Annotated in this window: 41 protein-coding genes and 1 pseudogene (2 of these 42 cut by a window edge); 24 read left to right on the top strand and 18 right to left on the bottom strand. The window is 58.0% G+C overall.

Going from position 1 to position 57,671, the window contains the following annotated elements; translation table 11 throughout:
* A protein-coding gene (ybaK, locus tag ACIOU6_RS04655) for a Cys-tRNA(Pro) deacylase (protein WP_401134233.1) crosses the window boundary here: on the bottom strand, positions 1-420 show its 5' portion. Its footprint begins 51 nt before the window's first position; 420 of the gene's 471 nt are visible here — the first part of the coding sequence; the start codon lies at positions 418-420; its stop codon lies off the left edge, out of view.
* A gap of 361 nt (positions 421-781) precedes the next feature.
* Between ybaK and ACIOU6_RS04650 the strand changes: the two genes are divergently transcribed.
* From ACIOU6_RS04650 to glpD, 4 genes are all read left to right on the top strand, one after another.
* The gene (locus ACIOU6_RS04650; RefSeq protein WP_221732101.1) at positions 782-1,633 is read left to right on the top strand and encodes an MIP/aquaporin family protein; all 852 of its coding nucleotides are present in this window, start codon (positions 782-784) and stop codon (positions 1,631-1,633) included.
* A 77-nt stretch (positions 1,634-1,710) separates the two neighbouring features.
* Complete coding sequence (gene glpK, locus ACIOU6_RS04645; protein ID WP_221732102.1) at positions 1,711-3,213, top strand: glycerol kinase GlpK; 1,503 nt, start codon at positions 1,711-1,713, stop codon at positions 3,211-3,213.
* 95 nt (positions 3,214-3,308) lie between these two features.
* Entirely contained in the window at positions 3,309-4,064 is a 756-nt protein-coding gene (locus ACIOU6_RS04640; RefSeq protein WP_110603267.1) for a DeoR/GlpR family transcriptional regulator, read from the top strand.
* 295 nt (positions 4,065-4,359) lie between these two features.
* Complete coding sequence (gene glpD / locus ACIOU6_RS04635) at positions 4,360-5,895, top strand: glycerol-3-phosphate dehydrogenase (protein WP_221732103.1); 1,536 nt, start codon at positions 4,360-4,362, stop codon at positions 5,893-5,895.
* 75 nt (positions 5,896-5,970) lie between these two features.
* On the opposite strand, the gene ACIOU6_RS04630 is transcribed toward glpD, so the two are convergent.
* The gene (locus ACIOU6_RS04630) at positions 5,971-6,858 is read right to left on the bottom strand and encodes a LysR family transcriptional regulator (protein ID WP_401134296.1); all 888 of its coding nucleotides are present in this window, start codon (positions 6,856-6,858) and stop codon (positions 5,971-5,973) included.
* Positions 6,859-6,963: 105 nt separating this feature from the next.
* Here ACIOU6_RS04630 and ACIOU6_RS04625 point away from each other — a divergent pair, with 105 nt between their 5' ends.
* The 9 genes from ACIOU6_RS04625 to ACIOU6_RS04585 all read left to right on the top strand — a co-directional run bounded on the left by ACIOU6_RS04625 (position 6,964) and on the right by ACIOU6_RS04585 (position 15,983).
* The gene (locus tag ACIOU6_RS04625; protein ID WP_401134228.1) at positions 6,964-8,331 is read left to right on the top strand and encodes an MFS transporter; all 1,368 of its coding nucleotides are present in this window, start codon (positions 6,964-6,966) and stop codon (positions 8,329-8,331) included.
* Positions 8,312-8,734, top strand: a complete 423-nt coding sequence (locus tag ACIOU6_RS04620; protein WP_221732105.1) for a DUF4440 domain-containing protein — start codon at positions 8,312-8,314, stop codon at positions 8,732-8,734. The genes ACIOU6_RS04625 and ACIOU6_RS04620 overlap by 20 nt, the downstream gene beginning before the upstream one ends.
* Before the next feature lie 260 nt (positions 8,735-8,994).
* Positions 8,995-9,909 (top strand): glutamate/aspartate ABC transporter substrate-binding protein, encoded by a 915-nt coding sequence (locus tag ACIOU6_RS04615; RefSeq protein ID WP_221732106.1) that lies wholly within the window; start codon positions 8,995-8,997, stop codon positions 9,907-9,909.
* 194 nt (positions 9,910-10,103) lie between these two features.
* A complete protein-coding gene (locus tag ACIOU6_RS04610) occupies positions 10,104-10,850 on the top strand; it encodes an amino acid ABC transporter permease (protein ID WP_221732107.1) in 747 nt (248 codons plus the stop codon).
* The gene (locus tag ACIOU6_RS04605; protein WP_221732108.1) at positions 10,850-11,521 is read left to right on the top strand and encodes an amino acid ABC transporter permease; all 672 of its coding nucleotides are present in this window, start codon (positions 10,850-10,852) and stop codon (positions 11,519-11,521) included. Before ACIOU6_RS04610 ends, ACIOU6_RS04605 begins: the two co-directional genes overlap by 1 nt.
* Positions 11,518-12,252, top strand: a complete 735-nt coding sequence (locus ACIOU6_RS04600) for an amino acid ABC transporter ATP-binding protein (protein WP_007927141.1) — start codon at positions 11,518-11,520, stop codon at positions 12,250-12,252. The genes ACIOU6_RS04605 and ACIOU6_RS04600 overlap by 4 nt, the downstream gene beginning before the upstream one ends.
* Positions 12,253-12,418: 166 nt before the next feature.
* A complete protein-coding gene (locus ACIOU6_RS04595; protein ID WP_401134223.1) occupies positions 12,419-14,320 on the top strand; it encodes an ATP-binding protein in 1,902 nt (633 codons plus the stop codon).
* Positions 14,317-15,645, top strand: coding sequence for a sigma-54 dependent transcriptional regulator (locus ACIOU6_RS04590; RefSeq protein ID WP_221732110.1), 1,329 nt, complete (start codon positions 14,317-14,319; stop codon positions 15,643-15,645). The genes ACIOU6_RS04595 and ACIOU6_RS04590 overlap by 4 nt, the downstream gene beginning before the upstream one ends.
* The gene (locus ACIOU6_RS04585) at positions 15,645-15,983 is read left to right on the top strand and encodes a GlpM family protein (RefSeq protein ID WP_221732111.1); all 339 of its coding nucleotides are present in this window, start codon (positions 15,645-15,647) and stop codon (positions 15,981-15,983) included. Before ACIOU6_RS04590 ends, ACIOU6_RS04585 begins: the two co-directional genes overlap by 1 nt.
* Positions 15,984-16,045: 62 nt before the next feature.
* Here the strand turns inward: ACIOU6_RS04585 and ACIOU6_RS04580 are convergent, their stop codons facing one another.
* Both ACIOU6_RS04580 and ACIOU6_RS04575 read right to left on the bottom strand, forming a co-directional pair.
* The gene (locus tag ACIOU6_RS04580; protein ID WP_401134219.1) at positions 16,046-16,711 is read right to left on the bottom strand and encodes a DsbA family oxidoreductase; all 666 of its coding nucleotides are present in this window, start codon (positions 16,709-16,711) and stop codon (positions 16,046-16,048) included.
* A 153-nt stretch (positions 16,712-16,864) separates the two neighbouring features.
* Positions 16,865-17,899, bottom strand: a complete 1,035-nt coding sequence (locus ACIOU6_RS04575) for an alpha/beta fold hydrolase (RefSeq protein WP_401134217.1) — start codon at positions 17,897-17,899, stop codon at positions 16,865-16,867.
* 206 nt (positions 17,900-18,105) lie between these two features.
* On the opposite strand from ACIOU6_RS04575, the gene ACIOU6_RS04570 reads away from it, so the two are divergent.
* Positions 18,106-23,676, top strand: coding sequence for a dermonecrotic toxin domain-containing protein (locus tag ACIOU6_RS04570; RefSeq protein WP_401134214.1), 5,571 nt, complete (start codon positions 18,106-18,108; stop codon positions 23,674-23,676).
* Positions 23,677-23,748: 72 nt separating this feature from the next.
* Here the strand turns inward: ACIOU6_RS04570 and metE are convergent, their stop codons facing one another.
* Positions 23,749-26,061: a 5-methyltetrahydropteroyltriglutamate--homocysteine S-methyltransferase gene (gene metE / locus ACIOU6_RS04565; RefSeq protein WP_221732115.1), complete on the bottom strand. Its 2,313-nt coding sequence runs from the start codon at positions 26,059-26,061 to the stop codon at positions 23,749-23,751.
* A 111-nt stretch (positions 26,062-26,172) separates the two neighbouring features.
* Here metE and metR point away from each other — a divergent pair, with 111 nt between their 5' ends.
* The gene (gene metR, locus ACIOU6_RS04560) at positions 26,173-27,090 is read left to right on the top strand and encodes a transcriptional regulator MetR (RefSeq protein WP_221732116.1); all 918 of its coding nucleotides are present in this window, start codon (positions 26,173-26,175) and stop codon (positions 27,088-27,090) included.
* Between the two features lie 490 nt (positions 27,091-27,580).
* On the top strand, positions 27,581-27,829 hold the full coding sequence (locus ACIOU6_RS04555; protein ID WP_401134209.1) for a DUF6124 family protein: 249 nt from the start codon (positions 27,581-27,583) through the stop codon (positions 27,827-27,829).
* Positions 27,830-27,949: 120 nt separating this feature from the next.
* Here the strand turns inward: ACIOU6_RS04555 and ACIOU6_RS04550 are convergent, their stop codons facing one another.
* The 4 genes from ACIOU6_RS04550 to ACIOU6_RS04535 all read right to left on the bottom strand — a co-directional run bounded on the left by ACIOU6_RS04550 (position 27,950) and on the right by ACIOU6_RS04535 (position 30,973).
* The gene (locus ACIOU6_RS04550) at positions 27,950-28,447 is read right to left on the bottom strand and encodes a GNAT family N-acetyltransferase (RefSeq protein WP_221732118.1); all 498 of its coding nucleotides are present in this window, start codon (positions 28,445-28,447) and stop codon (positions 27,950-27,952) included.
* Between the two features lies 1 nt (position 28,448).
* On the bottom strand, positions 28,449-29,087 hold the full coding sequence (locus tag ACIOU6_RS04545; protein WP_401134207.1) for a LysE family translocator: 639 nt from the start codon (positions 29,085-29,087) through the stop codon (positions 28,449-28,451).
* Between the two features lie 23 nt (positions 29,088-29,110).
* Entirely contained in the window at positions 29,111-29,545 is a 435-nt protein-coding gene (locus ACIOU6_RS04540; protein WP_401134205.1) for an NUDIX domain-containing protein, read from the bottom strand.
* Between the two features lie 69 nt (positions 29,546-29,614).
* A complete protein-coding gene (locus tag ACIOU6_RS04535) occupies positions 29,615-30,973 on the bottom strand; it encodes an HD domain-containing phosphohydrolase (RefSeq protein ID WP_401134203.1) in 1,359 nt (452 codons plus the stop codon).
* A 252-nt stretch (positions 30,974-31,225) separates the two neighbouring features.
* Here ACIOU6_RS04535 and ACIOU6_RS04530 point away from each other — a divergent pair, with 252 nt between their 5' ends.
* The 7 genes and pseudogenes from ACIOU6_RS04530 to ACIOU6_RS04500 all read left to right on the top strand — a co-directional run bounded on the left by ACIOU6_RS04530 (position 31,226) and on the right by ACIOU6_RS04500 (position 41,495).
* Positions 31,226-33,490, top strand: coding sequence for a putative bifunctional diguanylate cyclase/phosphodiesterase (locus ACIOU6_RS04530; RefSeq protein ID WP_401134200.1), 2,265 nt, complete (start codon positions 31,226-31,228; stop codon positions 33,488-33,490).
* Complete coding sequence (locus tag ACIOU6_RS04525; RefSeq protein WP_221732123.1) at positions 33,487-35,358, top strand: EAL domain-containing protein; 1,872 nt, start codon at positions 33,487-33,489, stop codon at positions 35,356-35,358. Before ACIOU6_RS04530 ends, ACIOU6_RS04525 begins: the two co-directional genes overlap by 4 nt.
* Positions 35,359-35,403: 45 nt before the next feature.
* Positions 35,404-36,357 (top strand): cytochrome-c peroxidase, encoded by a 954-nt coding sequence (locus tag ACIOU6_RS04520; RefSeq protein WP_401134197.1) that lies wholly within the window; start codon positions 35,404-35,406, stop codon positions 36,355-36,357.
* Positions 36,354-38,168: a DAHL domain-containing protein gene (locus ACIOU6_RS04515; RefSeq protein ID WP_221732125.1), complete on the top strand. Its 1,815-nt coding sequence runs from the start codon at positions 36,354-36,356 to the stop codon at positions 38,166-38,168. Before ACIOU6_RS04520 ends, ACIOU6_RS04515 begins: the two co-directional genes overlap by 4 nt.
* Positions 38,165-39,565 (top strand): ATP-binding protein, encoded by a 1,401-nt coding sequence (locus ACIOU6_RS04510; RefSeq protein WP_221732126.1) that lies wholly within the window; start codon positions 38,165-38,167, stop codon positions 39,563-39,565. Before ACIOU6_RS04515 ends, ACIOU6_RS04510 begins: the two co-directional genes overlap by 4 nt.
* A 62-nt stretch (positions 39,566-39,627) precedes the next feature.
* Positions 39,628-39,792: pseudogene (locus ACIOU6_RS04505) on the top strand (LuxR C-terminal-related transcriptional regulator); the annotation flags it as partial.
* Between the two features lie 83 nt (positions 39,793-39,875).
* The gene (locus ACIOU6_RS04500; protein WP_221732127.1) at positions 39,876-41,495 is read left to right on the top strand and encodes an FMN-binding glutamate synthase family protein; all 1,620 of its coding nucleotides are present in this window, start codon (positions 39,876-39,878) and stop codon (positions 41,493-41,495) included.
* A 50-nt stretch (positions 41,496-41,545) separates the two neighbouring features.
* Here ACIOU6_RS04500 and ACIOU6_RS04495 read toward each other — a convergent pair whose 3' ends face one another.
* From ACIOU6_RS04495 to ACIOU6_RS04455, 9 genes are all read right to left on the bottom strand, one after another.
* A complete protein-coding gene (locus ACIOU6_RS04495; protein WP_401134192.1) occupies positions 41,546-42,967 on the bottom strand; it encodes a glycosyltransferase family 39 protein in 1,422 nt (473 codons plus the stop codon).
* Positions 42,968-43,008: 41 nt separating this feature from the next.
* Entirely contained in the window at positions 43,009-43,956 is a 948-nt protein-coding gene (locus ACIOU6_RS04490) for a YbhN family protein (protein WP_401134189.1), read from the bottom strand.
* Positions 43,953-44,693: an SDR family oxidoreductase gene (locus ACIOU6_RS04485; protein WP_401134187.1), complete on the bottom strand. Its 741-nt coding sequence runs from the start codon at positions 44,691-44,693 to the stop codon at positions 43,953-43,955. The genes ACIOU6_RS04490 and ACIOU6_RS04485 overlap by 4 nt, the downstream gene beginning before the upstream one ends.
* Positions 44,690-46,006 (bottom strand): FAD-binding protein, encoded by a 1,317-nt coding sequence (locus tag ACIOU6_RS04480; RefSeq protein WP_401134185.1) that lies wholly within the window; start codon positions 46,004-46,006, stop codon positions 44,690-44,692. The genes ACIOU6_RS04485 and ACIOU6_RS04480 overlap by 4 nt, the downstream gene beginning before the upstream one ends.
* Positions 46,007-46,037: 31 nt before the next feature.
* Positions 46,038-47,546, bottom strand: coding sequence for a hypothetical protein (locus ACIOU6_RS04475; protein ID WP_401134183.1), 1,509 nt, complete (start codon positions 47,544-47,546; stop codon positions 46,038-46,040).
* An 87-nt stretch (positions 47,547-47,633) separates the two neighbouring features.
* Positions 47,634-49,103 carry a UbiA family prenyltransferase gene (locus tag ACIOU6_RS04470; protein ID WP_221732134.1) on the bottom strand — a complete coding sequence of 490 codons (1,470 nt, stop codon included), beginning with the start codon at positions 49,101-49,103 and terminating at the stop codon, positions 47,634-47,636.
* Entirely contained in the window at positions 49,100-49,462 is a 363-nt protein-coding gene (locus ACIOU6_RS04465; RefSeq protein WP_401134179.1) for a GtrA family protein, read from the bottom strand. Before ACIOU6_RS04465 ends, ACIOU6_RS04470 begins: the two co-directional genes overlap by 4 nt.
* Positions 49,463-49,660: 198 nt before the next feature.
* Positions 49,661-51,082, bottom strand: a complete 1,422-nt coding sequence (locus tag ACIOU6_RS04460; RefSeq protein ID WP_221732136.1) for an amino acid permease — start codon at positions 51,080-51,082, stop codon at positions 49,661-49,663.
* A 348-nt stretch (positions 51,083-51,430) separates the two neighbouring features.
* Positions 51,431-54,688 carry a hypothetical protein gene (locus ACIOU6_RS04455; RefSeq protein WP_401134176.1) on the bottom strand — a complete coding sequence of 1,086 codons (3,258 nt, stop codon included), beginning with the start codon at positions 54,686-54,688 and terminating at the stop codon, positions 51,431-51,433.
* Positions 54,689-55,011: 323 nt separating this feature from the next.
* On the opposite strand from ACIOU6_RS04455, the gene ACIOU6_RS04450 reads away from it, so the two are divergent.
* Positions 55,012-57,671: the 5' portion of a transglycosylase domain-containing protein gene (locus tag ACIOU6_RS04450; RefSeq protein WP_401134174.1), read on the top strand. The gene runs 487 nt beyond the window's last position; only the first 2,660 of its 3,147 coding nucleotides appear in the window; it begins with the start codon at positions 55,012-55,014; its stop codon lies off the right edge, out of view.

Here is a 57,671-nt window from a genome sequence, read left to right as displayed (position 1 = left end):
GGCAGGCGCCAACTCGACCTCAAGCCCGCGTCGACCGGCACTGACGTAAATGGTCGCAAAACCCTGAGCCGAGTGATCAATAAAGGTGCGCAAGCGTTTCTTCTGCCCCAGAGGGCTGATGCCACCCAACAGATAACCCGTAGAACGCTGTGCCGCCGCCGGATCAGCCATTTCGACTTTTTTGACACCGGCGGCTTGTGCCAGACCTTTTAGATCGAGACTTCCGACGACCGGCACCACGGCTACCAGCAATTCACCCTTTTCACTGGCAGCCAGCAGCGTCTTGAACACCTGTGCAGGCTCAAGCCCCAGTTTTTCCGCGGCCTCCAGCCCGTAAGAGGCGGCCTTCGGATCATGTTCGTAACTGTGCACGCGATGTTCGGCACGAACTTTTTTCAACAAGTCCAACGCAGGGGTCATGACAGCTCCAGGCTCGGCAGTGACAGAAAAATCCTGCGCAGAATTCTAGGCCATCGCCGGCTAAAAGGCTCTAGCACGAGCCACGTTTCCCGTGGCCTGCAGGCGAACAACCGAAAAAACTTCCATCCTCCAAAAAGGATCATTCACCGCACTGATAGTTTTATTGTGACCAATAGTTCACTTTCGACCTTTGACAGGTTTGTTTCTTGTCTATATTTTTTCGAATCTGAATAATGTAAGAATCATGATCACGGCAGCACCCAGCAGTAAACCGAGAACGGGATGGGGATCCCGCCTCGGTGAAAATCGCGCCTTGCCCTGTCGGCAGTGCGCCAGACAACAACAAAAATCGAGGTTTTCAATGACAACTGCTTTACAGCAACCATCGCTTTCAGGCCAATGCATGGCCGAGTTCCTGGGCACTGCACTCCTGATCTTTTTCGGTACCGGTTGTGTCGCCGCGCTCAAAGTCGCGGGCGCCAGCTTCGGTCTGTGGGAAATCAGCATCATCTGGGGCGTAGGCGTGAGCATGGCGATCTACCTCACCGCAGGCGTTTCCGGCGCGCACCTGAATCCGGCGGTGAGCATCGCGCTGACAATCTTCGCTGACTTCGAAAAGCGCAAACTGCCGTTCTACATTCTTTCGCAGATTGCCGGCGCCTTCTGCGGCGCGCTGTTGGTTTACACGCTGTACAGCAATCTATTCTTCGATTTCGAACAAACTCATCAAATGGTGCGTGGCTCGGCGGCCAGCCTTGAGTTGGCGTCGGTGTTCTCCACCTTCCCGAACCCGGTGCTGTCCACCGCCCAGGCATTCTTGGTCGAGATGATCATCACCGCCATCCTGATGGGCGTGATCATGGCCCTGACCGACGACAACAACGGCCTGCCAAGAGGCCCGATGGCGCCGCTGCTGATCGGTTTGCTGATTGCGGTGATTGGCAGCTCGATGGGCCCGCTGACTGGCTTCGCGATGAACCCGGCTCGTGACTTCGGTCCGAAGCTGATGACTTTCTTCGCCGGCTGGGGTGAAATTTCCTTCACTGGCGGTCGCGACATTCCGTACTTCCTGATTCCGATTTTTGCACCGATTGTCGGTGCCTGCCTCGGCGCTGCCGGGTATCGCGGGCTCATCGCCCGTCACCTGACCGGCGCCACACCTGCTACAAAGGATGCAGAACCGGCCATTGAAGGCAAACCAAGAACTTCTTGAAACAGTCGGCGCAGGCTCCTGCCCAATAGAGCCTGCGCCAAGGCCCACTCTCCCTTTTTTCGTCCAAGGCAATCGACATGACCGACATTGAGAATAAGAACTACATCATTGCCCTCGATCAGGGTACGACCAGCTCGCGCGCGATCATTTTTGACCGCGACGCGAACGTGGTCTGCACCGCGCAGCGCGAATTCGCCCAGCATTACCCACAAGCCGGTTGGGTTGAACACGACCCGATGGAAATCTTCGCCACTCAAAGCGCGGTGATGGTTGAGGCGCTGGCTCAGGCCGGTTTGCATCACGATCAGGTGGCCGCCATCGGCATCACCAACCAGCGTGAAACCACCGTGGTCTGGGACAAGACCACCGGCCGCCCGGTGTACAACGCGATCGTCTGGCAGTGCCGCCGCAGCACCGAGATCTGTCAGCAGCTCAAGCGTGACGGCCACGAAGACTACATCCGCGACACCACGGGCCTGGTCACCGACCCGTACTTCTCCGGCACCAAACTGAAGTGGATCCTCGACAACGTTGAAGGCAGCCGCGAACGTGCGCGCAACGGCGAACTGCTGTTCGGCACCATCGATAGCTGGCTGATCTGGAAATTCACTGGCGGCAAGGTTCACGTCACCGACTACACCAACGCCTCGCGCACCATGCTCTTCAACATCCATTCGCTTGAATGGGATTCGAAGATGCTGGAGATCCTAGACATCCCCCGCGAAATGCTGCCGCAAGTCAAAGCCTCCTCGGAAATCTACGGTCGCACCAAGAGCGGCATCGCCATCGGCGGTATCGCCGGCGACCAGCAAGCGGCGCTGTTCGGCCAAATGTGCGTCGAGCCGGGTCAAGCGAAAAACACCTACGGCACCGGTTGCTTCCTGCTGATGAACACCGGTGACAAAGCGGTGAAATCCAAGCACGGCATGCTCACCACCATCGCTTGCGGTCCGCGTGGCGAAGTGGCTTACGCGCTCGAAGGCGCGGTGTTCAACGGCGGTTCCACCGTGCAGTGGCTGCGTGATGAACTGAAGATCATCAACGACGCCCACGACACCGAATACTTCGCCAATAAAGTCAAAGACAGCAACGGCGTGTATCTGGTGCCAGCCTTCACCGGCCTGGGCGCGCCGTACTGGGACCCGTATGCCCGTGGCGCCCTGTTCGGTCTGACCCGCGGCGTGCGCGTGGATCACATCATCCGCGCCGCGCTGGAATCGATCGCCTACCAGACCCGCGACGTGCTCGACGCCATGCAACAGGACTCCGGCGAACGCCTCAAGGCCCTGCGCGTGGACGGCGGCGCGGTTGCCAACAACTTCCTCATGCAGTTCCAGGCCGACATCCTCGGCACCCAGGTCGAGCGCCCGCAAATGCGCGAAACCACAGCCCTGGGCGCTGCGTATCTGGCGGGTCTGGCGTGCGGTTTCTGGGGCAGCCTGGACGAACTGCGCGGCAAAGCGGTCATCGAACGCGAATTCGAACCGAGCCTGGACGAAGTGGCAAAAGAGAAACTCTACAAAGGCTGGAAAAAAGCCGTCAGCCGTACCCGTGACTGGGAACGCGAAGACGCTGAATAAGACAGTCTAGGGATCCTTATAGGGTTCTAACTGGTAGGGAGCGGATTCCTGCGGCATCATGGGCAAATTTTGCACGGCAGCCCAAAGGAAGCCCCATGAATCTGCCTCCCCGTCAGCAGCAAATCCTCGAACTGGTCCGCGAACGCGGCTATGTGAGTATCGAGGAAATGGCCACGCTGTTCGTTGTTACCCCGCAAACCATTCGCCGCGACATCAATCAGCTCGCGGAAGCCAATCTGCTTCGTCGCTACCATGGCGGCGCCGCCTATGACTCCAGCGTCGAAAACACAGCTTATGCGATGCGCGCCGATCAGATGCGCGATGAAAAACAACGCATCGGTGAAGCCATCGCCGCCCAGATCCCCGATCACGCCTCGCTGTTCATCAACATCGGCACCACCACCGAATCGATTGCCCGCGCCCTGCTCAATCACAACCACCTGAAAATCATCACCAACAACTTGCATGTGGCTTCGATGCTCAGTGCCAAGGATGACTTTGATGTATTGCTGACGGGCGGCAATGTGCGCCGTGACGGCGGGGTTGTCGGTCAGGCGAGCGTGGATTTCATCAATCAGTTCAAGGTCGATTTCGCCCTGGTCGGTATCAGCGGTATCGACGAGGACGGCAGCCTGCTCGACTTCGATTATCAGGAAGTACGGGTTTCCCAAGCGATCATCGCCAACGCCCGCCAGGTGATCCTCGCGGCGGACTCAAGCAAGTTCGGGCGCAATGCGATGATTCGTCTCGGCCCGATCAGCCTGATTGATTGTCTGGTGACGGATCAGCAGCCAGTGCCCGCGTTGACGCAGTTGCTGAGTCAGCACAAGATTCGCCTGGAAGTCGTTTAACCCCTCAAATATTCATCGGCTGTACCGACGCCTTCGCGAGCAAGCCCGCTCCCACATATGGAATGCGCCCCCCTTGTGGGAGCGGGCTTGCTCGCGAAGAGGCCCTCACAAACAGCACATCACTCGCGCCCTTGCGCGCATTTAATGTTCGAATATTTTCTTTTAACCGCCCTTCGATGAGTTTTTTCAATCGAAGTCGACTGGCTGCGCGCGTCTTTATGAGCTACCATTTTCGGAAATGAACATTAATGTTCGATTTCCAATACAGAATATCAAAAGAGCCCGAGGCCAGCCGATGTCCACATCTACCTTGCGTACGCCCCCTATCTCCGAGATCTACGACCTTGCCGTCATCGGCGGCGGGATCAATGGGGTGGGGATCGCAGCGGATGCCGCCGGTCGCGGTCTCTCTGTATTCCTTTGCGAAAAGGATGACTTGGCCAGCCATACCTCGTCGGCCAGCAGCAAGCTGATCCACGGTGGCCTGCGCTACCTCGAACATTACGAATTCCGTCTGGTGCGCGAAGCGCTGGCCGAGCGCGAAGTGCTGCTGGCCAAGGCGCCGCACATCGTCAAGCCCATGCGTTTCGTGCTGCCGCACCGCCCGCACCTGCGTCCGGCGTGGATGATCCGCGCTGGCCTGTTTCTCTATGACAACCTGGGCAAGCGCGAAAAGCTGCCAGGTTCCAAAAGCCTGAAGTTCGGCGCCGACAGCGCATTGAAAAGCGAAATCAAAAAAGGCTTTGAATACTCCGACTGCTGGGTCGATGACGCCCGCCTGGTTGTTCTGAACGCCATGGCTGCTCGGGAGAAAGGCGCCCACGTCCACACCCAGACCCGTTGCGTCAACGCCCGTCGCGCCAAAGGCTTGTGGCATCTGAACCTGGAACGCGCCGACGGCAGCCTGTTTTCGATCACCGCCAAGGCGCTGGTAAACGCCGCCGGCCCGTGGGTCGCCAAGTTCATTCGTGATGACCTGAAGATGGAATCGCCGTACGGCATCCGTCTGATTCAGGGCAGCCACATCATCGTGCCGAAACTGTACGAAGGCGAACATGCGCATATCTTGCAAAACGAAGATCAGCGCATCGTCTTCACGATTCCTTACCTGAACCATTTCACGCTGATTGGCACCACCGACCGTGAATACACCGGCGATCCGGCCAAAGTGGCGATCACCGAGGCCGAAACCGATTACCTGCTGAAAGTGGTCAACGCCCACTTCAAGAAGCAGATCAGCCGCGACGACATCCAGCACAGCTATTCGGGCGTACGCCCGCTGTGCAACGACGAATCCGACAACCCATCGGCCGTGACCCGTGATTACACCTTGGCGCTGTCTGGTGGCGGCGAAGAAGCGCCGTTGCTGTCGGTGTTCGGCGGCAAACTGACCACCTACCGCAAACTCGCCGAGTCGGCGATGAGCCAACTGGCACCGTTTTTCACCCAGATGCGCCCGAGCTGGACCGCCACGGCGACCCTGCCCGGCGGCGAAGACATGACCACCCCACAGGCCTTGAGCGCGTTGATCCGCGACAAGTTCGACTTCGTGCCAACCGAAATCGCCCGCCGCTGGGCCACCCACTACGGCAGCCGCACCTGGCGCATGCTCGAAGGCGTGCAATCGCTCAACGACATGGGCGAACACCTCGGCGGCGGCCTCTACACCCGTGAAGTCGATTACCTGTGCAGCGAAGAGTGGGCGACTACCGCGCACGACATTCTGTGGCGCCGTAGCAAGTTGGGTCTGTTCACGACTCCGGCCGAGCAGGAAAAACTCGCAGCGTATCTGGGCAAGGTCGAGCAGAACCGCAAAATCGAAGCGGCCTGATTCCAGCACTGTTTGAACGAAAGCCCCTGAATCGCGAGATTCAGGGGCTTTTTGTTGGAGGGTCGGGTTTCGTTATCACTCAGCCAAATGCAACAACAGAAAATCAATAAACGCCCGCGACTTGTGCGGCAGGTGCGGGGTGTTGGGGAACACCACGTTGATTGATTGCGAAGGCAGCGCGTACTCAGACAACAAGCGCACCAGACGTCCGCTGGCGATGTCATCCTCGACCACCCACGCCGGCAACACCGAGACGCCCAGCGACGACAGCGTCATCGAACGGATCGCCGTGGAGGAATTCGATTCGAAGTGATTGATGCCGTTGATCTCGACGCCCTGCCCCTGCCTGTCACGCAAGTTCCACTGAGTCGGTGCCTGCAGATTGCTGTTGGCGATCCACGGCACATTGTTCAGATCCTGCGGCTCATTCACTGGATAACGGGCGAGAAACGTTTCACTGGCGACCAGCACGATTTCGTAATCCGCCAGCTTGCGGCTTTTGAATGCCGAGTCTGCCAAGTTACCCAGGCGAATCACCAGATCAAGCTTTTCCGCCACCAGATCATTCAATGAAGAGTTGAAGTTGTAGCACAATCGAATGTCCGGATAACGTTCAGAGAACAGTGGAATCAGCGGCAGAATATATTTTTCACCGTATTCACTGGTCGAACTAATCCGCAACTTTCCTGACACCCGATTATTACCCTTCAATACGTTATCGAATGCATTATCGATATCCGCCACTATCCCCTTGAACTCGTCATAAAAGTCCTGCCCAATTTCCGTCAGCGATACATTGCGCGTATTGCGAATCAGCAACGTCGCTGACAAAACCTCTTCCAGTGCCTTGACATGCAGGCTGGCCATGGCCTTGCTGATACTGAGGTAGTTGGCAGCCTTGGTATAAGAACCAAAATCAACCACCGCGAGAAACGTCTGAACCCGATTAAGATGAGCGTGCATAGCGCTGTGGTTCACTGTTAAATCCTGTCAAACATTGTTTTCAGCATAGTCGTATCGACACTTCAAGTCCACCGCCCCTATGCTGCGCGACAAAGGGGATACAACATGAACTATCGCTATAAAATCGCGTTGATCTTTCTGATCGGCTTCTTTATTGATTGCATTAATATATTCATGTCGGCTGTGGCATTGCCCAGTATATCGGCAACTTTACAAGTCAGTACTTCGTCGGTGGCCTGGGTCGCCAATGCTTATATTCTAGGGCTGACACTGATTATCCCAGTGAGCACCTGGCTGGCCGGTCGCTTCGGCAGCCGGGAGATTCTCACCGCCTCGATGCTGGTTTTCACCGGTTCAGTGTGGATGTGTGGTTTGTCCGACAGTTTCCTTGAACTGGTGATCTGGCGTTTTATCCAGGGCATCGGCGGCGGGCTGTTGATTCCAGTGGGCCAGGCGCTGACGTTCAATCTGTTTCAGGGCGAGCAGCGGGCAAAAATCTCTACGCTGGTCATGGCGGTGGCGCTGATCGCCCCGGCGATTTCGCCCACCGTCGGCGGCATCATCGTCGACAGCAGTTCGTGGCGCTGGGTGTTCTACAGCAACATCCCGTTCTCGTTGATCGCTGCCGGGCTGTCGTGGTTCTGGATCAAGGAAAGCAAACCCGCCAGCCTGCCCCGCCCGGACATCAAGGGCCTGTTGCTGGTCAGCGCAGCACTGGCCAGCCTGCTGATGGGCATGTCGCTGTATGGCGGCGACTACCCGGCAGCGGCCGCGATCGCCTGCTTGGTCGCGGGCCTGATATTCATCGCGTTGTACCTGGTGCACTACCGTCGCTCCAGCCACGCGATCATCGAACTGAACCTGCTCAAGAGCAAAAAACTCAGCACTTCGATCTTCATCTATTACGCGATTCCGGGGGTGTTCACCGGGGTCAACCTGATGAGCATTTTCTTCCTGCAGAACACCCTGCACTTCAGCGCCCGACTGACCGGGATGTTCATGATCCTCTACGCCATCGGCGCATTCATCGCGATGACGATCTGTGGCCGGGTCTACAACCGGGTCGGCGCCAAACGCCTGTTCATCCTCGGCATGCTCTTGCACAGCGCGGGCATCGCCACGCTGATGCTGGTGAATGCGCCGACGGATCTGTGGGTGATCGTGATTGCTTACAGCCTGATGGGCATCGGTGGCGGCATCGGCGCCAACACCGCGCAAACCACTTCGCTGATGGATTTTGCCGGCGGCGACACGCACAAGGCCAGCGTGATCTGGAACATCAACCGGCAAATGTCGTTCAGCCTCGGTGCCGCGCTGTTTCTGATGATCTTCAACCTGCTGCTCAAGCCGTTCGACACCACGGCGGCCTATCACGCGACCTTCGCGATTGCGGCGCTGGTCGGGCTGTTTCCGCTGTTTTTGATGAGTCAATTGAACCCTGTAAAGGCAAACCATGAACAACAACCAGATTGAACAAGCGCAACACAGTATCCATTACGTGCACGAACTGATTCACCGTGTGTTTACCCATGCCGACGGCAACGGCGAAGCCAGTATCACGGAGCTGATGAAGGCCTTCGCCAAGGACTTCCGTATGGTCACCACTTCGGCGACGACGGTTGATCGGTCCCAGGTCGAGCAGTTGTTCAGGAGCTCGGTGGGTGGCCGACCGGGGCTGAAAATCATCATCACCGATTTGCACACGGTCTGGCAGGAAGACGAAACGGTAGCACTGAGCTACACCGAAACTCATCGCCAGGGCGACAACGTCACTTCGCGTGTCTCGGTGGCGATTCTTCGGGTTCAGGCAGGTGGCGTTGAATGGCAGTACCTGCATGAAACGGCATTCACCCCGCAGAGCGGAACCACACGGTAAAAGATCATTCGGTTTTCCGAACGCGACCTTCCGGTCGATTCGGATAACCGGATCAGTTATCCCGAATAACACCGACACAAAAACTTAATAACCAAGCAGATCAAGCAGTTAACCACTGTCGACTGGTTTGGCACGACTCATGCTCTACACTCTCTCGACGAATGTCTGTTGAGCCAATCCTTCAGGAGCCGTCAGGCATTCGAAGCACAAAAGGGCCGACAAACTGGCTCCATAAAAAAAACAATGTCGAGGAAAATTTGATGCGCATCGTTCCCCATATCCTGGGCGCAGCCATTGCTGCCGCTCTGATCAGCACGCCAGTTTTCGCCGCCGAACTCACCGGCACCCTGAAGAAAATCAAAGAGTCCGGTGTGATCACCCTGGGCCACCGCGACGCTTCTATTCCTTTTTCCTACATCGCTGATGCGTCCGGCAAACCGGTCGGCTACTCGCACGATATCCAAATGGCCATCGTCGAAGCGATCAAGAAAGACCTCGACCTTCCAGACCTGCAGGTCAAATACAACCTGGTGACCTCGCAGACCCGTATTCCACTGGTGCAGAACGGCACCGTGGACATCGAGTGCGGCTCGACCACCAACAACGTCGAACGTCAGCAGCAAGTTGACTTCTCTGTCGGCATCTTCGAAATCGGTACCCGTCTTCTGTCCAAGAAAGACTCCAAGTACAAAGATTTCGACGACCTCAAAGGCAAGAACGTCGTGACCACCGCTGGCACCACGTCCGAGCGCATTCTCAAGTCGATGAATGCCGACAAGCAGATGGGCATGAACGTCATCTCCGCCAAAGACCACGGCGAGTCCTTCCAGATGCTGGAGTCGGGCCGTGCCGTAGCGTTCATGATGGACGACGCGTTGCTGGCCGGTGAAGCCGCCAAGGCCAAGAAAGCGACTGACTGGGAAGTGACCGGCACTCCACAGTCGTACGAAATCTATGGCTGCATGATGCGTAAAGGCGACGAGCCGTTCAAAAAGGCTGTCGATGACGCCATCAAGGCTACCTACGCCTCGGGCGCGATCAACAACATCTACGACAAGTGGTTCATGCAGCCGATTCCACCAAAAGGCCTGAACCTGAACTTCCCGATGAGCAACGAGCTCAAGGCCCTGATCGCCAATCCGACCGACAAAGCGGCTGACGACAAGAAGTCCTGATTTCTGACTAACCTTATCCCCTGAAGAGGCGCCTGCCTCTTCAGGGGATGGTCACTCCCTGCTGGCATTTTTTGGAAACACTCGAACCGGTGTCTGTCGAGCCGATCGCGTGTGCCTGACCGTCAAGATCAGGCTGGGAACGGAGTTTCCCCAGGCGGGCACTTGTACATCGATCGAATCGAGGGGAGACCCTAATGAATTACAACTGGGACTGGGGCGTGTTCTTCAAGTCCACCGGCGTGGGCAGCGAGACCTATCTCGACTGGTTCATTTCCGGGCTGGGCTGGACCATCGCCATCGCCATCGTCGCCTGGATCATCGCCCTGCTGCTGGGCTCGATCCTGGGCGTCATGCGTACCGTGCCGAACCGCATCGTGTCGGGCATCGCGACCTGCTACGTCGAGCTGTTCCGTAACGTGCCGCTGCTGGTTCAACTGTTCATCTGGTACTTCCTGGTACCCGACCTGCTGCCGCCAGATCTGCAAGAGTGGTACAAGCAGGACCTGAACCCGACCACCTCGGCCTACCTGAGTGTTGTCGTGTGCCTTGGCCTGTTCACCGCCGCGCGGGTCTGCGAACAAGTGCGCACCGGTATCCAGGCGCTGCCTCGTGGCCAGGAATCGGCCGCCCGTGCCATGGGTTTCAAGCTGCCACAGATCTACTGGAACGTGCTGCTGCCCCAGGCCTACCGGATCATCATTCCCCCGCTCACCTCGGAGTTTTTGAACGTGTTCAAAAACTCCTCCGTGGCCTCGCTGATCGGTCTGATGGAGCTGCTCGCTCAGACCAAACAGACAGCCGAGTTCTCGGCCAACCTCTTTGAAGCCTTCACCCTGGCGACCCTGATCTATTTCACCCTGAACATGAGCCTGATGTTGCTGATGCGCGTGATCGAGAAGAAAGTTGCCGTGCCCGGCCTGATCTCCGTGGGGGGTAAATAATGGAATTCGATTTCAGTGGCATCGTCCCGGCCATTCCCGGTTTGTGGAACGGCATGGTGATGACCCTCAAGCTGATGGCCATGGGCGTGGTCGGCGGGATCATTCTCGGCACCCTTCTGGCGCTGATGCGTCTGTCGCATAACAAGCTGCTTTCAAGCATCGCTGGTGCGTACGTCAACTACTTCCGTTCGATCCCGCTGCTGCTGGTGATCACCTGGTTCTATCTGGCGGTGCCGTTCGTACTGCGCTGGATCACCGGTGAAGACACCCCGATCGGTGCGTTCGCCTCCTGCATCGTGGCGTTCATGATGTTCGAAGCGGCGTACTTCTGCGAAATCGTCCGGGCGGGTGTGCAGTCGATCCCCAAAGGCCAGATGGGTGCGGCGCAGGCACTGGGCATGACCTACGGCCAGATGATGCGTCTGATCATCCTGCCGCAGGCCTTTCGCAAGATGACGCCGCTGCTGCTGCAACAGAGCATCATTCTGTTCCAGGACACCTCGCTGGTTTACACCGTGGGCCTGGTGGACTTCCTCAACGCGTCCCGCGCCAGTGGCGACATCATTGGCCGTTCCAATGAGTTCCTGATTATTGCCGGTGTCGTGTACTTCACAATCAGCTTTGCCGCCTCGCTGCTGGTCAAGCGTCTGCAAAAAAGGTTTGCCGTATGATCTCCATCAAGAACATCAACAAGTGGTATGGCGACTTCCAGGTGCTGACTGATTGCAGCACCGAGGTCAAAAAAGGCGAAGTGATCGTGGTCTGCGGCCCGTCGGGTTCCGGCAAATCGACCCTGATCAAGTGCGTCAACGCGCTGGAACCGTTCCAGAAAGGTGACATCGTCGTGGACGGCACCTCCATTGCCGATCCGAAGACCAACCTGCCGAAACTGCGTTCACGCGTTGGCATGGTGTTCCAGCATTTCGAACTGTTCCCGCACCTGACCATCACCGAAAACCTGACCATCGCGCAGATCAAGGTGCTGGGCCGCAGCAAGGAAGAGGCGACCAAGAAAGGTCTGCAACTGCTTGAGCGCGTCGGTCTGTCGGCCCACGCCCACAAGCACCCGGGGCAACTGTCCGGTGGTCAGCAACAGCGTGTGGCGATTGCCCGTGCGCTGGCGATGGACCCGATCGTCATGCTGTTCGACGAGCCGACCTCGGCGCTCGATCCGGAAATGGTCAACGAAGTACTCGACGTAATGGTGCAACTGGCCCACGAAGGCATGACCATGATGTGCGTGACCCACGAAATGGGCTTCGCTCGCAAAGTGGCCGACCGCGTGATCTTCATGGACGCCGGCAAGATCATCGAAGACTGCCCGAAGGAGGAGTTCTTCGGCGACATCAATGCCCGCTCCGAACGTGCGCAGCATTTCCTCGAGAAGATTCTGCAGCACTAAAAGCAACACACCGCTCCCCAACTGTGGGAGCGGGCTTGTTCGCGAAGAGGCCGGCACTTTCAACATCATCGTTGACTGCCCCACCGCTTTCGCGAGCAAGCCCGCTCCCACATTGGATCAATGATGATCCTGAGATTTGTGTTGTGGTTGACCCAAGGCATCTGTGATGAAATGCGACCCCACTCTCTATCGCGCCGCGCCGCCATCACTTGCCGTGAAACCCCGTCTGATTCGTCATTTGTTCCTGCCGCCGCTGGTCATCGCCCTGATGATCGGATTGGGTTACATCGGCTTCTGGACCAGTGAACACTTCGGTATCCGCAGCCTCGGCGAGAACGGCCAGCGTCAGCTCGAACTGCACGCACGCGCGGTCGAAAGCGAGATCAGCAAATACACCTACCTGCCCAGCCTGCTGGAACTGGAAACCAGTGTCCCGCAACTGCTGGCCGACCCGACCCCGGAACATCGGCAAACGGTCAACCAATACCTTGAAGGCCTGAACCGGCGCAGTCGCAGTCGGGCCATCTACGTCATGGACACCACCGGCCGCGTCATGGCCACCAGCAACTGGCGCGATGTCGACAGTTACCTCGGTGAAGACCTGTCCTTTCGCGCCTACTTCCAGAAAGCCGTTCGCGGCGAACCCGGACGTTTCTACGGGATCGGCAGCACCAACGGCGAACCCGGTTATTACCTGGCCCATGGCCTGGAAGAACACGGCACGATCATCGGCGTTGCCGTCGTCAAAGTCAGGCTCGAAGCCATGGAAGAGCGCTGGCAACGGGCGCGTCTCGAAGCATTTGTCAGCGACGAAAACGGCATCATCATTCTCTCCAGCGATCCGGCCCGACGGCTCAAATCGGTGGTACCGCTGAGCGACGAGACCAAGGAAAAACTCGCCCGCAGCCTGCAGTACTACTGGTTCCCGCTCAACGAACTGCAACCGCTGGCCCGGGAAACCCTGGCCGAAGGCGTGGAAAAACTCACGTTTCCGGCCAACAGTGAATTGCAGTCCGATGACGAGAACATCAGTTATCTGGCGCAGACCCGCCCCTTAAGCGACACACCGTGGAATTTCACCCTGCTCACGCCGCTTCAGGATCTGCGCCGCGAAGCCATCAATCAGGGCATTCTGGTCGCCGTCGCGTTTGCCTTGGTCGCCTTCCTGCTGATTGCCTGGAACGAGCGGCGCAAGGTCATCGCCACCCGCCTCGCGGCCCGCGAAGCCTTGCAGCAAGCCAACAATCAACTGGAGCGTCGGATTACCGAACGCACCGCTGACCTGCGCGCCAGCAACGATCGCCTCAAGAGCCAGATCCGCGAACGGCGTCAGGCCGAAGAGACGTTGCGCCGGGCTCAGGATGAGCTGGTGCAGGCGGGCAAACTCGCCGCGATCGGCCAGATGTCCACCAGCATCGCCCACGAATTGAACCAGCCGCTGGCGGCCATGCGCACGCTGTCGGGCAACACCGTTCGCTTCCTTGAGCGCGGGCAACTCGATGTCGCCAGTACCAATCTCAAGACCATCAATGACTTGATCGACCGCATGGGCCGGATCACCGCCAGCCTGCGTTCTTTTGCCCGGCGAGGTGACAATCAGGGCCAGGCCAGCCTCGGCAAAGCCGTGGAGGCGGCCCTGCAATTACTCGGCGCACGCCTGGATAGCTCGGCGCTGCAACTGCACCGGCAGTTCACTGATGTGCAGGTACAGATCGACCAGACCCGCCTCGAACAGATTCTGGTCAACCTGATCGGCAACGCCCTCGACGCCATGCAAGCGCAGCCGCTGCCGGAGCTGTGGCTGGAGGGTGAAGAGTTCAACGGCAAATATCGCCTGCGGGTGCGCGACAACGGCCATGGTGTCGACGCCCAAGTACGCAAGCATCTGTTCGAACCGTTCTTCACCACCAAACCGGGCGAGCAAGGCCTGGGTCTGGGCCTGACCCTTTCTGCCAGCCTCGCGGCCGCCACCGGCGGGCATCTGGGTGTCGAACACCCGGCCAGCGGTGGTACCACCTTCGTCCTCAGTTTACCGTTGGTAAGCCCCACTCCTGCCGAGCCAATATGAACCACGACCTTAGTGTGCTGATCGTCGAAGACGACCCCCATGTCCTGCTCGGCTGCCAACAGGCGCTGACGCTGGAAGACATTCCCTGCATCGGCGTCGGCAGTGCCGAAGAGGCGCTGGAGCGGGTCGGCGACAACTTCGCCGGGATCGTCATCAGCGACATTCGTCTGCCGGGCATCGATGGCCTGGAGTTGTTGACTCGTCTCAAGCAGCGTGACCGCAGCCTGCCGGTGGTGCTGATCACCGGCCATGGCGACATCTCCATGGCCGTTGGCGCGATGCAGAAAGGCGCCTACGACTTCATGGAAAAACCGTTCTCGCCGGAGCGGCTGGTGGACGTTGCGCGGCGTGCGCTGGAGCAACGCAGCCTCGCGCGCGAAGTCTCGTCGCTGCGTCGGCAACTGGCCGAACGTGACTCCCTTGAAGGCCGGATCATCGGTCGCTCGCCGGCGATGCAGAACCTTCGCGAACTGATCGCCAACGTCGCCGACACTTCGGCCAACGTCCTGATCGAGGGCGAAACCGGCACCGGCAAAGAACTGGTTGCCCGTTGCCTGCACGATTTCAGTCGGCGCCACAGCAAGCAGTTCGTCGCGCTGAACTGCGGCGGTCTGCCGGAAAACCTCTTTGAAAGCGAGATCTTCGGTCACGAGGCTAACGCCTTCACCGGCGCCGGCAAGCGACGCATCGGCAAGATCGAACACGCTGACGGCGGCACGCTGTTTCTCGATGAAGTGGAAAGCATGCCGCTGCCGTTGCAGATCAAACTGCTGCGCGTGTTGCAGGAACGCACCCTCGAACGGCTCGGCTCGAACCAGAGCGTGGCGGTGGATTGCCGGGTGATTGCGGCAACCAAGTCCGACCTCGATGAATCGAGCAAGGCTGGCGAGTTCCGCAGCGACCTGTATTACCGCCTCAACGTAGTGACCCTTGAACTGCCACCACTGCGCGAACGCCGTGAAGACATCCTGCAACTGTTCGAACACTTCACCCAGCAGTCAGCCCTGCGTTTCGACCGCGCCCTGCCGGAACTGGACAACCAGACCCTGTCGAACCTGATGAGCCATGACTGGCCGGGCAACGTGCGCGAACTGCGTAACGTCGCCGAACGCTTCGCCCTCGGCTTGCCGGCCTTCAAGAAGTCCGGCGCCAGCAGCGGTAGCCAGGGCCTGGCATTTGCCGAAGCGGTGGAAGCCTTTGAACGCAATCTGCTCAACGACGCGTTGCACCGCAGCGGCGGCAACCTGACCCAGGCCAGTCTGGAACTGGGAATGGCCAAGACCACGCTGTTCGACAAAGTGAAAAAGTACGGGTTGAGCCACTGATGGATCTGCTACTGAAAGCTGCACTCGGTGCCGCCGTTGTCGTGATTCTGGCGGCGCTGGCCAAGACCAGAAACTATTACATCGCCGGACTGGTGCCGCTGTTTCCGACGTTCGCCTTGATTGCGCATTACATCGTCGGCAAGGGGCGATCGGTCGATGACCTGAAGACCACGATCGTGTTCGGCATGTGGTCGATCATTCCTTACTTCGTGTATCTGGCGACGTTGTATGTGATGGTCGATCGAATGCGCCTGGAGGCTTCGCTGGCGGTCGCGGCGGTGGCGTGGTTGATGGCCGCGACGGTGTTGGTGACTGTTTGGGTGCGCCTTCACAGCTAAGATCAAAGCCTGTCAGCCCCTCTCCCTCCGGGAGAGGTCTTCAGCGAGGGGCTCGTCGCTCATCAGTTGACTGTGCCACCCTTGGACTCGGCCATGATCTGCCGGATCGCCCCGACAAAGGTCTCCACCGGCTGCCCGCCCGTCACCGCGTACTGACCGTTGAACACAACGGTTGGCACCGAACTCACCCCGCGCTGCAGCCATACCTGCTCTTCTTCGCGCACCGGCCCGGCAAACTCGTCCGACGCCAGAATCACCTCGGCGCGTTGCCGATCCAGCCCGACACCTTCAGCAATCTGCGCCAATTGCGCGTGATCCGACGGATTACCGCCATCAGTGAAATACGCCTTGAACAACGCCTCCTTCAACGGCAACTGCAAACCCTCCAGCCCCGCCCAATGCAGCAAGCGGTGGGCATCGAAGGTGTTGTAGATCCGGCTGTTGCCATCGGTGCGAAAGGCAAACCCCAGCTCAGCGCCACGGGCACGGATGGCTTCGCGATTTTTCTGCGACTGCTCCGGGGTCGAACCGTATTTTTCCTGGATATGCTCGGCGATGTTCTGCCCGCCGGGGCCCATTTTCGGATTCAGCTCGAACGGCTGGAAATGAATCTCTGCCTGCACTTCGTTGCGCAGGATTTCAAGCGCCTGCAACAAGCCATACAGACCGACGACGCACCATGGGCAGGACACGTCGCTGACAAAATCGATTTTCAGAGTGGAATTCATGAGCCACCTCACGCCGCAAAACCCAGACGATACACCTGTCCGGTCTTGCGGCGACAGTGCTGGCCCTTTCGGGAGCAAGCCCCCTCCCACATTGGCAATGCGTTCCCCTTTGGGAGGGAGCTTGCTCCCGGAGGAGTCCCCGCGAAACCTCAGCTACAACAGATTCCCCGCCGCCACCGGTTCGATCTGCGCCCAATGCGACGCGTCCTCACGATGCGCCTGCAAATACGGCAACACCGCCGCCAGCAATGGCGCCTTGAACGCCTCCTGAAACCGGTGGGCCAATCCCGGAATCAGTTTCAACTGACTGCCACGAATATGCGCCGCCAGGTGCACGCCGTGCATCACCGGCAACAACGGATCAGCCGTGCCATGCACCACCAGCGTTGGCACGCGCAGTTGATTGAGCAGCGCCACCCGGCTCGGCTCGGCCAGGATCGCCATGATCTGCCGCTTCACGCCTTCGGGATTGAACGCCCGGTCATAGGACACCGCCGCCTGATGCAACAACGCCTGCCGATCATCGGTGACCGAAGGGCTGCCCAGCGCCGCCAGCAAATCCGCCTGTTGTTCCAATGCCACTTCACGGTTCGGTGCGCTGCGCCGCGACAATAGTTGCACCAATGCTGCACTCGGCGCCGGCAAACCTTCAGCGCCGGAGCTGGTCATGATCAGCGTCAGGCTTTCCACCCGCTGCGGCGCCATGGCGGCGATGTGCTGGGCGATCATCCCGCCCATGCTCGCGCCCAGCACATGGAATTGCTCGATGTGCAGCGCATCCATCAAACCCAGTGAATCCTCGGCCATGTCGGTCAGGCTGTAAGGCGCCGACACCGGCAGACCGAGTTTGTAACGCAGCACTTCAAAGGTCAGGTTGGCCTCCGCTGGTGCCTGCCGCCAGGTCGACAAGCCGACATCGCGATTGTCATAGCGGATCACTCGAAAGCCCTGCTGACACAGCGCCACCACCACCTCATCCGGCCAATGAATCAATTGCCCGCCCAGGCCCATCACCAGCAACAGCGCCGGGTCGGAGGCACGACCGATGCTCTGGTAAGCAAGGCTTACCTGCGCCAGATCAACCCGCTCGGTCGGCACATTCACATCGCAACGCGACGCCGCAGATGCCGGCAAACCGAACAAAAGCGCGGCCAACATGGCCGCGACTGATAGAAAAACCTTGTACATGAAAAACACCGAAACGCAGAACCCCAGTAGAGCGCGAGTCTGATGAAGTTTGTACAAGCGCGCTGCCACAGTTCGATGACAGTTTGATGAAGAGTGCCGAGCGGTCGTCAATGCCATAACTATCTACCGCCATGGTGCTTCGCGATCCCTCTTAAATGGCTTGCTCAAGGAGTGGAACCGCCGCTCCCATTGCGAGATATGCCGCCATGCCCGATAGCCTTTTCCCCGATCTGCCTTACCCGCCACCGCTGGCGCTGCCCCCCGCCGCCCCACTGCCCAAACATCTTGATGACAGCCTGTTGCAGCAGGCCACGGCCCGCTGGCGCGAAAGCAGCCAAGGCTTGCGCGAATTGGTTGCCGCGACGCCTGCACTGCGCGACTCGATCAATGAACTGTTGCGCCAACAACTGAATCTTGATGGCGAGCACGCCGGCCTGCGCTCGACCGCCACGGATACCCAGCCAGAACGTTTTGTCTGCCTCACCGATGCCTGTGCTTTTGTCTTGCAACACCCGACGCTGGAGGCGACGGTCGATCTGCACAGCCGGGTGACCGGCGTGCCTGTGGCTCATCCGCTGGCCACCTTGAAGCCGCTGCAAATGCTCGAACTGCTCAAGGCCATGAGCACCGAACAGGCGCACCAGGCTCGTTGGTTGAGTTTTTGGGACGCGCGCGCGCGCGGCACCCCGGTGACTCAACGCGAACGGGCAATCCAGCTTTACCGTGATCACTTCGAAGCCACAGCCCAGGTGGCATTCGCCCGCAGGACCCTGACCGCAGAACAACTCAAACCGTTGCAACAGATCATCGATACCCGCACCGGGGTACTGACACTGGACGGTCAGCCCATCCACACGGAACAACTGGCGCTGCTGCTGAGCAATAACAGCAAAGTCAAACTCAAAGGCGCGTGGGTCATCAGCGTGGGCGATCCGGCCAAAGCCAGTCCTTTGCTGTATCTGCCCTCCCGCCCTGTTGCCATCCAGGCGTTCAGCACACGCCAAGTCCTGGAAGACTGGCTGACCGGCCAGGCGCTTGTCCCGACCGGTTTGCCGACCAAGGACCTGCGCTTTGTCTACAGCGCCGCCACCGACCCAATGATTACCGGCTCAAGCGACCTGTTTGCCGATCGCCAACAGGCTCAGATCAGCGCGTTACGCAACGCCAACCACGGCAAGCCCGGGCTGATGGCGCATGGCGCGCAATCGCTTGTTCAGGCAGACCTGCTCGATAGCCAACGCCGCAAAGCGATCATCGTGGCGTTGCCGCCAAACCCGGTACCTGCACAACTCGATATCGAAACCGACGAACAGTCGCTGTTCGGCAGCCTGCGTGCAGCAATCCCGTTGTCGGTGCGACATGCGGCGCTGAAACGAGCGCGCGACGCACTCGATGCATTGCTGGAAACCGACGGCACGGGACATCGTCAGCAAGAGTGCAAAGACGCACTCAAAGCCCTGGAAGCAGCAGAAAAAACCTGCGACACGGCCGCGACGGCCCTGCTGTATCGAGCGCGACCACAGGACCTGAGCACGTTCAATACAGCGTTCAATCAGATTCATCAGGCGCACAAGGACGGCTTGCACGCCGAGGCAACAGTGCAATTGGCACTGGGTCAGCTCGATAGCGCTGAGCACAATCTGCTCAAGGCGATTCTGGACACGCCCCTCGCAGCCGAACGCGATGCTGATCTCACGGTTGCCAGCCTGACCCTGACAATGACTGAAACGTCTGACCAGACCGCCACCACTCAGACCGAAACACTCAAGGGCCCGCTTGTTGTGATGCGGCAAGCCGCGCTTCTCGACGCAGACTCGACAGGCAGTGTGTTGCTTTACTGGCCCGGCAGTGGCGGCGGCTTGCAACGCTTTGCCAATCGCCGCGAACTGGAACGCGAGGTCTTCAAGATCCAGGAAAAGGACCCCGAACTGGCACTGCTGTTGAACCGGATCGACACCGATCCCCTGCACTTGAGCCTTGATGCGCAGATCAGCGAGTTCGAGTCGAACGCCACCGCACTGCGTGGCCGCAGCGAACACGCCGACAAGCTGGAAATCCTGCGTAAACGCACCCTCGCCGCCTTGCAGGTGCCGGTCAACGCCGCGCGCAACCTGACCTTCGCTCATGTGCTGGAGCAGGATCGCAGCGACACGCTCGCCACCCGTCTGCCAGGCTGGCTCAAGCACCTGTCCGAGACAGACCGAGGCGCACTCAAGGACCTGATCCAGCGCTTTATTTCGGCGATGCACCGCAGCCATAAACAACTGGCGCTGGCGCTGGAATCGCGAGACGAATTCACCCGCAAACATTTGCTGAAGCGACTGGGCGATGATTTTTCGATCAAGGGCGATTTCGAGGTGACGCTCGACCTGCCCGAGTCTGTGAAATACGAAAAACGCTTCAAGCCCGCCCCGGGACATTCCGGTTATGAACTGGTGATGGTGCCCAGTACCGCCCGCAGCAAAATGACCCTGGTGGAGTTTGCTCAGCTCAACATCGACAACACCCCGTCCATGCAACTCGAACCGCTTTCGTTGCGTTTGAATTTCGTCCAGACCGAAGTCACCTCCACCGATGCCACCGAACGCCAGACGCTGGAGGACGGCATTACCTTTGCGTACCTCAAACGTGTCATTCCGGAACTGGATCTGCCCAACGCCTACGAAAAACTCATTCGCGATACCTTCACAGGGTCGGTGGATGAGTCCGCTTATGTCCGCGAACATCGCCGCGAATGCCTGATCGAGCCCTGGCAGATCATGCTCAAACTGCAAGGTGAATTCGCCCATCTGCAAAAGCAGATCAGCCTGGACGAGTTGCAGATTCTGAACATTGCCATCGACGCCCACACCGCTGAAGCCTGGCATGCCGATAACAAACGTGTGGTGATCCGCCCGGCCTATCTGAGCGCGGGTGGCAAGGACACGCACAACGAGGGCCCCGCCACATTGTCCGGGGTGACCTTCATTGAAGAGCAAGTCAGCGGCACGACCTTGCTGTATCTGCCCGACAGCCCCGATGAACGATTTCTGCGCCGTTACGACAACCTGGAAGCCGCCCGCCTGGGCCTGTACACGCTGTGTCAGACAGACAAGTGGACCTCTTATCTGGCCGGCCGGGCATTGCAAGGCACCGTGCGGGCACATGAAGGCCGGATTGCGCAGGCCGTGCTCAAGCGTTTTGACGCCATCATCGGCGTCGGCGTGCGCTGGCCGGCCACGACTTCGTTTGCTGCCCATCTGCTCGATGCGCACATGGGCCGATTGATCGAAGCGCATCGTTCGACCTCTCGCTCCAACGATGCGTTGTACATGGAGCGTTATGCCCTGAAAGGGCCGCGAGCATTCAACTACATCAAAATGGCCTTGGGCATGTTGCCTTTCATCGGCAGCGCTCTGGCGCTCTACGATGCCTGGACGGCGGCGAATCAGGCCGTGGCGGCTTTTTTGCGCGCAGACGTGGGTGACGGCTTGGCGGAAATCGAGTCGGTACTGGTGTCATTGATTGACGCTGCCATGGACCTGTTACCCGGTGAAGTGGTGTTTTCGGGAGTCTCGCGCGGGGTTCGCTCATTGGTGCGGGCACGCCAGGCCCGAGCACTGGCGACCTCGGCGGCGGCGATGCACAGGTCTTCGCGGCGTCAGGCCCGCCACTTGATCGCGCGTTTTGCCGGCTACGAGTATCAACGTCCGATTTCCCTGGCCGGGCTGGAGCCGGGAACCAGCGGCCTTTATCGCGGCGTTTACCGCCACGCCGACGGTGACTTCATCGTACGTCAGGGGCGGATTTATGAAGTTCAGCCCAGCACCGATTCACGCAATTGGCGATTGCGTGGCACCTCGCAAAAAACCTACAAACAACCCATCGCCCTGGACGAAACCGGCCAGTGGGATACCTGGTTCGGCGTGTATGGCACCACCCTGGAAGGCGGCGTGCTCGGCGGCGGCAACGTCATCGGACATCTGGCCGATGCGCTTGATCCGCTCTGGCCAGACCCCATTCGACAACGACTGCCGCAATGGTGGGCCAGCCGTACGTTTCGCCGCCATCATCAATTGACTCTGGCGGTTGACGACCTGGCCGACCAACTCCAGGCCCGGGGAGCGATCAGCGATGCCTTGATCAACAAATACGCTAGCGCCTCGGTGGCGGATCGAGCGGTCCTGCAACCGGCTGTCGAAGCCGCCTGTGTCGGCGATATCCAATTGGCGAGCAAACGCTATCAGACACTGGTTGAGCTGATGCCACTGACCCATGGCAACAAGCAACGGACCTTGATCGAAATGCAGAGCAAGACCGCATGGTTGATCACTGACCGGCACAGGCGCCGCGCGTTGCACCTTTCATACAGAGCCAAAGCCTTGTCAGAAAGAATCAAAGTGCTGAGTGATGCGATGGACGATCTACTGCCCGACACGCTTCACCAACGGTTGATGATGCTCGAAGAAACCCGCACGTTGCGTGTACAGATGGTGCAATTGCTGGAGCAGATGGAGGCGCTCAGGGGGCATGTCAACCTCTGGTATGACCGCATCCGCGTCAGAGCGGACAAACAACACATGATCCACCTGGTCGAGGAGCTCAATACCAACCACAGCGATGCCAACCTGCTGTATCTGAAAACCTCCCATCGGCTGGAAATGGTCAAGAACTATGGCGGCACGGATGATTTGTCGTGGTTCTACCTGTTATCCCAGGCACGCGAACTTCGCGACGATGTTGACCTGGCTTTGTACACGCAGCACAACCTTCCGAACATCATTGCGTCACCGGCCGAACGCAGCCGGATTCTGCAAAATTGCCTCAACCTGTACTCCCGGTTTCGCCTCGAAATGACGATCTGGACCACCAACTATCCGCAACACTTCCATCTGGATGTGGTTGAACCGTTGTTGAGCGGGATCGAACGTTTGGGCGACCGTGCCCGCCGGGGCATCATTGATCCGCCTGCGCCAAGGCGCACAGGGCAGGCAGTGCAGCGGGTCTTCACCACTGCCGACAATCAGGTGTTGTACGGCGTTGAGCAATGGCATCCGCAGACCCAGGCGCGCCAGTACGTGTTCACCGGGCGCGGGGGATACAAGGAAATCTGGGAACAAGGCGCCGACGGCAAAATCCGTCTGACGAACCCGCAAAACATTGCGCCCCCCACACCGCCACAGGTGGCGCTCGCCCTCCTTGTAAGCGATGCGCAACGGCGTCTGGACGCCCAGACAGCCTACCGGGCCACGGTTGAAAGCAATGCCGATCTGGGCATGCTCCCCGTTGATCTGGAACACATGATGGTCAGTCAGGCCGCCGAGCTGAATCAACGGGCCAACCTGATTCAGGCCAAGTCGGCACAGCACCCGATCATTGAGCAACTGCGTAATAAGGCCGACGAATTGATTGTCACCGGCCGATCCATACGCACCCAGCGATCATTGACCAGCCAACAGCCTACCGATGGCATGTTGCAGGATCTTATCGATCACGACGTCGTGGAGATCCGCAGGGTCAGCCCCCTGCAGAACCTCACCAAAACCCCGAACAAACCTGATCATATGCAGGAGTACGAGATCTGGGACATATCGCTGGACCCTGCACAATTGCTTTGGTACGCCCACTTTCACTATCGAAGGCCGAGCGTGCCGTTCAGGGATTTCGAAAAAGCGCATTTGAAACTGCCCGAACACCGCTTTGTCACCCGCGCCGAAAACCCCGACCTGCCTGCCGGGCAGATTGGCAGGGGATCGACCATCCTCGATTACTTTTTGATGCTGCCAGACGTTAACTGACGCGGCGGCAAGGGATGCCTGTGGCGAGAGATCGACTCTCTCGCCACGCAGGCTTTCGATCACCCCGAGCGCTTACGCCAACCGGGCGCGCAACTGCCGCGCGGCGGCCACCATGTTCACCAGCGCCGCTTCGGTTTCCGGCCACGCCCGGGTCTTCAAGCCGCAATCGGGGTTGACCCACAACCGTTCGGCCGGAATCCGCTGCACCGCTTTGCTCATCAACTTGACCATCTCGGCGGTGTCCGGCACCCGTGGCGAGTGGATGTCGTAGACACCCGGGCCAATGTCATTGGGGTAATCAAACGCCTCGAAGGCTTCGAGCAGTTCCATGTCCGAGCGCGAGGTCTCGAGGGTGATGACGTCGGCGTCCATGTCGGCAATCGCTTTGATCACGTCATTGAATTCGCTGTAGCACATGTGGGTGTGGATCTGCGTTTCGTCCTTGACGCCCGAAGCCGTCAAGCGGAACGCCTCAACCGCCCAGTCGAGGTATTCCTGCCATTGCGCGCGGCGTAACGGCAGGCCTTCGCGGAACGCCGCTTCGTCGATCTGCACAATCTTGATCCCGGCGTTTTCCAGATCCACCACTTCATCACGCAGAGCCAACGCCAATTGCTGCGCCTGGACTTTGCGCGACACGTCTTCGCGGGGGAACGACCACATCAGCATGGTCACGGGACCGGTCAGCATGCCTTTCATGACTTTGTCGGTGAGGCTTTGCGCGTAGCTGATCCAGTCCACCGTCATGGCGTGCGGCCGGCTCAGGTCGCCGTAAATCACTGCCGGTTTCACACAGCGCGAACCGTAGCTCTGCACCCAGCCGAAACGGGTGAACAGGTAACCGTCGAGTTGCTCGGCGAAGTACTCGACCATGTCGTTGCGCTCGGCCTCGCCGTGTACCAGCACATCCAGCCCCAGGCGTTCCTGCACCTGCACGGCGTGGCGAATTTCGCTGCGCATGGCGTCGTGGTAATCGTTGGCCGACAGCTTGCCCTGCTTGAAGGCCTGACGCGCCAGACGAATCGAAGCGGTCTGCGGGAACGAGCCGATGGTGGTGGTCGGGAACGTTGGCAATTGCAGGCGCGCCTGTTGCTTGCCGATGCGTTTGGCAAACGGCGAATGACGCTGGCTGTCGCTGGCATTGATCGCGTTGATCCGCGCCTGCACCTGGGTTTTGTGAATGCGCGGTGACTGCGCCCGGCTTGCCTGAATCGCCCGGCTTTGGGCCAGTGCGGTTTGTACCTTGGGCGCTTGCGGGTCGTTCAAGGCATCGCGCAGCACGGAGATTTCGCTGCACTTCTGCACGGCAAATGCCAGCCAGTTCTTGAGTTCCGGATCGAGCTTGTCTTCACGCTCGACATCCACCGGGCTGTGCAGCAACGAGCAGGAACTGCTGACCCACAGGTTGTCGCCGAAACGCTCCTGCGCCGGTTGCAATTGCGCCAGCGCCTGCTCCAGTTCACAGCGCCAGACGTTGCGCCCATTGACCAGGCCCACCGAAAGAATCTTGTAGGTCGGCAGGCGATCCAGCACTTGACCGAGTTGCTCCGGCGCACGCACCGCATCAATGTGCAGCCCTTGTACCGGCAGGCCGACAGCCAGACCAAGGTTGTCTTGCAGGCCACTGAAGTAAGTCGCCACGAGTTTTTTCAACGGCGAATACTGAAGGATGTGATAGGCGCGTTCGAAGGCGCTCTTCCACGCTTGCGGCAGGTCGAGGGTGAGGATCGGCTCGTCGATCTGCACCCATTCCACGCCTTGCTCGGCAAGGCGCACGAGGATCTGGTTGTAGACCGGCAGCAGACGCTCCAGCAAATCGAGCTTGTCGAAATCGTTGCCTTTGGCCTTGCCCAGCCACAGAAACGTCAACGGGCCGATGATCACCGGTTTGACGTTGTGGCCCAACGCCTGGGCCTCTTCGACTTCATCGAACAACTGCTCCCAACTCAGCTTGAACTGTTGATCAGCGCTGAATTCCGGGACGAGGTAGTGATAATTGGTGTCGAACCACTTGGTCAGCTCTTGGGCATATCGGGTTTGGCCGTGGTCACTACCGCAGCAGTTCGAGGTAGCGCCACGGGCCATGGCGAACAGGGTGTCGAGGCTCGGCTGGCCGTGCTCATCGCGCACACCGTCGAAACGCTCGGGGATCACGCCGAAGGTCAGCGAGTGAGTCAGCACCTGGTCGTACCAGGCGAAGTCGCCGACCGGCAGCAAGTCGATGCCGGCCGCTTTCTGCAACTGCCAGTGAGTGGCGCGCAAATCACGGCCAACCTGGTTCAGCGCGGCCTGATCGAGATCGCCTTTCCAGTAGGCTTCGAGGGCTTTTTTCAGTTCGCGGTCGGCGCCAATGCGCGGAAAACCAAGGGTGTGGGCCACGGCCATGTCGAATGTGCTCCATGAGTAAAAGATGGCGCCATTGTCGACAGCCAAGCCAACATGAGACAAACTCAACCTTTTCGTGTTGATCACAAGTTTTCCTCATGGAGCCAGCCGGTGCTTGAAATCCGTCACCTCAAAACCCTGCACGCATTGCGCGAGGCGGACAGCCTGGTCGATGCCGCCGACCGTTTGCACCTGACCCAATCGGCGCTGTCCCACCAGTTCAAGGAGCTGGAGGAGCGTATGGGCATGCAATTGTTCGTGCGCAAGACCAAACCGGTGCGTTTCACCAGCGCCGGTCTGCGCCTGCTGCAACTGGCCGACGCCACCCTGCCTCTGCTGCGCGCCGCCGAACGCGACATCGCCCGACTGGCCGGCGGCACCGCCGGGCGCCTGCACATGGCCATCGAATGCCATAGCTGCTTTCAGTGGCTGATGCCGACCATCGACCAGTTCCGCGACGCCTGGCCGGAAGTCGAACTCGACCTCGCCTCGGGCTTCTCCTTCGCCCCGCTGCCGGCCCTGGCCCGGGGTGATCTGGATCTGGTAGTGACCTCTGATCCGCTGGACATCGCCGGCATCACCTACGTGCCGCTGTTCACCTACGAAGCCATGTTAGCGGTGGCCAATCAGCACCCGTTGGCGAACAAACCCTACATCGTCCCCGAAGACTTGCTGACCGAAACGCTGATCACCTACCCGGTGGAACGCGACCGCCTGGACATCTTCACCCGCTTCCTCGAACCCGCCGACATCGAGCCGGCGCAGGTACGCACCTCGGAACTGACAGTGATGATGATGCAACTGGTCGCCAGCGGCCGTGGCGTCTGCGGCATGCCGCACTGGGCGCTGCATGAATACAGCTCACGCGGTTACGTGAAGGGCAAACGGCTGGGGGAGAAAGGCTTGTTTGCCACGCTGTACGCCGGGATTCGCGCCGATATGCTCGATGCGCCGTACATGCGCGACTTTCTGCTGACGGCCAAGGACACTTCGTTTTCGACGCTGGATGGTGTTAGCGCGGTGCGTTGATCACCACCACACCCTCCAGGCTTGCTCGCGAAAGCGGTTTGTCCGTTGAGCAATCCTTATCTGACCGACCGTATTCGCGAGCAAGCCCGCTCCCACAGTGATCCGGGTGTTTTCAGAGTTTTGGGCAGACTAAACAGTGCTGTTTAACTGACATGTCCAGACATGGACTCAGGCTACGCAACCTTGCGTCACGGCCTACAGCTACGCCAGAATCCGCCGGCTTGTGCGCCTTGGGCCGGGTCTCTATCGTTTGTCGGTCGCTGACACATTCAGCGATCGGGTTTAGCGACTCGAACGGTACAAAAGCGACAGCGATCCAGTTTTTTTTGCAGGTGTTCTTTCTGCAACTAATGTTATGGCAGCTGTGCGTGGGAGGCCTTCGGGCCTGCCGGGCTCTTGTACCCCCGGTTCGCTAACCTGCGTGCAGCTGCCACCCTTACTTGTTTAGCGACAAGTATTGGAGGTTTCATCCGGTACAAGGAGATTCGCCATGTTCAAGGTAACGCCCGCCCCGCATCGCCTCCCCAGCACCTTATTCCACGTCAGCCCCGACACCGCCAACGAAACCCTGCTCGCCCACGCCTGTGAATCCCTCGCCTCGGCGAGCGTGATGCTCAGTGATTTCGCCGGCCTGCTCGACACGCCGCATCGCAACACCCTGCTCGGTATTCAACAGGTGGTGATGCTCGGCGAACTGACGGTAAACCGCGCGCTGGATAACCTCGATCCCCGCGCCTGAAACACAAACTCCTGTGGGAACGAGCCTGCTCGCGATAGCGATCTTTCAGTCAGCGTCCAGGTGACTGATACACCGCTATCGCGAGCAGGCCTCGCTCCTACAGGGCGAAACAATGGTGGGTCAGAGTTCACGCCACATGTGGATCTTGTCGAAATAGTCTTCACCGACCCGCACGGCCAACGGTTCGAGGCCGAACTGGATAAAGCCGCAGCGTTGATACAGCTTGAACGCCGCATCGTTGCCAGCGGTGACGGTGAGCTGGATGAGTTTCAGCTCGGGATGGTTTTGGCCTTCGCTCAGCGCGGCTTGCACCAGTTCATAACCCAAGCCGTGCTGACGAAAATCCGCCGACACGTACATGCCGAATAACGTGGCCTTGTGTCGGGCCTTCTCACGAGGCTCGAACGCCAGACCGACGATGCCCGCCAATACGCCGTCCTCGAACGCACCGAGCACCACATCGAGCTTGCTGGTCAGCCGCGCTTCCCACCAGCTCAACGGCATCACTGCCCGTTCGCGCACGCTGGAGGTGAAGGCTTGCGGATGGCGGTCATAGGCCTGGAGCATCAGCTCGCGATAGGCCAGGGCATGGCTGGCGTCCAGCCGTTCGATCCACATCTCAAGCCCCTCGCCGTTGTTCAAGCATCAACCGCACGGCCAGACCACCGAGTACCAGGCCCATGAAGTAACGCTGCACCGCCAGCCACGTCGGGTTACGTACGAACCACGATGCGATGCCCGCCGCGAACAGTGCGATCAACAGATTGACGGAAAAACTGACGCTGATTTGGGTCAGGCCAAGAATGATGCTCTGGGTGAATACCGAGCCATGTTCAGGCGTGATGAATTGCGGAAATACCGAGAGGTAGAACACCGCAATTTTCGGGTTCAGGGCGCTGGTGAGAAAGCCCATGGTGATCAGTTTTCGCGATGAGTCCGGTGGCAGTTGCTGCGCCTGGAAAGGTGAACGTGCGCCGGGTTTCACCGCTTGCCAGGCCAGCCACAGCAGATACAGCGCGCCAGCCCACTTCAACACCTCATAAGCCATCGGCACCGCGAGAAACACCGCCGTCAAACCGGCGGCCGCTGCAAACATGTGCACAAAAAAACCGGCCACCACGCCCAGCAACGAGGTCACACCGGCCTTGCGCCCCTGGCAGATCGAACGCGAGATCAGGTAGATCATGTTCGGCCCCGGCGTCAGTACCATCAGCAACGCGGCGGCGGCGAAAATCAGCAGGTCTTGAAGCGGGATCATGGCAAAGTCCTTTGCGTGGATGATCAGGCGATGGCGGTGAGCGAGGCCCGATAAAACGGCAGGATCAGGTCGCGTGTCAATGGCGCCAGTTCAGCATCGCCGTCGGTGGCCGGGTCGATCCAGACCACCTCTTCGATTTCGGCGGCAGGGGTGACTTCGGTGTCGATGGTCAGTTGAAAGATTTCAGCCTGTACGACAAACCCTGGCTCGTTGGCGGCGGGTGCGCAGAACTGGCCGAGGAATGTCGCCTGCGCCGGGTCGATGCGCAATCCCAACTCTTCCTCCAGTTCACGGGCCAGTGCATGCAGCGGCCGTTCGTGGGGCTCGATCTTGCCGCCCGGTTGCATGAACGCCGTGGTACCGCGCTTGCGTACCAGCAGGGTGCGACCGTCAGCGCCGAGCAGCAGCGCGGCGGCGATACGAATGATGCGTGGGGAGACAACGGATGCAGAGGTCATGGGTCAGCCACCGGCCTGAAAAAACCGCAAGGATCCCATGCCTGCCCAAGGACGTCACCTTACAGATCGCTAACCCTGAGCCTTGAGTTGCTCGTCGACCTCCTCAGGCACTTTAACGAAAATCTTGTATTTGCCGCCTTCCATGGCTTCGAAAGCAATCAGCTTTTCCACCAACAGGCCGCTGAGGGTTTTGCCGGCATTGAGCAGCAACATGCCGTTATCAGCGTTGAGATTGCGCGCCAGAATCATCCCCGGCGCCAGATCCCGCGTGGTCAATACCTTGACCGTCGGATCGGCCAGCGTGACATCGCTGAGGAAGGCCGCACACACTTGAATGAAATCTTCGACCAGTTCCGGATCGTACAGGCGTGCGGCGTACTGGCGCAGGTACAGCAACGCTTCGTCGCTGTTCATCTGCCGCTCAAGAATCAGGCCGCGTTGCAACTCGACGAAGTCCACCGCCAGTTTCAGTAACCGCGAGCCGAAGGGAATTGCCTCGCCCTTGAGGCGGTCGGGAAAGCCGCTGCCGTCCCATCGCTCCTGGTGATGCAGGATCAAGCGTGCGGCATCTTTCATCGGGTCCAGCGTCATCAGCAATGACTCGCTCTGCTTCGGATACCCGCGATAGCGCTCTTGATCGGTATGACGCAGCAAATCCGAAGGCGTAATCATCATGCCGTCGGTCCAGCTCAGTTTGCCGACATTGTAGAGCGCCGCCGCCATGGTCAGGTCACGGCTGGTGGCTTCGTCCAGGTCATGTTGTTTGCAGTAGCTGCGCACCAGTTCGATGATTTGCCGGTTGGTCTGTTTGGCCGGGGGCAAGCGCAGATTGGCCAGCAACGAGAACACTTCGGTGCCGGTGACATAGCTGCGCTTGAGTTCTTCGTAAGCCAGATCAAGCATGTCGGCGGTTTGTTGCAGCTCGGCGGTGCGCGCCGCGACATGTTTTTCCAGGGTGCTGTTGAGTAGTTTGAGCTGATCGTTTTGCACCCGGGCCAACTGTTCCAGGCGCTGACGTTCTCGCTCGGAGTGCTGATGCTCCAGGGACTGACGCAGGATCAGCAGCAACTCTTCGTCATTCCACGGTTTGCTGATGTAACGATGAATCTGCCCGTCATTGATCGCCTTTATGATCGCGGACGGGTCGGCGTAGCCCGTGAGCATGATGCGCACGGTCGCCGGATGACGTTGGCGAACATGAGCCAGCAACGAGGCGCCGTCCATATTGGGCATACGAGCATCGCTCATGACCAGGTCCACTGCCTGCTGTTCCAGCATCTCCAGTGCCTGGGCGCCGCTCGTGGCCAGCAGGACATCGTAGGGTTGGCCCCGCAACAGGCGGCGCAAGCTGTTGAGGATCGACTCCTCGTCATCGACCAGCAGCACTGTGGGGCGGTGAGGCAGAGTCGGGGCGGATTGCTCTTCCATGGCGTGACCTCAAGCAAAACAGTGAACGTAAACGACGCACTGGCCTACCGCCTCGCTTGCCTGTGCCTGACTGAAGGCTAGATGATTTTCTGCAGCGTTCACGCAAATCTTCAGCCCGAGTGCACAGGCGAAGTGCCAAGGGCGCGACTATGCTCAACTCGCAGGCGGACTCCATCGGCCTTCGAACAGGCATGTAGTGAGGGAAAGGATGCTCCCGATGACAACAGCATGTGAACCCGTGGACCGCGCGGTATGACGGCGCCCCCCCTATACATCAATCGCCGCGTGCTCATCGTCGACGACACCCCGGCGATTCATGGCGATTTCGCCAAGATTCTCTGCCCTGCCACCCCCGAGGACGACGGCCTCGGCGAGACCGAGAGTCTATTGTTCGGCACCCCGACTGCAACACAGGCACAGCACTTCGAACTTGACTCGGCATTTCAGGGCCGGGAAGCACTCGATAAACTCGAAGCTGCGCTGGCCGATGATCGCCCCTATGCCATGGCCTTCATTGACATGCGCATGCCACCGGGATGGGACGGGCTGGAAACCATCGAACGGCTGTGGCAAGTCGATCCCAAGTTGCAGGTCGCGCTGTGCACAGCCTATTCCGACTATTCGTGGGAAGACATCGACCGGCGTCTGGCGCTGAACGACCGTTTGCTGATTCTGAAAAAGCCCTTCGACGCAATCGAGATCCGCCAGATGGCCAGCGCCCTTACGGTCAAATGGCAAATGACCGAAGACGCCGCACTGAAGCTCCATGAGCTGGAGCAAGCGGTTCAGGAACGCACCCGGGAATTGTCCGACGCCAATATCATCGTGCAGAACAGCCCGACCATCCTTTATCGGCTGCGCGGCGACCCCTCGTTTGCACTGATGTACATCTCCCACAACATCACTCGCTATGGTCATGTCGCCGCGGATCTGGTGCGCTCGTCGAACTGGGCTCAGGAGCTGATTCACCCGGACGACCAGGCGAACGTCGATACGGCCATGGCCAGGGTGCTGGATCGGCATGCGTCGGGCGCTTCGATCGAATTTCGCCTGCGCACCGGCCAGGGCACTTGGCGCTGGGTGGAAAACCGCTATATACCGGTGCGCGATCATGACGGGCGGCTGCAGGAAGTCGAAGGCATCATTCTGGACATCACCGAACGTCGTCTGGTCGAGGAGAAACTGGCGTTAATGGCCCGTTCCGACAGCCTGACGGGGCTGGCCAACCGCGCCACATTGATTGAGCGCCTGCACCAGGCGTTTGCGGCCGCGCGTCGTGACGCCATGCCGTTCGCGGTGTTTTACCTCGACCTGGATCACTTCAAGCGAATCAATGACACCCTGGGGCACCCGGTCGGCGACCTGCTGTTGCAGGAAGTCGCCCAACGCATCAAGGCTCGCGTGCGAGAAAACGATGTGGTGGCGCGCCTGGGCGGCGACGAGTTCGCGATCCTGCAACTGGACGTCAGCGACCCGACCCAATCGGCCGCGCTGGCGACCCATATCCGCGACGCACTGATGGCGCCCTACACCCTGGCCGGTAATGCGCTGCATATTTCGGTCAGTATCGGCATCAGCAGTTACAGCGCGACCAGCCTCGACGCTGACAGCCTGCTGGGACAGGCCGACATGGCGCTGTACCGCGCCAAGGAAATGGGGCGCAACCAGTATCACTTCCACTCGGAGGAGATCTCTCGGGAAGTCGCCGAACGCATGACCATCGTCAGCGAGTTGATGACCGCGCTCGAGGGCGATGAGCTGAGACTGCATTACGCGCCGGAGATGGATCTGCACAACGACAGGATTCTGGGCATGGAGGCGCAAATCCTCTGGCAGCATCCGCGGCGCGGTCTGCTGCCGGCATCCGCCTTCGTACCGGCGGCGGAAAGAACCGGCGCGATCATTCCTCTGGGGCGTTGGGTGCTGGATCGCGCCTGCCACCAGATGCAGATCTGGCGCGACGAAGGCGTGGCACCGCCGATGATGGCAATCAAGCTCTCTCTGGCGCAACTCAAGAGCGGCCCCGAACTGATCTACGACGTTCTGCGCACCACCGCACGCTGGCAGCTTGCGCCCTGGGATTTGCGCTTCGATGTCACCGAGGCGACGCTGGCCCAGACCAAGTGGACCCACAACGATGTATTGCCACGCCTGCGTGAACTGGGCGTGACCATCGCCATCGATGATTTCGGCACCGAATATTCATCGTTCGATTACCTGAAAACCTACCGCGTCAATCACCTCAAGCTTGCTCAAAGCGTCATCGATAGCGCGACTCAAGATGCAGCCGGTGCCAGCGCACTGCGGGCGATCGTCAATTTCGCCCGGGATCTGGACATCGGCATCATTGCCGAAGGCCACCAGACGCCAGGGCGGCATCCCGCGCCGTCCGCCGCAGCCGCCTTGCCCAGCGCACAGGGGCTCTATTTCAGTGAGGCGGTCAGCGCCGAGCAGGCAGGCCAACTGCTGAGGGACGGACTCAAGGTGGCCCTGTCACCGGAGGAGGATGAGGAATGAAAACACCATTCCCGCAATCCAACCGGCGCATCCTGATCATCGATGACACACCGGCGATTCACGACGACTTCCGCAAGATCCTCGCCCCGAAGGCGCCAGAAGAGGCCGATTTGAATCACCTCGAACAGACGCTGTTCGGTACCCGTCAGTCGCCGCCCCTGAACTTCCAGCTAGACTCCGCCTACCAGGGCCAGGAAGCCTTGGCTTTGGTCCTGCGCGCGCTGGCCGATGGCAACCCTTATGCCCTTGCATTCATCGATATGCGCATGCCGCCGGGATGGGATGGTCTGGAAACCATCGAGCAACTGTGGCAGGCCGATCCGAACCTGCAAATTGCCTTGTGCACCGCGCATAGCGATTACAGCTGGGAGGCCATGGCCGAGCGGCTGGAGTTCGGCGACCAGTTACTGATTCTCAAAAAACCGTTCGACAGCCTGGAAATCCGCCAGATGGCCAATGCCCTGACCTGGAAATGGCAGCTGGCCCAGGACGCGGCACTGAAAATGCTCAGCCTTGAGCGAACCATCGAGGCGCGGGTTCACGAGTTGTTGAAGGTGTCGCGCCTGCTGCAATACGACACCCTCACCGGTTTGCCCAACAGCACCTTGCTCGGTGATCGCCTGAGCCAAGCCCTGGCCGTCTGCCGGCGCCACGACAAGCAACTGGTGGTGATGTTCCTCGGACTGGACCGGTTCAAGCGCATCAATAATGCGTTGGGCCATCCGGCGGGCGACGAAATGCTCAAACGCGTCGGACAGCAACTGTTGCTGTGCATACGCGGATCAGACTCGGTCTTTCGCTACGGTTCCGACGAATTCGTGGTGATCCTCACCGACATCAGCCATCCACAGCAGACCCACGGCATCGCCGAAAAAGTACTCGCGGCCATTCGCCTGCCGCAGACGATTGCCGGCCATGACGTCAGCGTCACCGCCAGCCTGGGCATCAGCGTCTATCCCGAAGACGGACTGGATGCCATCGAGTTGATCAAGAAGGCCGAAACCGCGATGCGTAACGTCAAGGAAAACGGCCCCAACGACATCGGTTTTTTCATCGACGCGATGAACCAGCGCGCACGCGAACAGCAAAGCATCGAATCGGGCATTCGTCGGGCGTTGAAACGGCAAGAGTTCGTCCTGCACTACCAACCGAAAATCGACCTGCGCAGCGCCAGAGTGGTCGGTGCCGAGGCGCTGGTGCGCTGGCAGAAACCGGGGCATGGCTGGGTCTATCCCTGCGACTTCATTCCGGTGGCCGAGGACAGCGGACTGATCGTGCCACTGACCCAATGGGTGCTGGCCGAGGCCTGTCGTCAGACTCGGGCCTGGCAAGTGGCGGGACTGCCGCCGATCCGCATGTCGGTGAACATCTCGCCCATCGATATTCGCCAGCGCGACTTCGTCGAAGGCGTCGAGCAAGTGCTCAAGCAGACCGGGCTGGACGCCGACTGGCTGGAGCTGGAAATCACTGAAGGTGTACTGATGCAAAACGTCGAAGCGACGATGACCGCACTCAATCGCCTGCAGGCACTGGGTACACGACTGTCCATCGACGACTTCGGCACCGGTTATTCAAGCCTGAGCTACCTGCGCCGGTTTCCCATTGATGTGCTGAAGATCGATCAATCGTTCATTCGCGGTCTGAGCAACGACAGCAATGATGCCGCCCTCGTCAGCGCCATCATCAGCCTGGGAAAAAGTCTGGGATTGAACGTCATCGCCGAAGGCATCGAAACCGCAGAACAACTGGCCTTTCTCAAGGCCCACCACTGCGAAGAAGGCCAAGGCTACTACTTCAGCAAAGCCCTGCCCGCCGACGCTTTTGCGCACTTGCTGGCCGCCACGTCCCCACCGCCCTGGACAGTTTGATCCACGCCCCGAAACCGGCCACGAGAGTCAAGGAGACGATTGCCGATGAGCCTTTACCCCCCTGCCATGGCGTTGCTGCTTTGTGGACTCTGTATCGGCGCCCACGCCGAGCCGCTGGACGAACCGCTCATCCCCCTGCCCGCAGCACCGGCGCAGGATGCCCGGCGCGTTGAACTTGGTCGCCGGTTATTCCACGAGCCACGGTTATCGATCAACAACAGCCTGTCCTGCACCAGTTGCCACCAATTGGACAAGAACGGTGCCGACAATCGTGCCTTGTCACTGGGTTTCGACGGCAAACCGGTGGCCGTCAACACACCGACGGTGTTCAACGCCAGCCTGAACTTCCGCCAGTTCTGGGACGGCCGCGTCGAGACGCTCGAGGAACAAAGCGACGTGGTCATTACCAGCCCCCATGAAATGGGCAACGACTGGAGCACCGTCGTCGAACGCATCGCCAACGACGCCGACTACCGCCGGGACTTCGCCGCGACCTACCCGGGCGGCGTGACCAAGGCCAATATCCAGCAAGCGCTGTCCACCTATGAACGCACCTTGCTAACCCGCAATTCCCGCTTCGATCAATACCTGCTGGGCAACACGGACATCCTGACTCTGGAGGAGAAGTACGGCTACCAGCGCTTCAAGGAATACGGCTGCATTGCCTGCCACCAAGGGGTGAACATCGGCGGCAACATGTTCCAGAAATTCGGTGTGTTCGGCGACTACATTGCCGATCGCGGCAACCCGACAGTGGCCGACCAGGGACGTTTCAATGTCACTGGCGACGAAGCGGATCGTGCCGTGTTCAAAGTGCCGAGCCTGCGCAATGTCGCAATGACCGCGCCGTACTTTCACGACGGCTCGGCGCCCACCCTCGAACGGGCGGTGGACGTGATGTTCCAGTACCAACTGGGGCGCATGCCGAGCGACGAAGACAAGACCCTGATCATCCTGTTTCTCAAGACCCTGACCGGCCAATGGGAGGGCAAGCCATGAAGAACATCTCACGCCACACCAGCCTGCTGTTGCTCACACTGGTTGCGGTGGTGCTGGCCTCGATCCTGCTGTTTCTTTATTTCAAGTCAAGCTCCGAACAAACCATGACGTACACCGAGTCAAGGGACCTGGTCCGGCAGATCAAACAGCAGAACGCTCTGTGGGAAAACGAGATTCTCAAAGCCAGGGTGGCGATCTCGCACAACTACGACCCCCTGGTATCGCCAATGAACGAGATGACCCGGCTCTGGGAGCGCTTCGACTCCCTGGAGTCCGGGCATGGTCGCAACGACTCCGCACAATGGAACGACGCCCATGAGGGATTCCTGCACGCCATGCAGGAAAAAATCAGCCTGGTCGAACAGTTCAAGTCGCACAACGCCCTGTTGCGCAACTCTCTGGCCTTTTTGCCAACCGCCGAAGACGACATCCAGGCGCAACTGGCCAATCTGCCTGATTTCGACAAGTTGCAGTTGCAGAACATCACCACCGATACCTACGACCTGCTACTCAGTGCCCTGGAGTTCGCCCAAGTCACCTCCGCCGACAAAGCTGCCGACATCGAGTTAGGGTTGAACAAACTGGCAGTGAATGCACAACGCCTGCCCGCGGAGTTTCAAAGCCCGATCAGGATCATGAGCAATCACATCGCCCTGATTGCGCGCGAGCAACCACGGGTCAATCAGTTGCTCGAAAACATCGAAGCCATTCCAGTGGCCGAACGTCTGGACAACATCACCACCATGCTTGACCTGGATCAGCAACGGGTCGAAGTCATCGAAAGGAAATACCACTTCTACCTGCTGCTGTTTTCCGTGCTGTTGATGATGTCGCTGATATGGCTGGCCGTTCGCCTGATCCGCAGTTTCGCCGAAATCAATCGGGTCAATAGCGCCTTGCAGACCGCCAACGATGCGCTGGAGCACCGGGTCGAGGAGCGCACCCGCGAGCTCAAGAACGCCCAGAGCGAATTGCTCGACGCCGCGCGCCAGGCCGGTATGGCGGAGATCGCGACCAACGTGCTGCACAACGTCGGCAATGTGCTCAACAGTGTGAACATCTCTAGCGATCTGATCGCGCGAAAGCTGCGCGCCAGCAAGTCACTGGGATTGGGCAAGGCCATGCAATTGATCAACGAACATCCGCACGACCTCGGTTATTTCCTCAGCGAGGACGCCAAGGGCAAATTGCTGCCCGGTTACCTCAATCAACTGGTCGGCGCGATCTCTCAGGAACAGCAGGAAATGGTCGACGAATTGAACCAGATGAACAAAAGCGTCGACCACATCAAGGACATCGTCGCCACCCAGCAGTCCTATGCCGGGGCCAACAGCATGACCGAGCCGCTGTTCATCAACGAACTGCTCGAAGACGCCCTGCGCATGAACGCCGGAGCCCTGACCCGGCATCACGTCACGGTGGTCAAGGAATACGCCGAAGTGCCGCAAGTGATGGGCGACAAACATCGCTTGCTACTGATCCTGATCAACCTCATCAGCAATGCCAAATACGCGATGTCGGACCTCAGCAACCGCCCACGCACCATGACCCTGGGGGTCAGAATCGCGGATGAAAACTTCCTCGAAATCAGCGTCCGGGACGATGGCGAGGGCATAGAGCCGCAGAACATGACGCGCATCTTTGCCCATGGTTTCACCACCCGCAAGGAAGGCCACGGGTTCGGCCTGCACAGCTGCGCCCTGGCGGCCATCGAGATGAACGGCCATCTCACCGCCCACAGCGACGGGCCGGGCAAGGGTGCGTTATTCACCCTGCAGATCCCCCTGATCAACGTAACGGAGAACGCATGAGTGAGCTTTCGAATCGCCGCATTCTACTGATCGACGACATGCCTTCGATTCATGAAGACTTTCGCAAGATCCTCGCTCCGGCGGCACAGTCGGTGGAACTGGACGAAATGGAGGCCGCACTGTTCGGCACCCCGGCCCGAACCGAGCGTCCTCGGTTCGAGCTGGATTCGGCCTATGGCGGCGAGGAAGGTCTGGGCAAACTGGTTCAGGCCATGCAAGAGCAGCGCCCCTACGCGCTGGCTTTCGTCGATATGCGCATGCCCGATGGCTGGGACGGTGCGAAAACCATCGAACACCTGTGGAAAGAGGATCCGCAGTTGCAGGTGGTGGTGTGTACCGCGTATTCGGATTACTCCTGGGACGAACTGCTGGAACGCCTGCACGCTCATGATCGATTGCTGATCCTGAAAAAACCGTTCGACAACATCGAAGTGCAACAGATGGCCAACACCCTGCTCACCAAATGGCAGATGACTGAACGGGCCTCCCTGCATATGCACAATCTGGAACATCTGGTGGATCAGCGCACCGCCCAGTTCAAGCAGGCCAGCGAAGAACTGCAGAGAGAAGTCGACGAACGCAAGCAATTGGAAGGACAACTGGTGCAATCGGAAAAACTCGCTTCACTGGGGCAACTGGCGGCGGGCGTGGCCCATGAAATCAATAACCCGATCGGCTTCATCACCTCCAACCTCGGCACACTGGACGGCTACTTCAAACAATTGCTGACCATGCTCGACGCCTACCAGACGCTCGGGCACGCCACGGACAGCGAATCGGCGGCACGGCTGGAGCAATTGCGCAAAGACGTCGAACTGGATTTTCTGCTCGAGGACATTCCCGTGCTGATCCGCGAATCCAAGGACGGTATCGGCCGGGTCGGGCAGATCGTCAAGGACCTGAAAGATTTCTCCCGGGTCGATTCCAACCAGCAATGGCAGTGGGCCAATCTGCAACAAGGCATCGAGTCGACCCTGAACATCGTCGCCAGCGAACTCAAATACAAGGCCGACGTGATCAAGGAGTATCAGCCGTTGCCAGACATCGAGTGCCTGCCGTCGCAAATCAATCAGGTCATCATGAACCTGGTGGTCAACGCGGCTCAGGCCATGGGGCAGGAACGCGGCATCATCACCCTGCGCACCGGGCAGCAGGCCGACATCGCCTGGGTTGAAGTGGCCGATACCGGATCAGGTATCGCACCGGACACCCTGCAAAAAATCTTCGACCCCTTCTTCACCACCAAACCGGTCGGCCAGGGGACTGGTCTCGGTTTGTCCCTGTCCTACGGCATTGTGAAAAAGCATGGCGGAGACATTTCGGTGCGCAGCGAGTTGGGCGTAGGCACAACCTTTCGCATCGAACTGCCGATGCGCCAGACCCCGTCTGCCGCCTGATCCCTGCGGGAAAGGGCCTAGGCGTGACACTTTCGATTGACACCATCACCTGCCACCGCGCCGTCGGGCGTTTGATGCTCAGCGGTTGCTCCAGCAAAGAATTCGCCCGTAAGCTGGAAATCGCCGTATAAACCGTGAAAGCCCATAAGAAACACCGGTACAGCAAACCGGGGATCACCTCCCGGGCCGAGCTGTTTTCGATTGTTCTTCAGGCGCAGAACGCCTGATTGCAGCGCTTTCACGAGCAAGCCCGCAGCCACAGAGAATCTGCGGCGGGCCACATCCATTGAGTCCGAACCAAGGAACCCGTATGAGCCTGTCCCTCCTGAGCCGCTACGCCTTCTTTGCCGTCTGCGTGATATTCACTCTCGCCAGCCTGCCTTTCCTCGAACACGACTGGCTTTGGCCGATCACTGCCGTGACCGGCGTATTGAGCCTGGTCGGCCTGTTCGACTTGATGCAGAGCCCGCACGCGGTACGCCGCAATTACCCGATCCTGGGCAACATTCGATACCTGGTCGAAGGCATCCGCCCGGAAATTCGCCAATACCTGCTCGAGTCCGACAGCGACGCCCTGCCCTTCTCCCGCGCCCAGCGTTCGCTGGTGTACTCGCGGGCGAAGAATGAAAGCGCCGACAAACCGTTCGGCACGCTGATCGACGTGTATCAATCGGGTTTCGAATTCATCGGCCACTCGATGCGCCCGGCGCCGTTGAGCGACCCCAGCAGTTTCCGCGTCACCGTCGGCGGCCCGCAGTGCACTCAACCGTACTCGGCGTCGGTGTTCAACATCTCGGCGATGAGCTTCGGCTCGCTCAGCGCCAACGCGATTCGCGCACTCAATCAGGGCGCGAAACTCGGCAACTTCGCCCACGACACCGGTGAAGGCAGCATCAGCCCGTATCACCGCGAAAACGGCGGCGACCTGACCTGGGAACTGGGCAGCGGCTACTTCGGTTGCCGCACCAGCGACGGCCGTTTCGACCCGGAACGCTTCGCCACGCAAGCGCAAAACCCGCAAGTGCGGATGATCGAAATCAAGATGAGCCAAGGCGCCAAACCCGGCCACGGCGGGATTCTGCCCAAGCACAAAGTCACCCGGGAAATCGCCGAGACTCGCGGCATCATGATGGGCGAAGACTGCGTCTCGCCGTCACGCCACAGTGCGTTTTCCACGCCAATCGAAATGATGCATTTCATCCAGCAACTGCGTGAACTGTCCGGCGGCAAACCGGTGGGCTTCAAGTTCTGCCTCGGCCACCCGTGGGAGTTCATGGGCATCGCCAAAGCCATGCTCGAAACCGGCATCCTTCCCGACTTCATCGTCGTCGACGGCAAGGAAGGCGGCACCGGCGCGGCCCCTGTGGAATTCACCGACCACATCGGCGTGCCGATGCGCGAAGGTCTGCTGTTCGTCCACAACACCCTGGTCGGCCTGAACCTGCGCGACAAGATCAAACTCGGCGCCAGCGGCAAGATCGTCAGCGCCTTCGACATCGCCAGCGTGCTGGCCATCGGCGCTGACTGGGCCAACTCGGCACGCGGCTTCATGTTCGCCATCGGCTGCATCCAGTCGCAAAGCTGCCACACCAATAAATGCCCGACCGGCGTCGCCACTCAGGATGCCTTGCGCCAACGCGCACTGGTCGTGCCGGACAAGGCGCAGCGCGTGTTCAATTTCCATCGCAATACGCTGAAGGCCCTGGCGGAAATGCTCGCAGCGGCCGGACTGGAACACCCTTCGCAACTGTCGGCCAAGCACCTGGTACGACGCATGTCGGCGACCGAGATCAAACTGTTCTCGCAACTGCATGTGTTTTTGAAGCCGGGGGAATTGCTCACCGGGGAAGTGAACGGCGAGTTTTACTCGCGGATGTGGCAGATGGCGCGGGCAGACAGTTTTGAGCCGATGGAAGTGGCAGTGCCGTAATTGCACTTTGGCGTACCTACGCTATTGAGTAGGTACGCCCCTCTCCGAGCCTATGGTTTCAGTGAGCGAAACTCCAACAAGCGCACCTCATTCAGTTCTTCCTTGCTGATAAGTACAGCGTTGAACTGCTTTAAAAAAACCTCATCCGACTCCAGGCTTGGAATATATGTTGTTTCCAGAACATAAAATTTTCCCGGCGACCGCATAGCGTTCAGGTCGGACGCAAGTTTTTTGAAATCTCCAACATGCACAGGGGACCCTAGCAACTTGAAATACACTCCAAACTGAATATCATCACTCGAATAAACCGGAACACCATGACCTTTACTGATAGCCGACTCGACAATTTCACGCATTTGCATACTATTAAAAGCCGGGTTCTGCCCCTGCACAAATTTACTGCCGCCCTTAAACACCGGTGTTGCAGAAAAGCATAAAAACACCACAAGCACTAACATCCTGACTGCTTTATCTTCGATACCCTCGATAGCAAAAGCAATCAACAACAATACAACCGGCAGTAAAACAATAAAATTTCGAACGGTTGTCACAGGCGTAAAATAAACAGAGCATACATACGGCACCACCACACCTAACATCAACCAGAACGCCAGCAGCCGAAAGGCTTCTTTTTTTCGCTCACTTACTGTCAGCGACACGAATCCGGCAATGAACATTATTGCCGCCATGAATGCCAAAAATGCATTGCCAAAATATTCAGAAAAAACAACAAAGAAAAAAGTTTCGCCCGGGGGGCGAATCCAGAAGTCTTGGCGACCGAAGGCCATTTCCGTATACGAAAGCCCCGGAAGGACGGTTAAAACGGTAAAAAAACCTGCGCCCAAAAACCTATAAAAAATATCGAGGGCAAGGTCTTTTTTCAGCAACATATAGAGTGCAAGACACGCCTGAGAAAACACCGCCAGACAACCAAAATAATGGGTATTTATCAACATGGCAGAAACAACAAAATAACCCAAAAAATCAATAAATCCGGACTGCCTGACACAACGTATAAATAGCCAAAAGGACACAACCGTTAAAAACACCAAAAGCGCATAAGAGCGAGTTTCATTAGAGTATCGAATCAGGAAATAATTAACTGCCACAAGCCAGGCAAACAGAACACCTACCTGTTGATCAAACAGTTTGCGCCCCAAAAAAAACACACTCGGAATCAATAACACACCGAGGGCAGCTGACAGATATCGCCCTGTAAACTCCCCAAAGCCAAAGCAATGATAATAGACCCATAGCAAAATCTGATAAAACGGGGGATGAACGTCACTTAAAGTCGCGCGATAAACATCAACAAAATGATGATCAGGATCACTGACCGAAACACTAAAGGCCTCATCAAGCCAGAGACCTCCAGAATCAATATGACGCAATCGCAAATAAACCCCTACCAACATCGCTGCTACCAGTGACATATAAACCGCTAGCGGTCTGCTCTCAAATTTAAACTTCATTCCCTTATTGCTCCTGATTAGTCACGCGACTTGATCATTCCCTATATATCGACCTTTATTCTCGACAACGCCACAGCGCCTACCCCAACCGCGAGCCACAACGTCGCCAACCGCAACAACATCGTCGCCGCAATCGCATCCGGCAACGCCACGTCACCCGACACCAGTAACGTCACCATCACCGCTTCGGCACTGCCCAACCCGCCGGGCATAAAACTTAATGCCCCGGCCAACATGGAAACGGCATAAATGAACATCGCGAATGTCAGAGGTATACCCGCGCCCATGGCATTGAGAATCCAGTAAAACGCCAGCGCTTCCAGCCCCCAGGCCAGAAGACTCAACAACGTCGCGCCGATCTGGCGACGTGGGGTGTGGCAACTGTGGGACTGATGCAACACATGAACGACATGACGCAACAGGCGGGGAAACCAGCCGCTCCTTTGTTCGACCCGCCGATCAAGGGCACTGACAAGACCTGGTCGGGACACCAGCAAGACGCAGCACGCCAATAGCACCAGACAGGCGACGATCATCGACAACCATTCGGGATGCGCGCTCAGGCCGAACAAGGCCAATGCCACCATCGCCAGCAAATCCGACAGGCGCTCACTGAACAGCGCGGCAAAACTGTGTGGATAAGGCACGTCCCACCGCCTGAGCAAAACCCCGCGCAACGCCTCGCCAGCCTTGCCGGGGGTGGTGGTCAAGGCGAATCCTGCCAGATAGATTTTCAGACTCGGCCACCAAGGCAGTGGATGGCGCAGGGCATTGAGATAGATCTGCCAACGCAAAAATCGCAAACCGTAGCCAAGTAGAACCAGCCCGACGATTTGCCCACCCTGCCACCCCCCCACTCGACTGACGGCCGCGCTCACGGCCGACCACCCACCCCACAGGGAAACAGCCAGGTACGCGAGGGCGGAGCAGACCACCGAACCGATCAGCACCCGATAGCGCCACCCGGAGAGCATCAGCGCCTGGTTCATAGATTCAGCCTCTTGAAAATCGGCTGCGGTATGGCCCGAATCAACCACATGATCCACGCCCAGAATCCGGGTACATAAAGCACCGCCCTCTTGCGTTCAATACCTGAAACGATTCGTCGGGCAACGGCATCCGGTTGCGCAATCAGCAGCGCCGGTATCGCCAGCCCTTGAGTCATCGGCGTATCGACAAAACCGGGTTTGATAGTGATCACGTGCACTCCCGATTTGAACAAGCGTGCGCGCAACCCTTCGCAAAACGCGGTAACCGCCGCTTTGGCTGCGCCATACACATAATTGGAAGGGCGTCCGCGATCGCCGGCAACGGATGAAATGACGGCTAACGTGCCACGGCGCTGAACGGCCATGCCATTAGCCAACAGCGTCAGCAGGGTAATCACTGAAGTGGCGTTATTGGCAAATGCCTTCGCAGTCATCTCAACGGATTGTTCGCACTCACGTTGATTCGGCAAGGTGCCGTAGGCAATCAGGCAGATATCCACTGTCTGCAACGTCGTCAGGCAGCGCTCGAACATGACGGTGTGTTCGGCGGTATTGCTGACGTCCATCACATACGGTGTCACCGCTCGCGCACCTCGGGCCTGTAGATCAGCGCAGGTTTGCTGCAGCTTTTGCCCATCCCTGGCGACGAGAAAAAACTCGCTCCGTTCAGCCGCGCACAGTCGCGCGCAGGCGCTGGCAATGGCCGATGTGGCGCCCACAATCAATATTTTTTTCATCGCAGAACTCGCTGCCAGAAACGGGAAATCAGGGCCGGGTCGCGCAGTGCTTCCACTTGCTCCCAGGCGGGATAGGCTTGGCGAAAATCACTACCGCTCATGTGGGCGTCTTTCGCTGGGTACAAACGGCCATGCGCTTCGCGGACGATGGCATCCAGACGCGGCAAGAGCTTTTTCGTCAGGGCATTGTTCTGCGCAAAATCCAATGCCAGTGAAGTGCCCGGCATTGGAAAGGACAGCAGCCCGGGGGACGCCATATCGCCGCAGCGCTTGAGTACAGCGAGAAAGGAGCCGGAACCGCTGCGGGCGATGGAATTGAGTAGCTCGGACAAGGCTGCTTGCGCCACCGAGCTTGGCAAAACACACTGAAACTGCTGGAAGCCCTTGCGTCCGTAGATGCGGTTCCAGTGTTCGATGCCATCCAGTGGATAGAAAAACGGACTGTAGGCGACCGTCCGATATTGTCTGCTGGCCGGTTGTCGCTGCCAGTAATGACGGTTGAACAGTTTCAAAGTGAGCGGATTGATCAGCGACACCGGTGGCCGAATCGGCATGTGCAGCGAACGCGGTACTGCGGCCTGAAGTGCACCCGTTTCGCGATGATCGCCAGCGGTAAAAACACCGCGCCCTCGCGCATTGCCAGTGGCCAGACAGTCGATCCATGCAACGCTGTATTCGTGGCGGGCATCCATCTCGGCGGATAAGGCAAAGAAGTCATTCAGCCCCTCAAAACGAACCCGCGTGGTGTCGATCAGACTGGACTGGATCTTGCGCAGACGGATCTTCACCCAAGTGATGACCCCCGTCAGGCCCAGGCCACCCAGGGTGGCGGCAAACCACTGGGGATTCTCTGTCGGGGAACAGACCATCGGCGGTTGCATGGATCGGTGTAAACCAAAACTCACCACCGAATGGGCAAACGTACCGCACCGGTGATGGTTCTTGCCGTGTACATCATTGGCCACGGCTCCGCCCAGCGTGACATGCCGCGTCCCGGGTGTGACCTGCAAAAACCAGCCATGGGGGATAGACAGCAGCAAAATCTCGCCCAAGGTCACTCCGGCCTCGGCGCAAATCTCACCGTTCTCCCAGTCAGCCTCGATGAAGCGACTCAAGGGACGTAACTGCAACACATGATCACTGACGGCCAGACAGCTGTCGCCATAGCTGCGGCCATTGCCGAACGGCAACGTTGTACCGTGGGTTTCGATCAACCGCTGCCACTGCGATCCGACGTCAGTTTGCCAGTGGCAGGGGTGGCCGTTTTGCGGGGCAAAGGGGAAATTGCCCCATGACGAGAGTGACAAGGCCACGCGTGCTCGTTCATAACCGGCTTTCGCTGAATTACTCGACATAGTTGATCTCAAACTTATCGCTCGAATTCAGCGCACGAAACTCCGTCAGCACCGACTTAAGCTTGTCAGCGGATGCAGCGTCCACGGCATATAGAGAGACAGAGTCCTGCGCTGAAGTGATATTCGGAACAGCCAGTTTCAGACGGGCAATCTTTATAAAATTCGCGGGCCGCTGACGGAACCAGCCATCATAAATAAAAGCGTATTTAACATTGTGTTGCTTCATCAAAGCGCCAATCCAAAGCGAGTTGCTTTCCGCGCGCTTCAATTGCAACGCCTCATAACTCGCCAGACCGCCAAGATCCAATACATATTGATCGGTCGCCAATGAAACAAGCCCGAGATCATTAACTGCCAACGGCTCATTCAACCGAGAGGCAATCTTTGACATTACGTATTGCTGGTTATTGATATTCGCCGACGCCCATGGGGTACTCAACGTCACGTAAAAAAGCCCAGTAAAGGCCAATGGCAAACAACTGAAAACCATCACCATGCAGCGATCACTGAGATGCCTGCTACAGGCCGCTAGAAAAAACATGGCAATAAAAGCAAGCCAATAAATCTCATATCGACCGTACCACCCCGTCTTGCCAAATAGTGTATGACATAGAGTGACACTTAACAGCAGCATGATCAGCGACGTTCTACCTGAGTAATACCAGCAGAACATCAAGACGGCGAAGATAACCCACCCACCTTGCCTGCATTGATCCAGCGCATGTTCGGCAAGGGATTGCAGGCCAGAAATATCCGACTTTGCCAGTACCGAAGAGGGTAATAACCCCAGCCCCAGGCTGTTCAGGAAAAAGCTGAAGGATGCCAGGGCCAGCAGTATCGCGATACCGCAATACAATGGTCTGCTGCGTTCACCATTCAACAAGAGATAAACCAATGTGGGCAATGAAATCGCCAAACCTTCGTAGCGTACCAATGGCAGTAAAAAAATCGCCAGGTAGAGAATATTTGGCAACTTTGTCTCTTCAATAAACTCCTTGCGCACCATGCCGGCGGCAATCAAGCTCGTCAGATAAACTTGCAGGCTATGCTCCATCCCGTTAAAAATCAGCCCGAAAATATTTATTGAAAAAAAAAGCCCACACGTCACCACCAGAGGAAACTGACATCTCAGACGCTTCAACAAATCAACCACCAACAGAAATGTCAGAAACGCAAAAACAACATTGATCACCAACGGCACATAAAAAAACGCACGCCCCCACATTGAAAAAGGCGCGAGCATAAAAGGCCATATAATACTTGAGGATGGAGCGGAATACTCTCCAGCGTTTATGCCGTAATGCCCAGCCCATATATGTTTGGCCAGCGCCATATGGATATAAGGATCATCCAGCGTATAAATCATCACACCATGGTTCATGACCAGGATCGATAGAAACAACAAACCTGTCGGTACAAAAAAAACCAATAGGGCAGTCGATAGCCCTGAAGCGCTCACAAGTGAGCGTGCGCAAACATGGGTGTTTATTTCACTCATTGGCGAAGTCCTTTTCGAACCCGATTAATGAATCCCCAAACAGACCTGTCAATCGCCTTAGGCACTTTGTTCGTTGGTTGATCCGTTTCATGCCGCCGCCCAGAAAATCAGGCAGAACACCGCCCCCATCGCCAGACTCAAGCGATCGCGCAGTGCGAACACCACCGGGTCGTCATTCATTCGGCCGCGATGGGTCAGCAGCCAGATCCGGGTGATCCACAGCAGCAACACAGGGCAGGCAAGCCAGATCCATCGTGGATGCGCATAGAGCGCGATGGTCGCGCTGTCATGGATGTACAGCGCCAGCACCATGACGGTGAGATAACCGGACGCAGCGCCCAATGATGAAAGCATGGCCAGATCGGCGGGAAAGTAATCCCGGCCACCGGTTTTCCCGGTGATGCCACTGTGCAGGGCGACCAACAGTTCGGCATAGCGTTTGACCAGCGCCAGACTCAAAAACATGAACATGGAGAAGGCCAGCATCCAGCCAGTCAATTCCAGTTCAAAAGCGGCGCCACCGGCAATGATGCGCAGGGTGTACAGCAGCGCCAGGGTAATCACGTCGAGCGCCATCAGCCGCTTCAACACCAGTGAATAAATCAGTGTCAGCACGTAATAGCAGGCGAGCACCGCCACGAATGAGCGAGGCAGCCAAACCCAGGCGCCCGTGAAGGACACCAGCAAGAGCAAAGGAAAAACCATCAACCCGGACTTGATCGACAAAGATCCACTGGCGAAGGGTCGATGGCGCTTGGTTGGATGCTTGCGATCATCGGCAAGATCGAGCAGGTCATTGAGGACGTAGACACCCGATGCACACAATCCGAAAAACACGAAAGCCAGCACGCCGTGCCAAAGCGGCAGTGGATTGGCCAGTTGATGGGCGGCGAGCAGAGGGACAAAAATCAGCGCGTTCTTCACCCATTGATGAATGCGCAAGGCTTTATACCAACTCCTGAATGTCGTCGCGTCAGAGCGGATCACCTGAGCAATGTTGCCCAGGTGCCGAATGGCACGCTCGACGCCCGGGAACGGATTGACGACATAGGCATGCCTGGCGGAGCGCCATATCGGCAGATCGTCGAATGAATTACCGACGTAGTCGAACCCTTCCTCACCGTACAACGTCACCAGCACATCACGTTTGTGCGCCCCTGACAGGTTGCGCTCAAGCGTCGTCCCCAACACCTCATCAAACACCTGAAGGTGCTCGGCAATGCGCACTGCCAATGAGTAGTGGCTGGCCGTAGCGAGGACTATTTTTCGGCCGCTGTTGCGTTGCGCCTCAATCATCCAGAGTACGTCGGGATCGTAGGGCAAGGTCGCGACATCGATGTCCGTTGATTGCGCCAACTGCTCTTTCAAATACGCTTTGCCATGAGTGAGCCAGGCCAGCGGTTTCAGACATTGCAAAGGCTTGCTGCGCACAAAGGCCATTGCGCATTCGAACAGCAAATCGGACTTGAGGAGAGTGCCGTCCAGGTCGACCACGAAAGGTTGTGAAGTCACACGAGACTCGGACGCTGGAAGGCAATCAGTCACTGATACGTTCATATCCGACGCTCCCGAAAGAGCACAAACCGGAAAAAGCAGTACCCCAACAAAATATTCATCAGTGAAAAAGAAGCCACCGTCACCAAGCCGGGAAGATGACAGGCATCGGCAATCACGCCCACGCCGAAACTCACCGCGCCCATTGCGCCGACAAACATCAGGTAAGCGAACACCGACGTTTCTCTCTCGAACGTGTAAAGCGCGTTCACGTAAAACGAGAACGCAGCGGCCACGCAAAACGCCGCAAAATTGCTGGATGCCTGATCGAGGCCGACCGCGGTGCAGAGCACGAAAAATATTTGCCAGTGGATCAGCGCATCTGCAAAGCCGATCACGCCGGTTGCGGAGAATCCTTTCATGTCCGTTCCTTGCTGACTCCGACTTGTCGGGTCTTCAAGCTAGGCCATGGCGCAGGGGCGGTCTACTGTCAGAAATTACAGGTACGAGGGTTATTCCGACCAACGGTTATACGTATTTCATCCGTGCAGCGACCGCGCCGCCCTAATAAAAAAGCCCCGATCTCTCGACCGGGGCTTCGCCGTTTCAACGTCCTTCACTTACGAAGCCGAACGCACCGCGCCTTGCGACACCTGGGTCGGTTGCAGCTTGAACACGTAGAACAACACCGTCAGCACCACCAGGAATGCTGGGCCCACATAGAGCGCCACGCGGGTGTCGGGGAAGTACGCCATCAGGCCGACCACCAGCACCAGAAACGCCAACGCAAAGTACGAACTGACCGGGTACAGCCACATCTTGTATTTGAGGGCGGCACGTTCGCTGGCGCTCAGGCCTTTGCGGAATTTGAGCTGGGCCAGCAGGATCATGACCCAGGTCCAGATTGCGCCGAAAGTGGCAATCGACGTCACCCAGACGAAGACTTTTTCCGGCACCAGATAGTTGAGCAAGACACCCAGCAGCAGTGCGCCAATCGACAGCAGCAATGCGCGACGCGGCACGCCGTTATTGGACGTCTTGGCAAAACCGGCCGGGGCCTGACCATTCTGCGCCAGGCTGTAGAGCATGCGCCCGGTGCTGAAGATGCCGCCGTTGCACGACGACAATGCCGCCGTGATCACCACGAAGTTGATGATGCCGGCTGCGGTCTTGATGCCCAGACGCTCGAACGTCATCACAAACGGACTGCCCTGAGTGCCGATTTCGTTCCATGGGTAGATCGACAGGATCACAAACAGCGCACCGACGTAGAACAGCAGAATCCGCCAGAACACCGAGCCGATGGCATCAGGGATGGTCTTTTGCGGGTTCTTCGCTTCGCCTGCGGTCAGGCCGATCATCTCGACGCCGAGGTAGGCGAACATGACCATTTGCAGGGACATCAGCACGCCCTGCACGCCGTTTGGCATAAAGCCGCCGTGGCTCCACAGGTTGGAAATTCCCAACGCGACGCCGTCGTTGCCGAAACCGAAGGCGATTACGCCGATGCCGCCAATCACCATGGCGATGATCGTGACGATCTTGATCAGGGCGAACCAGAATTCGAATTCACCGAAGGCTTTGACCGCGATCAGGTTGACCGAGCCCATGCTGATCAGCGCCGCGAGGGCCCAGATCCAGCGCGGCACATCGGGGAACCAGATGCCCATGTACACGGCGACGGCAGTGATTTCCGCGACACAGGTCACCAGCCACAGGAACCAATAATTCCAGCCAGTGAGAAAGCCTGCCAACGGGCCGAGGTAGTCTTGCGCGTAGCGGCTGAACGAACCGGCCACCGGGTTATGCACGGCCATTTCGCCGAGGGCGCGCATGATCACCAGGATCGCCAGACCGCCAAGAATGTAGGAGAGCATGATCGCCGGGCCGGCCATTTCAATGGCCTTGGCCGAACCGAGAAACAGACCGACGCCGATACAGGCTCCGAGGGCCATCAGCCGAATATGCCGTTCGCCGAGTTCGCGTTTAAGCGGACCGCCCTGAGCGGTTTCGCCGTGAGGCAGGTGATTGCCAACTGGCATAGGGGTGCAACCTCGTCTTGTTATTGGATATGGCCACCGAGTGTTCAAGCGTTGGCCGATTAGCCTTGGCTCGTTGAAAACCGCGTCTGCTTCGTGGGCAAACGCGTCTTGCAGGACAGCCTGCAAGATCAGCGGGGCGTCAGTATAAAAACCTTGTCGTAGGTCTTTTCACTCTATAAACCACAAGATTCAGCGGGAGTTGTCGCAAAAATACCAGTAGACCCGGCGGATCAACTGGCAAATGTAGGAAAACTCGCCACCGAAAACGGCGGCGAGTATTGCACAACCTTGGTGCGTCGTCTTTTCGTCTGGCGTTTTTGTCCAGGTCGGAGAACCTTGACGAACGCTTTAATGGAGGGTCTGAACCGTGACCAGTTCTTCTGGATCAGGCAGTTCAACAGACGAAAGATTCTCAACGCGGTTGCGGCTAATGGAACTGTTATCAATATCGGCGGGATCAAATTCACTGACATTGAAGTCACGACCACCCCGCTTTCTTCCATAGGTGTTTAACGTCGCGGCCAGCGCTCCGCTTTCCAGTACTTTATGCATGCCCTGCCTCATGGATTCGGGGCTGGAAAACTTCGCAAATCCAGAGTTAGGCTCGTAAAAGAACCACTCTGGTCTACCGTTCCTGACTCTTATACCTGCAAGCATTGCATGGTCTTTTGAGGCCAGCCTGAGTGTTTTCGAATCAGGAGAACTTTCCAGTGCATCGATAATTTCGTCGGCATCCATTTTCTTCTTGGCTGCGCCCATATGAAAAGATTCCTTATTGTTCACCGTATTGTGAAACTCCGTCATGTCGCAGATAAATTCGGTGGATCCAGGCGCTTCTTTCGCCAGGGCAGCTCTGGGAATATTTTTCAGCAGTATGTCTTCGTTTCCATGGTGAATAGCATAAGCCATGGCATTTGAGAGTCCTGCACACTCACCTCTGGAAACCATATTGACGTGAGCCAGATAATGCCCCTGCGAAACAGGAACGACCTCGACAGCCAAACCCTTCAAATCCGCGGCAAGAAGGTTTGAACTATAACGAGCGTCGTTCAGAATTTTGGTTTTTATTTCCTTTGTCAAAGCCCCTATTTCTTCAGGCTTGAGACCAGGCTCTGATACCAATTCAATCAACTCATCAAATTTCATTCCAGGTGTGTAGCCATCGATTACGATTACATTCCCTTGCGTATAACCACGTTCAAAGGCTCGAAGATTATTCCTGTTCCGTGCAAATTCAACATTGTTATGAAAATTCAAATAGATACGGGAGTTTGCCTCACCGCCCAAGGTTCCACCCCAGCAAAAACGTTGAGGCGTGAAATTGCCCGGCGGACCATAAAGCCTGCGGGTGTCCAGGTTGTATGGGTACCAACTGTCATTTTTCAACACCCCCACGCCCTCGATACTTTGCTCACCCACTTTGAAGGTGCCCAGCACTGTCGGCCCGTGCGCCTTAGTGACTCCGAGCAGCAAGTCATACCCGCTCGCAGACGCCCGAAGTCTGTTCAATTGGTGCAGCCCTTTAACGCCCACGAACTTGATCCCCCGACCCAGTAACTGCACGCCTGCCGCTATACCACTCACCGGGTTGAGTTCGCCGATGACAACGGCCCCTATGATTTTCGCTACCTTGAGCGCTTTGCTGATTGCCGAAGCCGTCCTGGCCCCCACTTGTGCCAACTTTGCTGCGGCACCCACGCCTGCGGTGACGAATCCCAATACGTCGAGGAACAGATCAATGGCGCCGTCTACATAGTTACCCTCTACAAAATGGGTAATGGCGGATTTGAAGGGAATCAGGTTGAGCAAAAACTCCATGCGGGATTTCATGGCTGCCAATTCTTTGTCATACGTCGTCTGCCCCTGCGCAGCGTTCAGAATCTTCTCGCTGTCGTAATCAAGATGCTCAACGAAGGCATCAGCAATCGTCAGGGTTCTCTCGCTGGAATAACTTTTGGGAGGCAAGGCCTGCGTCTCGTTGCCTTGCTTGAGCTTCGCAGCGACCGATTCATCAGCGACATAAAAAGGTTCAGTGGTGTACACGGTGCTCGGAACATTCACGTTGGTTCGTTCGGCCACCTGGGCAGGGTCAGAACCACTTTTTTTGATCGAGTCGGCCCCCAAGTCAATGTGATACACACTTACTTTTTTTCCCGTTCCCCGCTCGACTCTCAATGTCAGTGTTGGACTGGTGTACGTCAGGTTTCTGCCAAAAAAGCTCGTACTCAGCTTGTAGGTCTTGTGTTGATAGAAATCGATTTTTCCATATTCGAGGTTTTCTCGGTCTTCCAGCGGCAACTCGGATATGAGGTGTTTTACGGTTAACCGGGCACCTTCCTTGAGGTTGCTCAGTGTCGTTGCAAACTGCTTCCTGAAAGTCTCCCGCACGCGAAGGTTCAGTTCGTTGATGTCGTGAATAACAGCGTTCAGAAGTTTGTCGCTGGATTTCCATCGATAATTGCCATCCATCATTGCAACGTCCAGCAACGAGTACTTGCCCTGCGGCCCTAGCACATCACTCGGCACGGGCGCGAGATGACTTAACACTTTTAACGAGCTGTCCCATTCAAGCGCGGCATGTTCAAACGGAAAGTCTTTGCCAAATTCTTTTTCAAGCCCGGCCAGCGCAATGCTTTGGCGACTTGAAAACACACTTTTCAACAACACTGGCGTATTGAGCCGGTCGATAAATTGAGCATTGAACTGTTCTTTTATTTCACCAAGTTCTACTTCGGTGTAGCGTTCATCGTCTTTCTTTTCTACGGCCACATGGACAACGCCCCAATCGATCAGCGCGATGGTCTGGGCGTACCGGGTAACGGCCGGATCGGTCATAGCAGCACTTTCAGCGCAGATCATGACCTGGGCAAAGGTCATATTCGCGAGCTTCCCCGGACATTGAGCTTCGATCGTCGCAGCGGCCACGGCCAGGTTGAACCACGCCGCACCGCCGTACTTGACGCCATCCGGGATGTCTTTGATCAGGAACAGAGGGGCATTCCTTGCCAACAATGCGTAGGCGCCTAACCCGGCCATTTCAGGGCCGCTGATGAGTTCTTTGATCAAGTGTTCACGTAGTTTGTTGAACACCGCCGAAACCGGTTCCCCCCAATGTTGACGACTGGCCAGATCAAAACCCGCGACGCTGTTGCGTTGAGTGTTTTCAATAGACAACGGATCAAGATTCAAGTGAATGGCGGCCAATGCGTATTCGGTGATGCTGGCGTCCGTGGAAATGCCTTTCAAACGGGTTTGTACCGCCATCCCAAGCGCTTGCCCGCGAGCGCTGGCAATGAGTGTTTCCAGTGCCTTGGCAGGATTCCCTAATGTTTTACTGTCAAGCGGATGGTGCAGGTACAAATGCTCCAGCAGTTGTTGCCCTGGCTTCCATAGTTCATCAAGACCTTCGATATAAAGCTGAACAGCGCTCAGCACTTCGTTCTGCTGATCAGTACTCAATGGCATCGGCCAGGACAAGGCGCCACCCAAGTCGCCAAGTGCAGACGGCGAGACACTTTCAGCTTCAAGCCTTGCAGACTCAAGTTGGCTTTCATAACTGGCAGACACCGAACCAGCATCCACCACAACATCATTTGCTTCGATCATACAATCTTCCTTGATAAATAAACGAAGCAAAAGTAAACAACAGGCGCCTTCAAATAAAAAACCGAAAACCGTTACTAACCTTATGTATTACCAAACAAAAGCACTATCCACTTACACACTTCAGCTTATTTGAATAACCTTTTAACAATCAGCAACTTCCTCCTGCACTCACGCGCCACAAAAAGTCGCAAGAGTCCGCCTGGCGTCTGGCCCCCTCATCGCGCCTCTTGGTCCGTGCTCGCTTCACAATTTCCCTCCTGTCGCCCACCACCGTCTAAGCTTCAGACAAGTCCGATCAATCTGCGTGAATGGATCAATCGACTATGGGCGCTTTGTGGCAAACCGACTCGAGTAAAGCCGTGGTTCCGACTGACCGTGTGGATGATGAAGCGCCTGTCCCTGAAAAAAACCGCCGCAACCGGCATGGGTGGAAGGCATTCTGGTTGTTGCTGCTGATTATCCTGATCGTGGTCGGGCTGGCGGCGGCCAAGGAAATGCGCACCTCGCGTTTCCAGGCCCATGAACTCAGCCGCTACGCAGCCTCACTGACCTACAAGCTTGAACCTGGTCCCAGCGAAGCGATTCGCTACCCCGGCAATGGGCCATTCGATTTGCGCCTGGGTTACAGCTCGCTCGATGAACTCCTGCCGCGCCTGCTCAAACGCGATTACGTGATCACCGAGCAGACCCGCTTCTCGCCGGCGCTGCTCAGCTATACCGGCAAGGGCATGTTCGTGCCCTATGCGGAAAAGACTCAGGCCGGACTCTCGATCACCGACTGCCGCGCTGCGCCGCTGTATCAGTACAACTATCCACAGCAGTTGTATTCGAGTTTCGCCGCGATTCCGCCGGCGGTGGTCAACAGCCTGCTGTTCATTGAAAACCGCTTTCTGCTCGACCCCAGACAACCGATGACCAACCCGGCGGTGGACTGGCCGAGGTTCGGCATGGCCGCGTGGTCGCAAGTGGCGAAGTTGCTGCACTTGCCCGGGCAATCGGCGGGTGGCAGCACGCTGGCGACGCAACTCGAAAAGTACCGGCATTCACCCGATGGCCTGACGGTGTCCGGCGCCGAGAAGCTTCGCCAGATGATCTCCGCCAGCGTGCGCGCCTATCAGGACGGCCCGCAAACCCTGACCGCGCGGCAGAACATCGTTCGTGATTACCTCAACAGCGTGCCGCTGTCGGCCGTGCCTGGCCACGGTGAAGTCCATGGCATGGCCGAAGGGTTGCGGGTCTGGTACGGCAGCGACTTCAATAAGGCCAACGAACAGTTGAACAGCCCGGCGACCGACCCGAAAACCATGGCTGATAAAGGCCTGGCCTTGCGTGAAATGCTGTCATTGATGATCGCCCAGCGTCGTCCCTCCCATTACCTGAACAAGGGCCACGAAGAACTCGCCGATCTCACCGACAGCCATTTGCGCCTGCTCAAGCAGAACGGCGTGATCGACACCGCACTCGCCGATGCCGCACTGGCCAGCCAGGTCAGCTATCGCGACTGGCAGACCCAGCCCACTCTTCAGCCGATTGAAACCAACAAAGGTATCAACGCTGCTCGTAGCCGCCTGGCCGCGATGCTCAATCGTTCGCTGTACGACCTTGACCGCCTCGACCTCTCGGCCACCAGCACGCTGCAAGGCGACCTGCAAACCCAGGTCACCGCTTACCTGAAAAAACTCGCCGACCCGGCCTACGCCGCTGAAATCGGCCTGCTCGGTGAACGGCTGCTGACGCCTGTCAGCACTGCTCAGGTGCGCTACAGCTTCACCTTGCTCGAACTCACCCCCGACGGCTCGCGAGTGCGGGTGCAGACCGACAGCACCGACCAGCCCTTCGACATCAACGAAGGCAGCAAACTCGAATTGGGCTCGACGGCGAAGATGCGTGTGCTCACCACGTACCTGCAAATCATCGCCGAGTTGCACGACAAGTACGGTGCGCTGAGCGTACCGGAACTGAAAAAGGTCGACGTCCCCGACCAGGATCGCCTCAGCCAATGGGTCATCGATTACCTGATCCAGAACAAGGACCACGACCTCTCGAAAATGCTCGGTGCAGCGCTGGACCGCAAATACTCGGCCAGCCCCGGCGAGGCGTTTTTCACCGGTGGCGGGTTGCACGTTTTTCATAACTTTCGCAAGGAAGACAACGGCCGCATGCCGACCCTGCGCGACGCCCTGCGCGAGTCGATCAACCTGCCGTTCATTCGTCTGATGCGCGATGTGGTGCGTTACACCACTTACTCCGGTCCCAACAGCAGCGCCGAACTGCTCAAGGACGACCGCGACCCAAGGCGTCAGGAATACCTGGCGAGCTTTGCCGACCGTGAAGGTACATCGTTCTTGCTCAAGTTCTGGAAGAGGTACAAAAACAAAGACACCCAGGCGCGGCTCGAAACCTTCCTTGACAGCATGCGTCCGACCCCGATCCGCATGGCCGCCGTGCACCGTTACCTGTTGCCGAACGCGACTCAGGAAGACTTCAACCGCTTCGTGCGCTCGCACCTCAAGGACGCCAAGCTCACTGTAAAACTCACCGACGATCGCCTGATCCGGCTCTATGACGCTTATGGCCCGGGCCGCTACGACCTCCCGGACCAGGGCTTCATCGCCAAGGTTCACCCGTTGGATCTGTGGCTGATGGGTTACCTGCTGAACAACCCGGACGCGACGTTCAGTCAGGTCGTCAAGGCCAGCCACTTCGAACGTCAGGAAGTCTATAGCTGGCTGTTCAAGAGCAAACACAAGGGCGCCCGTGACAGCCGCATCCGCACCATGCTCGAGATCGAAGCCTTCCTGGAGATTCACCAGCGCTGGAAAAAAGTCGGCTACCCGTTCGATCATCTGGTGCCATCGCTGGCCACCGCCATCGGCAGCTCCGGCGACCGTCCGGCAGCGCTCGCGGAGTTGATCGGCACCATTCTCAACGATGGCGTGCGCATGCCGACCCTGCGCATCGACAGCCTGCACTTTGCCGCCGA

The sequence above is a fragment of the Pseudomonas sp. NPDC087615 genome (assembly GCF_044743445.1).
GTDB classification, from domain to species: Bacteria; Pseudomonadota; Gammaproteobacteria; order Pseudomonadales; family Pseudomonadaceae; genus Aquipseudomonas; species Aquipseudomonas baetica_A.
This window is presented reverse-complemented; position numbering and strand designations above follow the sequence as displayed.

Excerpts from the sequence above, each read along its gene's own strand:
- ACIOU6_RS04650 (WP_221732101.1), top strand. The coding sequence starts at position 782 with ATGACAACTGCTTTACAGCAACCATCGCTTTCAGGCCAATGCATGGCC.
- glpK (WP_221732102.1), top strand. The coding sequence starts at position 1,711 with ATGACCGACATTGAGAATAAGAACTACATCATTGCCCTCGATCAGGGT.
- ACIOU6_RS04640 (WP_110603267.1), top strand. The coding sequence starts at position 3,309 with ATGAATCTGCCTCCCCGTCAGCAGCAAATCCTCGAACTGGTCCGCGAA.
- glpD (WP_221732103.1), top strand. The coding sequence starts at position 4,360 with ATGTCCACATCTACCTTGCGTACGCCCCCTATCTCCGAGATCTACGAC.
- ACIOU6_RS04630 (WP_401134296.1), bottom strand. The coding sequence starts at position 6,858 with ATGCACGCTCATCTTAATCGGGTTCAGACGTTTCTCGCGGTGGTTGAT.
- ACIOU6_RS04625 (WP_401134228.1), top strand. The coding sequence starts at position 6,964 with ATGAACTATCGCTATAAAATCGCGTTGATCTTTCTGATCGGCTTCTTT.
- ACIOU6_RS04620 (WP_221732105.1), top strand. The coding sequence starts at position 8,312 with ATGAACAACAACCAGATTGAACAAGCGCAACACAGTATCCATTACGTG.
- ACIOU6_RS04615 (WP_221732106.1), top strand. The coding sequence starts at position 8,995 with ATGCGCATCGTTCCCCATATCCTGGGCGCAGCCATTGCTGCCGCTCTG.
- ACIOU6_RS04610 (WP_221732107.1), top strand. The coding sequence starts at position 10,104 with ATGAATTACAACTGGGACTGGGGCGTGTTCTTCAAGTCCACCGGCGTG.
- ACIOU6_RS04605 (WP_221732108.1), top strand. The coding sequence starts at position 10,850 with ATGGAATTCGATTTCAGTGGCATCGTCCCGGCCATTCCCGGTTTGTGG.
- ACIOU6_RS04600 (WP_007927141.1), top strand. The coding sequence starts at position 11,518 with ATGATCTCCATCAAGAACATCAACAAGTGGTATGGCGACTTCCAGGTG.
- ACIOU6_RS04595 (WP_401134223.1), top strand. The coding sequence starts at position 12,419 with ATGAAATGCGACCCCACTCTCTATCGCGCCGCGCCGCCATCACTTGCC.
- ACIOU6_RS04590 (WP_221732110.1), top strand. The coding sequence starts at position 14,317 with ATGAACCACGACCTTAGTGTGCTGATCGTCGAAGACGACCCCCATGTC.
- ACIOU6_RS04585 (WP_221732111.1), top strand. The coding sequence starts at position 15,645 with ATGGATCTGCTACTGAAAGCTGCACTCGGTGCCGCCGTTGTCGTGATT.
- ACIOU6_RS04580 (WP_401134219.1), bottom strand. The coding sequence starts at position 16,711 with ATGAATTCCACTCTGAAAATCGATTTTGTCAGCGACGTGTCCTGCCCA.
- ACIOU6_RS04575 (WP_401134217.1), bottom strand. The coding sequence starts at position 17,899 with ATGTACAAGGTTTTTCTATCAGTCGCGGCCATGTTGGCCGCGCTTTTG.
- ACIOU6_RS04570 (WP_401134214.1), top strand. The coding sequence starts at position 18,106 with ATGCCCGATAGCCTTTTCCCCGATCTGCCTTACCCGCCACCGCTGGCG.
- metE (WP_221732115.1), bottom strand. The coding sequence starts at position 26,061 with ATGGCCGTGGCCCACACCCTTGGTTTTCCGCGCATTGGCGCCGACCGC.
- ACIOU6_RS04555 (WP_401134209.1), top strand. The coding sequence starts at position 27,581 with ATGTTCAAGGTAACGCCCGCCCCGCATCGCCTCCCCAGCACCTTATTC.
- ACIOU6_RS04550 (WP_221732118.1), bottom strand. The coding sequence starts at position 28,447 with ATGTGGATCGAACGGCTGGACGCCAGCCATGCCCTGGCCTATCGCGAG.
- ACIOU6_RS04545 (WP_401134207.1), bottom strand. The coding sequence starts at position 29,087 with ATGATCCCGCTTCAAGACCTGCTGATTTTCGCCGCCGCCGCGTTGCTG.
- ACIOU6_RS04540 (WP_401134205.1), bottom strand. The coding sequence starts at position 29,545 with ATGACCTCTGCATCCGTTGTCTCCCCACGCATCATTCGTATCGCCGCC.
- ACIOU6_RS04535 (WP_401134203.1), bottom strand. The coding sequence starts at position 30,973 with ATGGAAGAGCAATCCGCCCCGACTCTGCCTCACCGCCCCACAGTGCTG.
- ACIOU6_RS04530 (WP_401134200.1), top strand. The coding sequence starts at position 31,226 with ATGACGGCGCCCCCCCTATACATCAATCGCCGCGTGCTCATCGTCGAC.
- ACIOU6_RS04525 (WP_221732123.1), top strand. The coding sequence starts at position 33,487 with ATGAAAACACCATTCCCGCAATCCAACCGGCGCATCCTGATCATCGAT.
- ACIOU6_RS04520 (WP_401134197.1), top strand. The coding sequence starts at position 35,404 with ATGAGCCTTTACCCCCCTGCCATGGCGTTGCTGCTTTGTGGACTCTGT.
- ACIOU6_RS04515 (WP_221732125.1), top strand. The coding sequence starts at position 36,354 with ATGAAGAACATCTCACGCCACACCAGCCTGCTGTTGCTCACACTGGTT.
- ACIOU6_RS04510 (WP_221732126.1), top strand. The coding sequence starts at position 38,165 with ATGAGTGAGCTTTCGAATCGCCGCATTCTACTGATCGACGACATGCCT.
- ACIOU6_RS04500 (WP_221732127.1), top strand. The coding sequence starts at position 39,876 with ATGAGCCTGTCCCTCCTGAGCCGCTACGCCTTCTTTGCCGTCTGCGTG.
- ACIOU6_RS04495 (WP_401134192.1), bottom strand. The coding sequence starts at position 42,967 with ATGAAGTTTAAATTTGAGAGCAGACCGCTAGCGGTTTATATGTCACTG.
- ACIOU6_RS04490 (WP_401134189.1), bottom strand. The coding sequence starts at position 43,956 with ATGAACCAGGCGCTGATGCTCTCCGGGTGGCGCTATCGGGTGCTGATC.
- ACIOU6_RS04485 (WP_401134187.1), bottom strand. The coding sequence starts at position 44,693 with ATGAAAAAAATATTGATTGTGGGCGCCACATCGGCCATTGCCAGCGCC.
- ACIOU6_RS04475 (WP_401134183.1), bottom strand. The coding sequence starts at position 47,546 with ATGAGTGAAATAAACACCCATGTTTGCGCACGCTCACTTGTGAGCGCT.
- ACIOU6_RS04470 (WP_221732134.1), bottom strand. The coding sequence starts at position 49,103 with ATGAACGTATCAGTGACTGATTGCCTTCCAGCGTCCGAGTCTCGTGTG.
- ACIOU6_RS04465 (WP_401134179.1), bottom strand. The coding sequence starts at position 49,462 with ATGAAAGGATTCTCCGCAACCGGCGTGATCGGCTTTGCAGATGCGCTG.
- ACIOU6_RS04460 (WP_221732136.1), bottom strand. The coding sequence starts at position 51,082 with ATGCCAGTTGGCAATCACCTGCCTCACGGCGAAACCGCTCAGGGCGGT.
- ACIOU6_RS04455 (WP_401134176.1), bottom strand. The coding sequence starts at position 54,688 with ATGATCGAAGCAAATGATGTTGTGGTGGATGCTGGTTCGGTGTCTGCC.